At 31.9% G+C, this 50,472-nt stretch carries 36 protein-coding genes and 2 rRNA genes; 33 read left to right on the top strand and 5 right to left on the bottom strand.

Annotation, left to right across the window (positions count from 1 at the left end; translation table 11 throughout):
- The 13 genes from ACK2WN_RS05555 to hprK all read left to right on the top strand — a co-directional run.
- Positions 1-109 (top strand): 23S ribosomal RNA (locus ACK2WN_RS05555); the annotation flags it as partial.
- Positions 110-177: 68 nt separating this feature from the next.
- A 5S ribosomal RNA gene (rrf, locus tag ACK2WN_RS05560) occupies positions 178-294 on the top strand.
- A 96-nt stretch (positions 295-390) separates the two neighbouring features.
- Positions 391-591 carry a hypothetical protein gene (locus ACK2WN_RS05565; protein ID WP_329998209.1) on the top strand — a complete coding sequence of 67 codons (201 nt, stop codon included), beginning with the start codon at positions 391-393 and terminating at the stop codon, positions 589-591.
- Between the two features lie 242 nt (positions 592-833).
- Positions 834-2,117 (top strand): cytochrome c biogenesis protein CcdA, encoded by a 1,284-nt coding sequence (locus tag ACK2WN_RS05570; protein ID WP_329998210.1) that lies wholly within the window; start codon positions 834-836, stop codon positions 2,115-2,117.
- 235 nt (positions 2,118-2,352) lie between these two features.
- The gene (uvrB, locus tag ACK2WN_RS05575; RefSeq protein WP_329998212.1) at positions 2,353-4,335 is read left to right on the top strand and encodes an excinuclease ABC subunit UvrB; all 1,983 of its coding nucleotides are present in this window, start codon (positions 2,353-2,355) and stop codon (positions 4,333-4,335) included.
- Between the two features lie 61 nt (positions 4,336-4,396).
- Positions 4,397-7,237 (top strand): excinuclease ABC subunit UvrA, encoded by a 2,841-nt coding sequence (uvrA, locus tag ACK2WN_RS05580; protein ID WP_416155038.1) that lies wholly within the window; start codon positions 4,397-4,399, stop codon positions 7,235-7,237.
- Positions 7,238-7,410: 173 nt separating this feature from the next.
- Positions 7,411-8,106, top strand: coding sequence for a response regulator transcription factor (locus ACK2WN_RS05585; RefSeq protein WP_416155039.1), 696 nt, complete (start codon positions 7,411-7,413; stop codon positions 8,104-8,106).
- Complete coding sequence (locus ACK2WN_RS05590) at positions 8,099-8,998, top strand: sensor histidine kinase (RefSeq protein ID WP_416155040.1); 900 nt, start codon at positions 8,099-8,101, stop codon at positions 8,996-8,998. The genes ACK2WN_RS05585 and ACK2WN_RS05590 overlap by 8 nt, the downstream gene beginning before the upstream one ends.
- Before the next feature lie 196 nt (positions 8,999-9,194).
- A complete protein-coding gene (locus ACK2WN_RS05595; RefSeq protein WP_300528501.1) occupies positions 9,195-9,863 on the top strand; it encodes an ABC transporter ATP-binding protein in 669 nt (222 codons plus the stop codon).
- Between the two features lie 12 nt (positions 9,864-9,875).
- The gene (locus ACK2WN_RS05600) at positions 9,876-12,536 is read left to right on the top strand and encodes an ABC transporter permease (protein WP_329998735.1); all 2,661 of its coding nucleotides are present in this window, start codon (positions 9,876-9,878) and stop codon (positions 12,534-12,536) included.
- A 99-nt stretch (positions 12,537-12,635) separates the two neighbouring features.
- On the top strand, positions 12,636-13,730 hold the full coding sequence (locus tag ACK2WN_RS05605; protein ID WP_329998733.1) for a DUF4145 domain-containing protein: 1,095 nt from the start codon (positions 12,636-12,638) through the stop codon (positions 13,728-13,730).
- Between the two features lie 11 nt (positions 13,731-13,741).
- Entirely contained in the window at positions 13,742-15,565 is a 1,824-nt protein-coding gene (gene uvrC / locus ACK2WN_RS05610; protein ID WP_300528493.1) for an excinuclease ABC subunit UvrC, read from the top strand.
- A 30-nt stretch (positions 15,566-15,595) separates the two neighbouring features.
- On the top strand, positions 15,596-16,525 hold the full coding sequence (gene hprK, locus ACK2WN_RS05615) for an HPr(Ser) kinase/phosphatase (protein ID WP_329998731.1): 930 nt from the start codon (positions 15,596-15,598) through the stop codon (positions 16,523-16,525).
- Positions 16,526-16,962: 437 nt separating this feature from the next.
- Here hprK and cls read toward each other — a convergent pair whose 3' ends face one another.
- On the bottom strand, positions 16,963-18,420 hold the full coding sequence (gene cls, locus ACK2WN_RS05620; RefSeq protein ID WP_416155041.1) for a cardiolipin synthase: 1,458 nt from the start codon (positions 18,418-18,420) through the stop codon (positions 16,963-16,965).
- 494 nt (positions 18,421-18,914) lie between these two features.
- Between cls and murB the strand changes: the two genes are divergently transcribed.
- The 7 genes from murB (at position 18,915) to ACK2WN_RS05655 (ending at position 27,717) form a co-directional block, all read left to right on the top strand.
- Positions 18,915-19,847, top strand: coding sequence for a UDP-N-acetylmuramate dehydrogenase (gene murB / locus ACK2WN_RS05625; protein WP_416155042.1), 933 nt, complete (start codon positions 18,915-18,917; stop codon positions 19,845-19,847).
- 15 nt (positions 19,848-19,862) lie between these two features.
- A complete protein-coding gene (locus ACK2WN_RS05630; protein WP_300528482.1) occupies positions 19,863-20,600 on the top strand; it encodes a PHP domain-containing protein in 738 nt (245 codons plus the stop codon).
- A 15-nt stretch (positions 20,601-20,615) separates the two neighbouring features.
- Positions 20,616-21,479 carry an RNase adapter RapZ gene (gene rapZ, locus ACK2WN_RS05635; RefSeq protein ID WP_416155043.1) on the top strand — a complete coding sequence of 288 codons (864 nt, stop codon included), beginning with the start codon at positions 20,616-20,618 and terminating at the stop codon, positions 21,477-21,479.
- Between the two features lie 15 nt (positions 21,480-21,494).
- Positions 21,495-22,598, top strand: coding sequence for a gluconeogenesis factor YvcK family protein (locus ACK2WN_RS05640; RefSeq protein ID WP_300528476.1), 1,104 nt, complete (start codon positions 21,495-21,497; stop codon positions 22,596-22,598).
- A gap of 20 nt (positions 22,599-22,618) precedes the next feature.
- The gene (locus tag ACK2WN_RS05645) at positions 22,619-23,041 is read left to right on the top strand and encodes an NUDIX hydrolase (RefSeq protein ID WP_416155044.1); all 423 of its coding nucleotides are present in this window, start codon (positions 22,619-22,621) and stop codon (positions 23,039-23,041) included.
- Between the two features lie 37 nt (positions 23,042-23,078).
- Positions 23,079-24,035, top strand: a complete 957-nt coding sequence (gene whiA, locus ACK2WN_RS05650) for a DNA-binding protein WhiA (protein ID WP_118549790.1) — start codon at positions 23,079-23,081, stop codon at positions 24,033-24,035.
- A 112-nt stretch (positions 24,036-24,147) separates the two neighbouring features.
- Positions 24,148-27,717 (top strand): DNA polymerase III subunit alpha, encoded by a 3,570-nt coding sequence (locus tag ACK2WN_RS05655; protein WP_416155045.1) that lies wholly within the window; start codon positions 24,148-24,150, stop codon positions 27,715-27,717.
- Positions 27,718-28,399: 682 nt separating this feature from the next.
- On the opposite strand, the gene ACK2WN_RS05660 is transcribed toward ACK2WN_RS05655, so the two are convergent.
- Positions 28,400-29,302, bottom strand: coding sequence for a DMT family transporter (locus ACK2WN_RS05660; protein ID WP_329998722.1), 903 nt, complete (start codon positions 29,300-29,302; stop codon positions 28,400-28,402).
- Between the two features lie 73 nt (positions 29,303-29,375).
- Here ACK2WN_RS05660 and ACK2WN_RS05665 point away from each other — a divergent pair, with 73 nt between their 5' ends.
- The 8 genes from ACK2WN_RS05665 to pyk all read left to right on the top strand — a co-directional run bounded on the left by ACK2WN_RS05665 (position 29,376) and on the right by pyk (position 38,954).
- Positions 29,376-29,540, top strand: coding sequence for an HIT domain-containing protein (locus tag ACK2WN_RS05665; protein WP_329998720.1), 165 nt, complete (start codon positions 29,376-29,378; stop codon positions 29,538-29,540).
- Between the two features lie 516 nt (positions 29,541-30,056).
- The gene (locus ACK2WN_RS05670; RefSeq protein WP_329998719.1) at positions 30,057-31,721 is read left to right on the top strand and encodes an ABC transporter substrate-binding protein; all 1,665 of its coding nucleotides are present in this window, start codon (positions 30,057-30,059) and stop codon (positions 31,719-31,721) included.
- Positions 31,722-31,805: 84 nt separating this feature from the next.
- The gene (locus ACK2WN_RS05675; protein ID WP_416155046.1) at positions 31,806-32,771 is read left to right on the top strand and encodes an ABC transporter permease; all 966 of its coding nucleotides are present in this window, start codon (positions 31,806-31,808) and stop codon (positions 32,769-32,771) included.
- 13 nt (positions 32,772-32,784) lie between these two features.
- Positions 32,785-33,678: an oligopeptide ABC transporter permease gene (opp4C, locus tag ACK2WN_RS05680; RefSeq protein WP_331683464.1), complete on the top strand. Its 894-nt coding sequence runs from the start codon at positions 32,785-32,787 to the stop codon at positions 33,676-33,678.
- Between the two features lie 11 nt (positions 33,679-33,689).
- Positions 33,690-34,676: an ABC transporter ATP-binding protein gene (locus ACK2WN_RS05685; RefSeq protein WP_329998713.1), complete on the top strand. Its 987-nt coding sequence runs from the start codon at positions 33,690-33,692 to the stop codon at positions 34,674-34,676.
- On the top strand, positions 34,669-35,664 hold the full coding sequence (locus tag ACK2WN_RS05690; protein ID WP_416155047.1) for an ABC transporter ATP-binding protein: 996 nt from the start codon (positions 34,669-34,671) through the stop codon (positions 35,662-35,664). The genes ACK2WN_RS05685 and ACK2WN_RS05690 overlap by 8 nt, the downstream gene beginning before the upstream one ends.
- A 421-nt stretch (positions 35,665-36,085) precedes the next feature.
- Positions 36,086-37,054, top strand: coding sequence for a 6-phosphofructokinase (gene pfkA, locus ACK2WN_RS05695; RefSeq protein WP_300528463.1), 969 nt, complete (start codon positions 36,086-36,088; stop codon positions 37,052-37,054).
- Between the two features lie 139 nt (positions 37,055-37,193).
- Positions 37,194-38,954 (top strand): pyruvate kinase, encoded by a 1,761-nt coding sequence (gene pyk / locus ACK2WN_RS05700; RefSeq protein WP_300528461.1) that lies wholly within the window; start codon positions 37,194-37,196, stop codon positions 38,952-38,954.
- Between the two features lie 69 nt (positions 38,955-39,023).
- Here pyk and ACK2WN_RS05705 read toward each other — a convergent pair whose 3' ends face one another.
- Together ACK2WN_RS05705 and ACK2WN_RS05710 are read right to left on the bottom strand one after the other, a co-directional pair.
- Positions 39,024-39,920: a LysR family transcriptional regulator gene (locus tag ACK2WN_RS05705; RefSeq protein ID WP_329998709.1), complete on the bottom strand. Its 897-nt coding sequence runs from the start codon at positions 39,918-39,920 to the stop codon at positions 39,024-39,026.
- A gap of 341 nt (positions 39,921-40,261) precedes the next feature.
- Positions 40,262-41,842: a putative manganese-dependent inorganic diphosphatase gene (locus ACK2WN_RS05710; protein WP_300528456.1), complete on the bottom strand. Its 1,581-nt coding sequence runs from the start codon at positions 41,840-41,842 to the stop codon at positions 40,262-40,264.
- Positions 41,843-42,735: 893 nt separating this feature from the next.
- On the opposite strand from ACK2WN_RS05710, the gene adhE reads away from it, so the two are divergent.
- Positions 42,736-45,372, top strand: coding sequence for a bifunctional acetaldehyde-CoA/alcohol dehydrogenase (gene adhE, locus ACK2WN_RS05715; RefSeq protein WP_300528453.1), 2,637 nt, complete (start codon positions 42,736-42,738; stop codon positions 45,370-45,372).
- Between the two features lie 169 nt (positions 45,373-45,541).
- On the opposite strand, the gene ACK2WN_RS05720 is transcribed toward adhE, so the two are convergent.
- Positions 45,542-46,300: a sigma-70 family RNA polymerase sigma factor gene (locus ACK2WN_RS05720; protein ID WP_329998705.1), complete on the bottom strand. Its 759-nt coding sequence runs from the start codon at positions 46,298-46,300 to the stop codon at positions 45,542-45,544.
- Between the two features lie 238 nt (positions 46,301-46,538).
- Here ACK2WN_RS05720 and ACK2WN_RS05725 point away from each other — a divergent pair, with 238 nt between their 5' ends.
- The 4 genes from ACK2WN_RS05725 (at position 46,539) to ACK2WN_RS05740 (ending at position 50,364) form a co-directional block, all read left to right on the top strand.
- The gene (locus ACK2WN_RS05725) at positions 46,539-47,852 is read left to right on the top strand and encodes a GspE/PulE family protein (protein WP_416155048.1); all 1,314 of its coding nucleotides are present in this window, start codon (positions 46,539-46,541) and stop codon (positions 47,850-47,852) included.
- A complete protein-coding gene (locus tag ACK2WN_RS05730) occupies positions 47,824-48,948 on the top strand; it encodes a type II secretion system F family protein (RefSeq protein ID WP_416155049.1) in 1,125 nt (374 codons plus the stop codon). The genes ACK2WN_RS05725 and ACK2WN_RS05730 overlap by 29 nt, the downstream gene beginning before the upstream one ends.
- Before the next feature lie 99 nt (positions 48,949-49,047).
- Positions 49,048-49,470 (top strand): type II secretion system protein, encoded by a 423-nt coding sequence (locus ACK2WN_RS05735; protein ID WP_416155050.1) that lies wholly within the window; start codon positions 49,048-49,050, stop codon positions 49,468-49,470.
- Between the two features lie 30 nt (positions 49,471-49,500).
- Positions 49,501-50,364 (top strand): hypothetical protein, encoded by an 864-nt coding sequence (locus ACK2WN_RS05740; protein WP_416155051.1) that lies wholly within the window; start codon positions 49,501-49,503, stop codon positions 50,362-50,364.
- Positions 50,365-50,472 lie beyond the last annotated feature (108 nt).

The following is a 50,472-nucleotide window of genomic DNA, read 5'->3' on the forward strand; positions in this document are numbered from 1 at the left end:
CATTCTTCGGAAGTAAGACCCCATGAAGACTACGTGGTTGATAGGTCGGAGGTGGAAGTGCAGTAATGTATGCAGCTTACCGATACTAATAGGTCGAGGACTTGACCAAGAAAATATTTGGTAATTTGATTAATATGTATGTAGTTTTCAGAGTACAATCTCTGAAAGTAAAGATTATGTGGTTATTATAGAAAAGAGGATACACCTGTTCCCATTCCGAACACAGAAGTTAAGCTCTCTATCGCTGATGGTACTTGGGGCGAAGGCCCCTGGGAGAGTAGGACGTAGCCACGTAATCTTTTTTATTTTTTTGGAATTTGTAATAAGAAAAATAAATTTAACTTTTAAAATGCAGCATTCATTAACAATTTGTTAAAGAATGTTGCATTTTTGTTTTTTGATAATGAACCAGGTTGTGCTGTGAGAGAAGCCTTAGAAAATGGAATTTTATCTGAAGAAAGATGGAACGCATATAATAAATTAAAAACTGAAAACTCTTTTAATGATGATAAGAATAGCTATCTAATAGCTAAGAATAAAAAACAAAAAGAAATTTCTAAATTGATAAAGAAAATGGCAATAAGAAGATAAAGGGTAAATATTAAAAATAAATATTATAAAGAAGATCGCCGATTGTTTTAGGTGGTCTTTTTTTAATAGGAACTAATTGATTGTGATGAAAATATGAAAATTGGTACATAACAATGGTAAATATTGCATAAAATGGGTATAAGTAAATAGACTATAAATTAATAATATAAAGAATATAATAGATAAAAATATTAACTAAAAAGCATAATAAAAAACTTATAATCAAAAGAGGGGGAAATTGTATGAATTTTAATTTAGATATGAGCATACCGATGTTGACGGTATTTTTACAGGGTGTACTAAGCTTCACATCTCCTTGTATACTACCACTAATTCCACTGTATCTAGGATATTTATCAGGTGGAATTAATCAAGAAGATGGAAGCTACAACAAGAGAAAACTACTTATAAACACAATATTCTTCACATTGGGGATAAGTTTATCGTTCTTCATAATGGGGCTAGGAGTATCGGCTTTAAAAGAATTCTTTGCTTCATACGGAGATATAATATCAAAAATTGGTGGAGTAATAATGATATTATTTGGACTTTACCAATTAGGAATCTTTAAAAGATCTACTCTACTAGAAAGTGAGCACAAACTTCCTTTTAAAATGGATAAAATAGCATTATCACCGATAACAGCGACAATATTTGGGTTTACATTTAGCTTTGCGTGGACTCCATGTATAGGGCCTGTACTAACAAGTGTACTGATAATGGCTGGAAGTGCTGAAACGCGGATGAAAGGATTTATGCTAATAGGTGTTTACAGTGCAGGATTTATAATCCCATTCATATTACTTGGATTATTCACAACTCAGTTAATGAATTTAATAAAGAAATACAAAAATATAGTGAAATATACAGTTAAAATAGGTGCATTTCTAATGATAGTGATGGGGCTATTTGTATTTAGTGGAAAATTATCTTACACAGCAAATAGTACAAATGCATCAAGTAATTCAAATGTAACATACTCTACAGGAAAAGATGCAACAAATTCAAACACAGAAGAAAATAATAAAGCAGAAACAAAAAACGAAGGATCATCATCTAATGCAAATAATGATAAAACTCCTGCAATAGATTTTGAATTAAAAGACCAGTATGGAAAAACTCACAAGCTTTCTGATTATAAAGGGAAGGTAGTATTTTTAAACTTCTGGGCAACTTGGTGTCCTCCTTGTAAAATGGAAATGCCTGATATACAGAAGATTTATGAAAAATACGAAAAACAGGGAGAAGAATCAGAAGTAGTAATACTATCTGTCGCAGCTCCTAACACTCAGGATGAAAAAGATATCGACGGAATAAAAGCATTCTTAGAAGAAAATGGATATACATATCCTGTATTAATGGATGATGGAGGGTACACATTTGGAGCGTATAGAATATCATCACTTCCAACTACATTTATGATAGACAAAGAAGGAAACGTATTTGGATATATTCAAGGTGGACTTACTCAAGAAGCAATGGAGAGCATAATAGAACAGACTATAACAGGAAAAAGAAAAGAATAAAAAATAAAAATAAACTAATAACAAAACTAATAAGTATAAAACTAGAGCTAATGGGGAATAATTCTATTAGCTCTAATTTTAACGAACATATATTCGTGAAATTCTATGAAATAAAATTTATTTATGTTATACTAGATTTTGATAAAGACGGAAATATCTGAAATGAACAGATGAAAAATAAAAGAAAAGATAAAAAGAAATATTAAACAAAATCACGAATTTAGGTGGTGAAAAGATGGATAAATTTAAAATACATTCAAAATTCAAGCCTACAGGTGACCAGCCTGAAGCTATAAAGACGATATCAGATGCCATAAAAAGAAACGAAAAATTCTCGACACTACTTGGAGTAACTGGTTCGGGAAAAACATTCACTATGGCAAATATCATAGAAAATGTAAACAAACCAACACTTATACTGGCTCACAACAAAACACTTGCTGCACAGCTTTACGGGGAATTTAAAGAATTCTTCCCAGAAAATGCTGTAGAATATTTCGTATCATACTACGATTACTACCAGCCAGAAGCCTATGTAGCGAGCAGTGACACATATATAGAAAAAGATGCAAGCATAAACGATGAAATAGACAAACTTAGACACTCTGCAACTGCTGCACTTTTAGAAAGAAGAGATGTAATAATAATTTCATCTGTATCTTGCATATACGGTTTAGGGGATCCAAAAGACTATAAAGAAATGATGCTTTCACTTAGACCAGGTGACGAAAAAGACAGAGATGATGTAATAAAAAGACTAATAGAAATACAGTACGAAAGAAATGACATAAACTTTACTCGAGGAACGTTCAGAGTTAGAGGAGATGTACTTGAAATATTCCCAGCAGGTGACGATGAAAGAGCGATAAGAGTTGAATTCTTTGGGGATGAAATAGACAGAATAACAGAAATAGACTACCTAACTGGTAAAATAGTCGGAACAAGAAGCCACGTCGCAATATTCCCGGCATCTCACTATGTAACAACTCCAGAAAGAATTGAAGAAGCAATAAAAAGAATAGAGGTAGAATTAGAAGAAAGAATTCAATATTTCAAAGAAAGGGATATGTTGCTTGAAGCACAGAGAATAGAGCAGAGAACTAATTACGACATAGAAATGCTAAAAGAAATAGGGTTCTGTCAGGGAATAGAAAACTACTCAAGACACTTAACAGGAAGAGCAGAAGGAGAAAAACCCTACACACTTATGGACTTCTTCCCAGATGATTTCCTAATGATAGTAGATGAGTCGCATGTCACAATTCCTCAGGTAAGGGGTATGTACGCAGGTGACCGCTCAAGAAAAGGCTCTTTAATAGACAATGGATTCAGACTTCCATCAGCATACGACAACAGACCTTTAAACTTTGAAGAATTTGAAGAAAACATAAATCAGATAGTATTTACAACAGCTACACCAGGGCCTTACGAAATTCAGCACAGTACAACATTTGCTGAACAGATAATAAGACCTACAGGACTACTAGACCCTGAAATAGACGTAAGACCTATCGAAAACCAGATAGATAACCTAGTACATGAAATCCATTCTGTAATCGAAAAAGGAGAAAGAGTACTAGTAACTACACTAACTAAAAAAATGAGTGAGGACTTAACAGACTACCTAAAAGAAATTGGAATAAAAGTAAAATACCTACACTCAGACATAGCAACACTTGAAAGAACAGAAATCATAAGGGATTTAAGAATGGGTAAATTTGACGTACTTATAGGAATCAACCTACTAAGAGAAGGATTAGATATCCCAGAAGTATCTCTAATAGCAATATTAGATGCAGATAAAGAAGGATTCCTACGTTCTGAAACTTCTCTAATACAGACAATAGGTCGTGCTGCCAGAAACGAACATGGACGAGTAATAATGTATGCAGACAAGATAACTGACTCTATGAGAAATGCAATAGATGAAACTAAAAGAAGAAGAGAAATTCAGGATGCGTACAACAAAGAACATGGAATTATTCCGAAGACAGTTAAAAAAGATATACGAGCTGCAATCGAAGCTACTCAGGCTGCAGAAGAAGAGGTTGTATACGGAATTAAAGAAACTGACGACATCAACGAATTAAAAGCAAATGTTGCTAAGCTAACAGAAGAAATGATGGAAGCTGCTAAAAATCTTCAGTTTGAAAGAGCTGCGGAATTAAGAGATAAACTAAAAGAACTAGAAGAAAAAATTGCTAAAAAAGAAAAATAGAAAATAGATAAAATCTAAGTAGATAAATTCAAATAAATAAAAGCGAAAGAAAGGAGTAGCTATGCAAGAGAGAAACATTGTAATAAGAGGAGCTAGAGAAAACAACTTAAAAGGTGTAGACTTGACGCTTCCTAGAAATAAATTCATAGTATTTACAGGACTTTCTGGATCTGGAAAATCATCTCTAGCATTCGACACAATTTATGCAGAAGGCCAGAGAAGATATGTAGAAAGTCTTTCATCATATGCAAGACAGTTCTTAGGACAGATGGAAAAACCTAACGTTGAGTACATAGAAGGACTATCTCCAGCGATATCAATAGACCAGAAAACAACATCAAAAAACCCTCGTTCAACTGTGGGAACTGTAACAGAAATATACGACTACCTAAGACTATTATTCGCAAATGCAGGTGAGGCTCACTGTGCAGTTTGTGGAAAGAAAATAAACCGGATGACAGTTCAGGAAATAACAGATAAAATATTAGAATTTCCAGAAAGAACAAAAATCCAGATACTATCACCTATAGTTAGAGGAAAAAAAGGAACTCACAAAAAACTAATCGACAATGTAAGAAAAGAAGGATTTGTAAGAATAAGAGTAGATGGAGAAAACTACGATATAAACGACGAAATAGAAATCGAAAAAAATAAAAAGCACGATATAGAAGTTGTAGTAGATAGAATAATAGTCAAACCAGGTCTAGAAAGTAGACTTGGAGACTCTCTTGAAACTGCTCTAAAACTATCTGATGGACTTGTAATTGCCCAGGTAATAGGTGGAGAAGAAGTAATGTTCTCTACAAAATTTGCCTGCCCAGACCATGGAATAGGTATAGAAGAATTATCTCCTAGAATGTTCTCATTCAATGCTCCATTCGGTGCGTGTGAAGCTTGTAAAGGTCTTGGAGAAAGTAAAGAAGTTGACCCAGACTTAGTAGTTCCAAACAAGGACTTAACTATAAAACAGGGTGCTATTGCGGCTTGGGGAGCAGCTGCTACAAATGACGAAACATACTACAGCATGATGATGAAAAGTTTAGCTGACAAATACGGTGTAGATATAGATGTTCCATTTAAAGAACTACCTGAAGATTTTGTACAGGAGCTACTATATGGAAATGGTGTGGACAGCACAGTAGTTGAGTTTGAATTCGACTCAAAATTTAGTGGAAGAAAAAAATACAGAGCTCACTTTGAAGGGGTTATAACTAACATAGCTAGAAGATATCAGGAAACAAAATCTGAATACATGAGAGATAAACTAGAAGAGTTTATGGCGGAAAGTCCTTGCCCTGTATGTAAAGGAAGAAGACTTAAAAACGAGGTTCTATCTGTACTTGTAGGTGGAAAAAACATAATAGAAGTAACAGACTTATCTATAAATGAATTAATAGAATTTATAGACGGATTAAACGACACATTCTCAGAAAAACAGAAAATGATAGCTGCTGAGATAATAAAAGAAATAAAAGCTAGAGCATCATTCCTTAGAGATGTAGGTCTTGACTACCTAAACCTATCGAGAAAAGCTGGAACACTTTCTGGTGGAGAAGCTCAGCGTATAAGACTTGCAACTCAAATAGGTTCTGCACTTGTAGGAGTACTTTATGTACTAGACGAGCCTAGTATAGGACTTCATCAGAGAGATAACGACAAACTAATAGGAACTCTAAGAAACCTAACAGACTTAGGAAACACACTTATAGTTGTTGAACACGATGAAGACACAATGAGAGCTGCGGACTATATAGTAGATATTGGCCCTGGAGCTGGAATTCATGGTGGAGAAATAGTAGCAGAGGGAACTGCAGAAGAGATAATAAACAATCCAAACTCTATCACAGGAAAATATCTAAGTGGAGAAAAACAGATAGCAATTCCAGAAACTTTAAGAGAAGGAAATGGAAACTTCATCGAAATCAAAAAAGCATCAGAAAACAACTTAAAAAATATTAACGTAAAATTCCCACTTGGTAAATTTGTATGTGTAACTGGAGTATCTGGATCAGGAAAAAGTACGCTAGTAAACGAAATACTTTACAAAGGTGTTGCAAGTAAAGTAAATAGAGCGAGAATAAGACCGGGTAAACACAAAGAAATAACTGGGATTGAAAATATAGACAAAATAATAAATATAGACCAGAGCCCAATAGGAAGAACACCTCGTTCAAATCCTGCGACTTACACAGGTGTATTTGACCATATAAGAGACTTATTTGCATCTACTAATGAAGCAAAAGCTAGAGGATACCAGAAAGGTAGATTTAGTTTCAATGTAAAAGGCGGAAGATGTGAAGCTTGTAAGGGAGATGGAATTATCAAAATAGAAATGCACTTCCTTCCAGATGTATATGTTCCTTGTGAAGTATGTAAAGGGGAAAGATACAACAGAGAAACATTACAGGTAAAATACAAAGACAAAACAATATCTGATGTACTAGATATGAACGTAGAAGAAGCATTAGAATTCTTTGAAAACATACCAAATATAAGAAGAAAACTAGAAACTCTAATGGATGTAGGTCTATCATATATCAAACTAGGACAGCCATCTACACAGCTCTCTGGTGGGGAGGCTCAGAGAATTAAACTAGCAGCCGAACTTAGCAAACGTCCAACAGGAAAAACACTGTACATATTAGATGAGCCGACAACTGGACTTCACATGGCAGATGTAGATAAACTAATCGACGTACTTCAGAGACTTGCGGATACAGGAAATACAATAGTTGTAATAGAGCACAATCTTGATGTAATAAAAACTTGTGACCATATAATCGACTTAGGACCAGAAGGTGGAGACGGTGGAGGAACAATAGTTGCCACAGGAACACCAGAAGAAGTATCTAAAGTAGAAGAAAGTTACACAGGACAATTCCTAAAAAGATACTTCAAATAAAGACAAGAAAAAGAATTCAAGTTTTTTAGTTAGAAAATTTATAAAAGATTATGACTAACAAAAGAGACTGCTGCAAGATACGCAACAGTCTCTTTTTCTTTACAACAAATTTGTCTGAGGTATAATTATAATATAAAAATATAAGAAAAATACTACTAAAAATGGAGAATAAAATGGAACAAATTTTGATTGTAGAAGATGACCTAAGGCTCAATCAAGGATTGTGCAAAGCCTTAAAATCAGAAAATAGAAAAATTATATCTTGTATGGATTTAAAAAGTGCAAGAGAACAACTAGAAATTGACGACGTATCGTTGATATTATTGGATATAAATTTGCCAGATGGAAATGGATTAGACTTTCTAAAAGAATTAAAAGAAGAGGATTCAATTAGACCTGTAATTTTACTTACAGCCAACGATACAGATATGGATATTGTTGAGGGTCTTGAACAAGGAGCGGATGATTACATAACAAAGCCATTTTCTCTAGCAGTTTTAAGAGCAAGGGTAAACACACAACTTAGAAAAAATGCTATTAATCTAAAAAATGAAAATGGAAAAAATGAAAAGATATTTAAAATGGATCGTTTTGTATTTGACTTTGATAATATGATATTTTTAGCCGATGAAGAAAATATAGAACTAAGCAAAACAGAGCAAAAGTTATTAAAAATATTAGTAGAGCATCAAGGTGGAACAGTAAGTCGTAATATGCTGATAGACTACATTTGGACTGATGGAGCAAAATATGTAGATGAAAATGCACTTTCTGTAAGTATAAAAAGACTTCGTGACAAACTTGGTGCACAGGATTATATCAAGACAGTCTATGGAATAGGGTACAGTTGGGTGAATAAAGATGAGTAAATTTATTGTAGTATTGGCGTTAATTAGCATAATTGCAGCTTTTACAGTTGTTTTAATAAATCATGTACGCACTAAAAGAACTATGGATACACTTGAAAAAATGATAGACTCTGCAGCTGATGGTGAATACTCAGAAACAAAATTCGACGAAAGTAGATTGTCTGCATTAGAAACAAAGTTCTCTAATTATCTATCCTCATCAAGCACCTCATCCAAAAATATTATGAAGGAAAAAGAGAAAATAAAGACTTTGATTTCTGATATATCACATCAGACTAAGACTACGATTTCAAATCTTATTTTGTACAGTGAATTAATAGAAGAGGAAGATTTATCTGAAGATATGCGCTCTAATGTTGAAGCAATTAAACAACAAGCTGAAAAACTAGAATTCTTAATAAAATCTCTTGTAAAACTTTCAAGATTGGAAAATGGAATTTTAAACTTATCGCCAAGAAAAGAAGAAATTCAACCTATGCTAAAAGATATATATGAACGGTATATATCTAAAGCTAAAAACAAAAATCTAGAATTAAACATTGAAAAGACAACATCAAAAGCTACTTTTGACAGAAAGTGGACTACAGAAGCACTGGGAAATATTGTAGATAATGCAATAAAATACACAAATATAGGGGAAATAAATATTAATGTCAAAGAGTATGAAATATTTACAAGAATAGACATATCAGACACAGGAATGGGGATAGATGAATCTGAACAAGCAGAGGTATTTTCACGTTTTTATCGCTCTCAATCAGTACACAACGATGAGGGTGTAGGAATAGGACTTTATCTAACAAGAGAAATTATCTCTAGTGAGGGTGGATATATAAAACTAACATCAGAGCTAGGAGTAGGATCTACATTTTCTGTATATATTCCGAGATAGATGAAATCTAACAAAACTGTTAGAATTGATATATTTACAGAAAGAATGTGGAAAGATTTGTATGAGATAATCTGTATATAGAGATGAAGGAACATCTTTTATATACAGATTTTTTTTAGAAACATAAATTTTGGAATGAGAATAATAAATTCCTACATATAACTCTAAGAAAATTTATGTTATGGAGGTGTGAGATATGAAAATTTTACAAGCAGATAATTTAATAAAGATTTACGGCTCAGGTGAAAATGAAGTCCATGCACTAGATGGAGTTAATTTTTCAGTAGAAAAAGGAGAATTTGTTGCTATTGTTGGAACATCTGGCTCTGGGAAATCAACATTATTGCATATACTAGGTGGGCTAGATAGACCAACATCAGGAAATGTAGCAGTAGATAATAGAAATATTTTCTCTTTAAAAGATGAGGAGCTAACTATTTTTAGACGTAGAAAAATTGGATTTGTATTCCAAAATTATAACCTAGTTCCTGTTTTAAACGTATATGAAAATATTGTACTTCCAATCCAGCTTGATGGGAAAGAGCCAGATGCAGAGTATATCAAAAGTATAATTGAAACACTAGGGATAGAAAATAAATTGGATAATCTTCCAAATAACTTATCTGGTGGTCAGCAGCAACGTGTGGCTATTGCAAGGGCACTAGCTTCAAAACCAGCTATAATACTTGCCGATGAACCAACAGGAAACCTTGACTCAAAAACAAGCCAAGATGTACTCGGATTATTAAAAGTAACTAGTCAAAAATATGCACAGACAATAGTAATGATTACCCACAACGAAGAAATTGCTCAATTAGCAGACCGTATAATTCGTATTGAAGACGGCAAGATTGTAGAGCATTAGGGGGTGGCAGTTATGAAAGTTAAAAATAAAAAATGTATTCGTAATCTGAGTATCAAGCAATTTAAAGCTGGAAAAACTAGAAATTTAATTGCCGTTTTTGCGATTGCATTGACTACATTGCTGTTCACATCACTATTTACAATTGCATTTTCTATAAATGAAGGGATGCAGGAATCAAATTTCCGTCAATGTGGCGCTTGGAGTCATGGTAGTTTTAAAGCTATGACAGAGGAACAGTTTGAAGAAATAAAAGACGATCCATTAATAAAACAATACGGTGAAAGACGTTTTGTAGGAATGCCTACAAAAGTACCCTTTAATAAAAGTCATGTAGAAATTGGATACGCTGATAAAAATGAGGCACACTTTATGTACTGTGACCCTACAACCGGAAGATTACCTAAAGAGGGAACAGATGAAGTAGCGACAGATACAAAAGTACTTAAACTATTAGGAGTAGAACCCCAAATAGGTGAAAAATTGACTCTTACATTTGATGTAGATGGAAAAGAAACAACACAAACTTTCACACTTAGTGGATATTGGGAATATGATGAAGCAATTGTAGCAAATCAGATTTTAATTCCAGAAAGTAGAGCGGAGTCTATTTTTAAAGAGGTAAATCTTATACCAGGAAAAGCTACAGATGGAATGACAGGAAGTTGGAATATGGATGTTATGTTCAAAAGTTCTCGAAATATAGCAGAAAATATGGAAACTGTTCTTAATAATCATGGATATCAAGGAAAAGATAATTTAAAAGAAAGTAATTATATCAAAATAGGTGTTAACTGGGGATATAGTGGTGCACAATTAGAAGAAAGTATGGACTTATCCTTAGTATTAGCTATAGTGCTTATATTATTACTTATTGTTTTTACAGGGTATCTAATTATATACAATGTATTCCAGATTTCAGTGGCAAATGATATTAGATTTTATGGATTATTAAAGACAATAGGTACAACTCCTCGCCAGCTTAAAAAGATTATTCGTCAACAGGCAATACTTCTTAGTTTAATAGGAATTCCTTTTGGATTACTTGCAGGTTGGATAGTAGGAAAATCTTTAACAGCAGTAGTAATGGCACAATTAGATGTTATAAATGTGGTTTCTATTAGCCCAGGTATATTTATCTTTGCTGTTATCTTTACTTTATTAACAGTATGGATTTCTTGTATTAGACCTGGAAGAATAGCATCAAAAGTTTCTCCAATAGAAGCAGTTAGATACACAGAAGGAAGCAATATCAAAAAGAAATCTAAAAAAACATCAAAGAAAGTATCGCTTTGGTTAATGGCAAAAGAAAACTTAGGTAGAAGTCGTGGAAAAACTATAGTAACTATAATTTCTTTATCATTAGCGGTTGTTTTATTGAACTTTACAGTTTTATTTACAAAAGGTTTTGATATGGATAAATATGTATCTAATTTTGTATCTACAGATTTTGTATTAGCAAATGCTTCATACTTCCAATCAGATGGTATTTTTGAGAAGGATAAAGCTTTATTGCCATCAGATATAGAATATATTTCTAAGCAAAAAGGAATAACAGATAGCTGTAAAATATACGGAAAGACTTCAACTGTACAAGAATTTATAACAGAAAAAGCTTATAGAAATAACTATAAATATTCCCTTAAAAAAGAAGAAATAGATAAAAGAATAAAACTAGAAGAAAAAACAAAAGATGGGCGTATTGTTGATAGAGCACAGATTTATGGAATGGAAAAATTAGCATTAGACAAACTAAAAGTTTGGGAAGGAGATCTTTCAAAAGTATACGATCCAGGAAGTAGAAATATCGCAGCTGTATATGATGAAGATGACTATGGAAAATTTAAAAAAGAGTCACGGTGGGCGAAAGTAGGAGATAAAATTACGCTTAGATATGTAGAAGAAATGGAATACTATAATCCAGAAACAGGTAAAGTATATCAAAAAGATTTTGACCCTAGCAAACAATCTGGAGTAGTTTCTAGTTCAAGAGCTAAAAAGTATAAAGATGTAGAATACACAGTATCAGCGATAGTAACTGTACCAAAAGCATTATCTTATCGTTACTATGGAGCTAATGAGTTTATATTAAATGATAAGACTTTCATACAAGACTCTGGAACAGACTCTATAATGCTATATGCATTCAACACAACAAAAAAATCAAACTCAGCGATGGAATCTTTCCTTAAAGATTACACAACAAATCAAAATCAAGAATACGACTATGAAAGCAAGGAAAAATATGTATCAGAATTTGAAAGTATGCGCTCTATGTTCTTATTAATGGGTGGAGCACTAAGCTTTATAGTAGGATTAATAGGAGTACTTAACTTCTTCAATGCAATTCTTACAAGTATAATTACTAGAAAAAGAGAATTTGCAATGCTACAATCTGTTGGTATGACAGGAAAACAGCTAAAAACTATGCTAGTATACGAAGGTTTATACTACGCTTTAGGAGTTGGAGTTCTTTCTCTAGGTCTATCAATAATATTAAATCCATTTATTGGAAAAACTATAGAAAATATGTTTTGGTTCTTTACTTACAAATTTACAATAACATCAATTTTAATAGTTATGCCTATGTTTATACTATTAGGGATAGTATTACCGCTAGTAATTTACAAATTTGTATCTAAAGCAACAATTGTTGAAAGATTAAGAGAGAATTAGTAATGAAAATAATTTGTTTTTAAAGTATAATTAAATAAAGAAATTAAACAGCCTGAAAAATATTTTTTCAGGCTTTTTTTTGAAGGCGGTGGTTTTTCTATGAATAAGCACACAAAAGTATATTTAAACAGAAATGAATTTGGGACAGTTTCGGGGATAAAATTTATCGAGTTACATTATGCAGACCTTACAGAATTTTACTACCCAATAGACCTATTAGTCCTTGCATCATATAAATACCATGAAGGATCTACGCAGAAGGCATTTGAAAAAAGCTTCATGGAAAAATACGGGATGTCTATGAAAGAAATACAGGAAGAGGCAGTTTTAGATTTAAACAAGTCGCTTGGAGTTTGGATGTCTAAGGAATTTGACGTTGAAAAGGTAGGTTTTAAAAGAATTGCCTGTATAGAATTAGATGATAGAACAATAACTGCTGAATGTTTTGCAGAGAGAATAAGAAATCTATTTGCTGTGATAAATCTTGCAGATGGTATTGGTATAAATATAGAGAATATAGCGATGCCGGTTATGGGTTCTTGTTTAAAAAATCTACCAGACGATGAAATTCTCAGCATACTTGTAGAGCAAAGTAGATTTGCTATGGAAAAGACATACAACCTAGACGGGATATACATAGTCGATAACGATAGAGAAAGGGTTATGAAATTTGACCGGAAGATGAATGAAATCCTAAACAGAACTGATGTTGATCAGGAAAATGTGTTTAGCGATGAGCAATGCGACGAAATTCTTTGCGATATGTGGTCTAAGATGAAATACTACAGAGAGCAGGTTACTTCTGGAAAATTCAAGAAAAGAGATAGAAGTGATGTTCTAATTGAGTTTGAAGCAAGAATTGAGAGCAGAGAACTTAGACAGTTCGAGTTCTGCGTGTTGGCTAGAAAAATGTTAGAGTTTATCATATACGATATAGGTGGGGATAAGGCTGGAAACAGAAACCTATTCCAGAGAATTGAGTATATGAGAAAAGCAGAACTTGCATCTCCAAGAATTACTGCATATATGCATATAATTAGGGCATTTGGAAATGCTGAGGTTCACACAGATGAAGAAGTAGAGTATTCAATAGAAGAAAACTACCTAGATAGACAGATACTTGTAGAGTGTCTATCTAGAGTGGTTGATTATTGGATTGCGTATAAATATAGAAGCAACAAGAAAATTAAATAGGAGGACATAATTTGTTTGACATACAAGAACATTTAAAACAACTTCCAGAACAACCTGGAGTTTATATAATGAAAGACGCTTTTGGAAATGTAATCTACGTTGGAAAAGCTGTCGTACTTAAAAACAGAGTTAGACAGTATTTCCAATCGTCTAAAAATCATTCATCAAAAGTAAAATCAATGGTAAAAAATATCAGAAGTTTTGAATATATAATAACCGATTCAGAAACAGAGGCACTTATACTAGAGTGTAACTTGATAAAGAGATATAAGCCAAAATACAACGTACTTCTTAGAGATGATAAAACATATCCGTATATAAAAGTCACTACTAATGAGGATTTTCCTAGAGTGATAAAAGTTAGAAAAGTGGCTAAGGATAAGGCAAAATACTTTGGACCGTATACAAATATAACTGCTGTAAACGACACACTTGAGGTAATTAGAGATACATATCCTATAAGAACGTGTAAAATCGACATAGATAGAGCTATAAAGAATAAGATGCGTCCATGTTTAAACTATCATATCAAGAAATGTATGGGGCCTTGTACTGGTAAAGTTTCAAAGGAAGAATACAGACAGATGATAGACGAGGTTATTATGTGTCTTTCTGGAAAGGAAGAGAAATTAGTTGAAATTCTAACAGAGAAGATGCAAAAATGTGCAGCCGACTTTAGATTTGAAGAAGCTGCGGTTTATAGAGATAAGATAAAAAGTTTAGAAGAAATGGTTCAAAAACAGAAGATAGACACAAATACGCTAGACCTAAATCAAGATATTATCGCTATGGCTAGGGCAAACAATGAAGCCTGTGTTCAGATTTTCTTTGTAAGAAATGGGAAAATTGTAGGAAGAGAACACTTCATACTAGAAGGAGTTATGGATAGTAGCAGAGAATCAATACTTGGATCATTTGCTAAACAGTTCTATATGGAGCAGGAGTACATTCCAAAAGAGATAATTATCGAGGATGAAATAGAAGACCAGGGAATTTTAGAGGACATACTAACTGCAAAAAAAGGTCAGAAAGTTGTTATAAGAGTCCCTCAAAAAGGCGAGAAAAAGAGCTTGGTTGAAATGGTCAGAAAAAATGCACTTGAGTACTTAGAAAAATTCTCGGATATGAATAAGAGAAAGTACGAAAAAAGTATAGGTGCACTTGAGGAATTAAAAAATTTACTAGAATTAGAAGAGCTACCTATAAGAATAGAGTCTTTTGATATTTCTAATATACAGGGTGTAGACTCTATAGGATCTATGGTAGTTTACACAAATGGTAAAAAAGATAAAAAAGAATACAGAAGATATAAAATCAAGACGGTAATTGGACCAAATGACTATGATTCTATGGCTGAAATTCTAGAAAGAAGGATAAAACATGGAAATCTACCGGACTTAATTTTACTAGATGGTGGTAAAGGTCAGGTTGGTGCTGTCAGAAAAGTATTTGACAGATATGGAATTGATATCCCTCTTTGGGGAATGTACAAAGATGATAAGCACAGAACCAAAGGGCTGATAAATGAAACTAGAGAAATTGAATTATCAAAGACTAGCAATCTGTACAGATTTGTAGCTGGAATTCAGGAAGAGGTTCATAATTATGCAATAACATACCACAGAAGTCTTAGGGATAAAAAGCTTACAAAATCAGAGTTAGACAATATTCCAGGAATTGGAGAGAAGAGAAAAAAAGCTCTACTTGCAAAATTCAAGACTTTAGAAGGTATAAAAAATGCGACATTAGAAGAACTTGAAGACACAGACACTATGAACTCGACAGTTGCAGAAAAAGTCTATGATTTCTTTAGAGAAAAAGAACAAGGATTATAAAAACTATAAATATTAAAAAGGAGATAAACTATGGAAAGCAGAGTAAATATATTAGATGTGATAAACGCATTAGACTTAGAAGTTGTCAATTTTCCTGCTGATGGAAAAGACCACTTTGTAACAACACCAGAACTTAACAGACCAGGACTACAGTATGCTGGATTCTTTGAATATTTTTCTTCAGACAGAATTCAGATAATAGGAAAGAGTGAATACGAATATTTTGCTGCTATAGACGAAGAAACAAGAATTGAGAGATTAGAAAAATTCTTCTCTTATGATATTCCAGCGGTAATAATTTCTAGAGATATGGAAGTAAAACCAGATTTCTTAGAAATAGCAGAAAAACACAATATAATAGTTTTAAAATCACATAGAAATACTACAAGACTTATAAACAAATTGTCAAATTACCTTGAAAATAGAATGGCTAAGTACGAAACTGTACACGGTGTTTTGGTAGACATATACGGTGTCGGTGTACTTATCAAAGGTGAAAGTAGTGTTGGTAAGTCAGAAACTGCACTTGAATTAGTTCAGAGAGGACACAGACTTGTAGCAGATGACGCCGTTGAAATAAGAAAAACTGACGAAAATAAACTAATAGGTCAGGCTCCTGAGCTTCTTAGACATTTTATGGAAATAAGGGGAATAGGAATATTAGATATAAAAACTCTTTACGGAGTTAGAGCGGTAAAAACTAGTCACGATATAGGACTTGTAATCTATCTTGAATCATGGAATAAAAACAAATACTACGACAGACTTGGTCTAGATAGAGAATACGAAAATATAATGGGTGTACAAATAGAAAAAATGACTGTACCTGTAAAACCAGGAAGAAACACATCTATGATACTTGAAGTTGCTGCTATGAACTATAGACAGCGTGGAATGGGATATGATGCAGCTGCAGAATTTACTAAAAAATTAAATCAGCTACTTCAGAGCGATAGATAGTTTTTTGGAAAGAGGGGGAGATTATATATGTATTTTGGGCTCCAGGCTTCGACGTGGTGTGAGTAAAATGTATTGTTTGTAATAAACTACACGTCTGCAGATTGTCGCTTAAAATACATATAAAATCTCCCCCTTCACACAATAAAACTATCAACCGTAGCTAAAGCAGCTGATAAATAATTTTTTCAGTAAATTCTTCAGCTTGCTACTAAAAGTATGAATGAGATAAAGGTGATAAAAACATTACTTGATTGTTATTATTTTACAATCTTCGATGAGCCGGTGCGGTGAGCTATGATTACTATTCACCAGTATTTATAAAAAAATAAATGACTAACCGTAAGCGACAATTCTGCAAGCGCCCCACAACCCATAAATGTGTTACATAAATGGGTGGGGCGCTGAAGCCTGGAGCCAAGGTTAGTCATTATTTTTTCCTATAAAACTGGTGAAAGCAATCTAGATATAGATTCTTTGATTTTTATATATGTAGATCTGCTTTCGTATATTTCTTTTGTTATTTCTCTAGAGTTTTCGATATCTCTTTCAAATATCATTCTCTGTTCTCTTGCTTTTTCTTCTGAATAGATAAAAGCATTTACTTCGAAGTTTAGTTCGAAGCTTCTTATATCCATGTTTGCAGTTCCTATTGAAGCAACTGAGTCATCGTAAACTATTGTTTTAGCGTGTAGGAATGCATCTCCACCGTAAGTGTATATTTTTGCACCGTAGTTTAAAAGTTCTCCTGCATAAGAGTATGATGCCCAGTATACAAATGGATGGTCAGGTTTTGAAGGTATCATTATTCTTACATCTACACCAGATAGACAAGCGACTTTTAGTGTTTCCATTAAAGTCTTATCTAGTATTAAGTATGGACTCTGGATGTATACGTAATCTCTAGCCTTCTGAATCATTTTCATATATCCGTATTTTATTTCATCTAATTCTGTTATATCGGGACCACTTGAAACAATCTGGATTCCAACATTTCCAGTTGATTTTTCTCTCTTTTTAGTGAAGTACTTAGCTAAATCAAGATTTTCTTTAGTAGTGTATCTCCAGTCAAGAAGGAATCTCATACTTAAGTCGATTACGCAGCTACCTGTAAGTCTTATATGAGTATCTCTCCATTCTCCAAATTTTGGATCTCTTCCAAGGTACTCATCACCAACGTTAAATCCTCCAACAAATCCAACCTTACCATCAATAACAACTATTTTTCTATGGTTTCTGAAGTTTATGTTGAAGTTGATTATATTTAAGAATGAAGGGAAGAAATTAGCAACCTGAACACCAGCTTCTTTCATTTCTTTTACAGCTTTTCTGCTTAGGTTTCTACCACCAACAGCATCGTACAGAAGTCTAACTTCTACACCAGACTGTGCCTTTTCTTTAAGTATTTCTATGATTTCTTTTCCTATTCTATCGTCTTTAAATATATAGAACTGGATGTTTATATATTCTTCAGCTTTTTTAAGCTCTTCAAGAAGAGAGTTGAAGAACATATTAGATTCTGGATATATATCGACATCGTTGTCCGCTGTGAAGTGGGCATTGTTTGAATTTGCTAAAGTGTAGATAATATCCTTGTTTTCATCTAAGTATGGGTCTAAATTTGACTCAATTTCCACATAAGATTCTAATATTTTATCTTTTATAACCTTATCCTCTTTTTCCTTAACTCTGAACATATTCTTCTTAGCGATACTTCTACCAAACATCGCATATAATATGAATCCAACTGGAGGAACAAGAACTAGTATAACTATCCAAGTAAGAGTATTATCTATATTTCTCTTTCCTCTAAAGATAAGGTCTACAACAAGAATAAAGTTTATGAGATATATTGCCGTAAGCACAATCTCAAACAATGATAATGGTAAATTTTCCAAAAAAAAATCTCCTCTCTTAAAAAATTATTTAGTTTTCGTAAATTAAAAATTGAAATGAAATATATATTTAATTCCGGAAATTTCTCCGTTAAAAATAAATATGTAGTAATTTAATAAATGCCTACTACATAGCTATTATGACTATTAAAACATATAATAATGAAACTTTTCAATAGGAAAAGATAAAAAATAATGAAAACTTCATAGAAAACACAAATTTGAAAATGAAAAAAACTTTGTAAATTGACACGTTCAAAAGTTCAAATTATTTGGTGTAGATATTGTTATTTTTAGAAATTTAATTTATTATATTAATATATAATTGGGTGTATAATGCACTAATTTTAACCAATATAGAAAATTTTAAAGAATTTAACTTTTAAAAAGATGATTGAATAATAAATTCGCGGATATATTATAACAAAACATCATAAATTAGAAGATTAGATAATATTTGATATAGAGAATTTTTAAAATTCGAGGAGGAAATGAAATTGAATAAAAATAAAGTATATAATGATATTTTAAATATAGTTGGAGAAGGAAATATAATGAGGGACGAGCCTATGAAGAAGCATGCTTCTTTTAGAGTAGGTGGGCCTGCAGATGTTTTAGTAAGACCTAGAACTGAAGAACAGCTTAGAGATATTCTTTTATATATAAAGAAGGAAAATGTTCCATATCTTGTAATAGGTAATGGTTCAAATCTTTTAGTTAAAGACGGTGGAATTAGAGGGATAGTAGTTGAAATATCTGATAACTACAGCGATTTTAAAATAGATGAAAATAGAATAGAAATACAGGCAGGTGCACTATTATCGAGAATAGGAAATGCAGCACTTAGAGCATCACTTAAGGGATTTGAGTTTGCATCTGGTATACCAGGTACTTTTGGTGGAGCACTTGCTATGAACGCTGGAGCATACGGCGGAGAAATTAAAGATATAGTAAAAACTGTAAAAGTTATGGATGTAGATGGGAATATATTTGAACTATCTAATGAAGAAATGAATTTTGAATATAGAAAAAGTGCAATAGTAGAAAATAACTATGTAGCTCTTTCTGCAGTTGTAGAATTAGAAAAAGGTAGTTATGACGATATCAAGGCTACTATGGATGATTTAAAAGAAAGAAGAACATCAAAACAGCCACTTAATTTTGCAAGTGCAGGTAGTACATTCAAAAGACCAGAAGGGTATTTTGCAGGAAAATTAATACAGGACAGTGGTCTTAAAGGACTTTCTATAGGTGATGCACAGGTATCTGAAAAGCATTCCGGATTTGTAATTAACAGAGGAAATGCAACAGCTAAGGATTTACTAAATCTTATGTTTGCTATTAAAGCAACTGTTAATGCAAAATTTGGAGTTATGCTTGAAGAAGAGGTTAAGATAGTTGGAGAAGAGCCAGCTGCAGAAGAAGAATAGACCGGAGATGATTATATGAAAATTTTAGCTGATTACCATACCCATACTATATACAGCAACGGGAAAAATGGAAAAAGAAAGCACGCATTTGGAACTATAGAAGAAAATGTACAGGAAGCAATAAAAAAAGGTCTTAAAACTATTGGGATATCAGACCATAGTTACAGACATTTACTGTACGGTTTAAATAGAGATAGTATATTTGAAATGAGAGAAGAAATAGATAGATTAAATGAGAAATATAAAGAAATCGAAATTCTTCTCGGTGTAGAATGTAATATTCTAGATAACAAAGGCACAATAGACATGGATGACAAGATAAGAGAGCAGTTAGACTATGTGCTAGCAGGTTATCATTTTGCATCAGAGCCTACATCTTTTAGATGCCTTTTAAATCATGGAGATAATTATCTTTTAAAGACAAAACGGTCTAAAAGATACAACACAGATGCAATAGTAAATGCGATGAAAAACAACGATATATTTATGATTACACACCCTGGAGATAAGGGAGATGTGTACATAGAAGAAATTGCTGAAGAAGCAAAAAAGAGAAATATTATTCTAGAAATAAATAGCTCTCACGCACATCTAAATGCTGAGCAGCTAAAGCAGATAGCAAAATATGAAAACAGACTTATGATTGGCTCAGATGCACATAAGCCATTCATGGTTGGAAACTTTTCACTTGGATTAGAAACAGTGAAAAATTCTGGGATAGATATTAAAAGAATAGAAAATATAATGGAATAGAAGGGGGCAATTTGTATGAAATTTGTTATAGTAACAGGTCTATCAGGATCTGGAAAAAGTGAAACAATGAAAGTTTTGGAGGATATGGGATTCTACTGTGTAGATAATATGCCACCAGCATTAATAACAAAATTTGCAGAAATATGCTTCAAGGGAAACTCTAATATAGAGAAAGTTGCTCTAGGAGTAGATATAAGAGGTAGAAGATTCTTTGAAGCGCTTCACGAAAGTCTTGATTACCTTGAAAAAGCAAATTATAAATTTGAAGTACTTTACCTTGACTGTGAAGACGATGTGCTTCTAAAAAGATATAAGATGACTAGAAGAAATCATCCATTATCAAAAAATATGCAGATTCCAGAAGGGATAAAAATAGAAAGACAGATAATGGAGCCATTTAAGAAATACGCAACTTGTATATTAGATACTTCAAATATGAAGCCAAAGGATTTAAAAGAAGAGATTTCTAAGATATATAAAGACGGACAGGAAGAAGACACTCCTAATATGACTATATCTGTAGTATCTTTCGGATTTAAGTATGGAATACCTAAGGATGCGGATTTAGTATTCGATGTAAGATTCCTACCTAACCCTTACTACGATGAAAGTCTAAGACCTAAAACTGGAGATTTTAAAGAAGTTAGAGAGTATGTCATGAATTCTCAAATTAGTGAAGAGTTTGTTGAAAAGCTGTTTGACTTTGTTGGATTTTTAATTCCACAGTATTTAGAAGAGGGTAAACAGCACCTTGTTATAGGAGTAGGATGTACTGGTGGAAGACATAGATCTGTAACTATAGCAAATATGCTATACGATGAGCTTTATAAAAAAGGATATAGAGTAATTAAAAAACATAGAGATTCTATGCTCGGTTAATTATGGGGGCATACTATGGATTACTTAAATAATATAATAGGTATAATAGGGTGGATTGCTCTTGGTGCAGCAATCGTACTTTATATAAAAGCGAGAAAAGCAAAAATTGAAAATCAAATAAGGGAAAGAGAATTAGAAGAAAGAAATCCAAAGGTAGTGGTTATAGGTGGAGGAACAGGACAGTCTGTATTTTTAAGAGGTCTTAAGTATTACACTAACAATATAACTGCGGTAGTTACTGTAGCAGATGATGGAGGAGGATCTGGGGTTTTAAGAGAAGACCTTGGGATGCTTCCACCGGGAGATATAAGAAACTGCCTTTTAGCTCTTGCAAATATAGAGCCTACTATGAACGAGGTAATGCAGTATAGATTTGAAGAGGGCGGATTAAAAGGACAGAGCTTTGGTAACTTATTCTTGGCTGCGATGACTGGACTTTATGGAAATTTTGAAACAGCTGTATCTAAACTGGGAGAGATCTTTGCTATAACTGGGAAGGTATATCCAGTTACCTTAGAGGATGTAAACCTAGTGGCAGAGCTTGAAAATGGAAAGGTAGTAGAAGGAGAATCTGCTATTCCTAAGGTTTGTAAAAGTGATAAGACTAATATAAAAAGACTCAGACTTGACCATCCAAATATAAAACCTCTAAAAGAGGTAATATATGCTATAAACAATGCCGATATAATAGTTATGGGTCCTGGAAGTCTTTACACTAGTGTAATACCAAACCTTTTAGTAGATGGAGTAGTTGATGCTATAAAAAATTCTGATGCACCTAAAGTATACGTAGGAAATGTTATGACGCAGCCTGGCGAAACAGAAAATTATAATTTGTTCGACCATGCAAATGCTATAATAGAACATGCAGGAGAGAATATTTTAGATTATGTAATCGCAAATAAGGAAATACTGCAAGAGGACGTTTTTATGCGTTATAATAAAGATGGGGCAGAACAAGTCCTTTTAGATAACCATCAGAAAAAAAGCTTTGATAAGCTAGGAATAAAAGTAATTGAAGCAGATCTTATTGAAATAAAAAATAATTACATAAGACACGATGCAAAAGGTGTTTCTAAGGTAATTATGCAGATAGTTTCTGAAGAGAGAAATATGTAACAGTTTAAGGAGTGAATAGAATGAGAGAAGAGGTAAGTGCCGGCGGTGTTGTACTGTTTGGAAATGCTGTTCTTCTACTTAGAAAATTTAATGGAGATTGGGTACTCCCAAAAGGGAAAGTTGAAAAAGGGGAGAGCCATGAACAGGCGGCATTAAGAGAAGTAGGAGAAGAAACGGGAGTAAAGGCGGATATAGATAAATATCTTGGAGAAATACACTATACTTTCAAAGAAAATTGGGACGAAAATAAAACAGTTCATAAGACTGTATTTTGGTATTTAATGACTGCTAGAAGTATGGATACAATTCCTCAGAAGGAAGAAGGATTTGTAGATGCTAAATTTGTGCATATAGACAGAGTTGTTGAAATGGCTAAATACGACGATGAAAAAGAAATTATAAAAGTAGCTCTAGTGGAAATTAAGAAAAAATTAAATAAATAGTAAATGAAAAAATAAAGGCAGTAGGTGGTAGATAGAAATGTCATTTTCAGCGGAAACTAAAAACGAACTAACGAGAATAGATTCTGATAATCAGGCTGTAAATTTAGCTGAGCTTGCGGGCATAGTTAGACTTTCTGGAAGTATACAGATAGCTGGGTTTAAAAAGATGAATCTAAAGATAATAACAGAGCTCAACTCGATAGCAAGAAAAGTGTTCAAGCTTTTAAAACATGATTTTAATATCAACACTACTATCGCTGTAAATAAAAACCAGATGCTTAAAAGAAACAACAGCTATGTTTTAACTGTTAAAAGCGATATGGGAGCAGAAAAACTTTTAAAAGAGCTAGGTGTTTTAGAAAAAGGAGACGGTTTTTTCCCTAAAAATGATATTGCAGAAGAGTTAATCGCAACGGAAGAACAAAAGAGAGCATTTATAAGAGGTGCTTTTCTAGGTGGTGGCTCGATTAGCGATCCTGAAAAAAATTATCATCTTGAATTTGTAACTAACAATATGGAGTTTGCAGAGTCTCTTAGAGATTTGATAAACAGCTTCGATTTTAATAGCAAAATTGTGGCTAGAAAGAATAATTATGTTGTTTATATAAAAGAAAGTGAGCAGATATCTGATTTACTTAGCCTTATAGGTGCTCACAGTGCTCTTTTAAAACTTCAGAACGTAAAAATAGTAAAAGAGATGAGAAATAACGTAAACAGAATAGTGAATTGTGAAACAGCCAATCTAACAAAGGCTGTTAATGCAGCGGTGAAACAGGTTGAAAATATTAGAATAATAGAAGAAACAATAGGTATAAAAAAATTGCCTGAAAATCTACAGCAGATAGCACTTCTAAGAGTAGAAAATGAGGAGCTTACGTTAAAAGAACTTGGAGAAATGCTAAATCCTCCTGTTGGAAAATCTGGAGTAAACTACAGATTAAAGAGAATACAGGAAATAGCAGATAATCTAAGAGAAAAATACAATATAGAATAAAAATAGGAGACTTTTCTATAAATTGAGAAGTCTCTTTTTTAAATAAAATTTGCAACAAAATAGAAAAAATAAATTATAATAGAAATATAATTAAAAAATAGGAGGTGGACGAATGGAAAAAAACTTTACACATCTTCATGTGCATACAGAGTATAGTTTGTTAGACGGATTCTCTAGGGTAAAGACTCTTGTAAAAAGAGCTAAAGAAAAAGGGATGACTGCCGTTGCAATAACTGACCATGGATGTATGTTTGGGGCGATAGATTTTTACAAGGCTGCAAAGGCTGAAGGAATAAAGCCTATAATTGGATGTGAAGTATACACAGCACCGAGAAAGCTTACAGATAAAGATCCAAACTACGACAAGCATCAAGGTCATCTAGTACTTTTGGCTAAAGACATGACAGGATATAAAAACCTTATAAAAATAGTATCTAAGTCGTATGTAGATGGTTTCTACTATAAACCTAGAACAGATATGGACGAGCTTAAAAAGCACAGTCAAGGCTTGATAGCACTTTCTGCGTGTCTTGCTGGTGATGTCCCAAGAGCCATAATGAACGGAAATTACGACAAAGCTAGAAAACTAGCTATGGAGTATAGGGACATATTTGGCAATGGTAACTACTACCTAGAAATACAGGACCATGGGCTTCCAGAGCAGAAACAGGTAAACACAGAAGTAGTTAGACTATCAAGAGAATTAAATATTCCACTGGTTGCGACAAATGATGTGCATTATGTGGATAAAGACGACGCAAAAATTCAGGATATACTTATGTGTCTTCAGATGCAGAAGACTATAGACGACGAAAATAGAATGAAATTCCCTAGCGACGAATTCTACTTAAAGAGTAGAGAAGAAATGGAACAACTATTCCCAGAGCTAGAGGAAGCTTTAGATAATACAAATGAAATTGCGGAGAGATGTAATGTAGAATTTGAATTCCACAAATATCATCTTCCAAGATACGATGTTCCAGAAGGATACACTACTAATGGATACTTTAGAGAACTTTGTCAAAAAGGACTTGTTGAAAGATATGGAGAAGATTGTCCTGAGGAATACAAAGAAAGACTTGAGTACGAGTTAAATACAATAGAAAATATGGGGTATGTAGAGTACTTTCTTATAGTTTGGGACTTTATAAACTTTGCAAAACAGAACAATATAATGGTTGGACCTGGTAGAGGTAGTGCTGCAGGTTCTATAGTTGCATATACTTTAAAAATAACAGATATAGACCCAATGAAGTACAGCCTACTGTTTGAAAGGTTCCTAAATCCAGAGAGGGTATCAATGCCCGATATAGATATCGACTTCTGCTACGAAAGACGTGAAGAAGTTATAGACTATGTAAAAAGAAAATACGGAGAAGACCATGTCGCGCAGATAATAACATTTGGTACAATGGGTGCAAAAATAGCGATAAGAGACGTCGCTAGGGTTTTAAATGTATCTTATAATAAAGCTGACCAAATTGCCAAAGAAATTCCATTTGAACTTGGAATGACTATAGACAAAGCAATGGATAGCAATCCTACACTTGTAGATTTATATGAGTCTGACGCAGAGGCGAGAGAGGTAATAGATATCTCTAAAAGATTAGAAGGTACTCTAAGACATGCATCTACACATGCAGCAGGTGTAGTTATAGCTAGAAATCCTGTAGACGAATATGTGCCACTTTACAAACATCAGGACTCTATAACTACTCAGTTTACAATGACTACACTTGAAGAACTAGGACTTCTAAAAATGGACTTCTTAGGACTTAGAACGCTGACAGTTATTAGAGATGCACTAGATTTAATTGAATTAAACAGGGATATAAAAGGATACATAGAGCATATAGACTTTTCAAAAATGGAATACGATGACGATGAAGTATTTGAAACATTATCTCAAGGAAATACACTTGGTGTATTCCAGCTAGAAAGTTCTGGTATGAGAAACTTCATGAAACAGCTAAAACCAAATAGCTTTGAAGATATTGTAGCCGGTATATCTCTATTCAGACCGGGTCCAATGGACTCAATTCCGACATATATAGAAAACAAAAACAACCCAGAAAAAGTAACATACATAAATGATAAACTAAGACCTATACTAGAGGTAACATATGGGTGTCTAGTATATCAGGAACAGGTTATGCAGGTTGTTAGGGATCTTGCTGGATATAGCTATGGTCGAAGCGACTTAGTTAGAAGAGCAATGAGTAAAAAGAAAATGGACGTCATGGAAGAGGAAAGACAGTACTTCATACATGGAAAATTTGACGATGAAGGAAATATAGAAATTCCTGGATGTATAAGAAATGGAATTTCTGAAGAAGATGCAAATAAAATTTTCGATGATATGATAGACTTTGCAAGATATGCGTTCAATAAATCCCATGCAGCTGCGTACGGGGTTTTAGCATATGAAACAGCATACTTAAAAGTACACTATCCAGTTGAGTTCATGGCAGCTCTTATGACTAGTATAATGGGCAACTCAGATAAAGTCGTCGAATATATAAGAGAATGTAATGTTATAGGAATTCCTGTAAATCCACCGGATATAAACAAGAGTTTTGCAAAATTCTCTGTTGAAGGCGATAGTATAAGATTCGGACTTGCTGCGGTTAAAAACGTAGGGGTAAATGTAATAGAAAATATCGTAAAAGAAAGAGAAGAAAACGGAGAATTCAAAGACTTTGTAGACTTTGCAAAAAGACTAGACTCAAAAGATACAAATAAAAGAATGATAGAAAGTCTTATCAAGTGCGGTGCATTTGATCAAATAAGTGAAAATAGAGCTACACTTATGGCTGGATATGAATCAGTACTAGAAAGTATCTCTATGGATAGAAAGAAAAATGTCCAAGGACAGATTTCTCTATTTGACGCATTCTCTGCACAAGTTGAAGAAGCTCCAGATATGCAGCTTTCTACAAAATTACCTGTTTTAAGGGAATTTAGCGAAAAAGAAAAACTGAATATGGAAAAAGAAGTACTTGGAATGTATCTTAGTGGGCACCCACTATCAGAGTACAAATCTGAACTAGATAGAAAAACTAGTATAAATATGAAAAAAATAAACGAATTAAAAGAGGACGAGAAAACATACATGAAGCTTCACGATAGAGAAGTAATCATGGGTGGAATGGTAATCGCCAAGAGAATAATGACGACTAAGAGAAATGAAATAATGGCGTTTATTACACTAGAAGATCTATATGGAGCTATAGAGGTTGTAGTATTCCCTCAGACTCTTAAAAAATTCAACATACTTCTAAACGACGACAGCATAATCTTAATCAAAGGAGCAATAAGCATCGACGGCGATGAAGCAAAATTAATTGCTAGAGATATAAAAGATATCAATGAAGAGTACCGGTTTAATAGTGAAAAAATATCTTTTGATTTAAAGGGTAATTCAAACAAACCTAAAAGTAAGCAGATGAACGTCAGAATAGATACTGTAGGTGATGAAGAATTACTTATGAAAGTATTTAAAATAACTAGAAAATATCCTGGAAAAGATAGACTAATACTTCTACCTAAAGATCAAAACATAGATATGGATAAACCAATAACTTACAAGGTTCCAGGAATGTATATAAATGCAGACGAGGAACTAAAGAAAGAGTTAGGAAGTTTAGTTGGTAAATTAAATATAGAGATTGAAGAGATATAGCTTTAATTATTAAAAAAATATAAAAAACATTAAATTTGAAAAAAATAAATATTATTATAGAAAAAACCACCTTTATATAAAGGTGGTTTTTTCTACAGATTGATTATTTTAAATTAGAGGATAATTTAAAATATCTTTAAAGTGGTTAGTTAGTAAATTAAAATTTTAGAATCTTAATTTATGTTATATTAGGTATTGAGTTCATATATATTATATTAAAAAAAAAACAATCTGTAAACACCATAAAATATATACTGGGTACAAAAAAAGAAGTGATAATAGAAAAAAACTATGTATAATCAAAATAAAAGCGCTTTATTGTAATAAATAATAAATATACTCAAAAATAACAATCGTTTTCCTTTAAAAAATAATGTTTTTTTATTAACGATATTTTTATATTATCAGAATAATAAATTTAATTTCCATACAAAGTATAATATCCGTTATAAGAAAATAAAAAATATAAAAATATATTATAAAATAAAAAACAAACAGAAATAATACTAAATATTAAAGTTAAAGTAAAATAAATGATACTTTATAATATAAGGTTGTAAAAAATGAATAAATTAAAAAAAGTGTTAGTTTTTTTGGATAAAAAAGAACATAGCCATAGCATAATTGTATAGATAAAAAATGCTATGGCTATGTTTTATTGACATAAAAATATTTTTTAAAATTATATATTTACAATTGCCATGCTGACTATTGTAAGAGCAGCGGCAAGTTTTTCTTTTTTGCTAAGTCTTTCCTTGAATATTAGATAACTCATGAACATTATAAACACTATACCACCAGCGCTGAATATTGGATAAACAACAGCAGCTTCAAGTGTTTTTAGAGCATCTATAAGGAAGAATGAAGAGAACATATTTGGAATACCAACCCCGATACCAACTAAGCAGCTAGTAAGGTTGAATCCTTCTTTTCTATTCTTAAATAGCATACCTAAACTGAATATTGTAGCAGATATGAATACTATTAGTAGGAAGAAGTTTTTGTACTCTACTAATGCGTATTTCTGGAATACTTTATTCATAAAGTCTGCACATCCATAAAATACGAATAAAATTATCAGAATCGGTTTGAAATCTGATTCTTTTAAGTTTGTAGGATTTACATTTATTATCAGTATAGATGCAAAAGATAACACTATTCCCACCCATTTTATTGGAGATGGTATTTCATTCCATAAGAATATTGAAAATATCATAGGTACTAGAATACCCATTTTCCCAAACATACCTGATATTGAAGGTCCGCATTCGTTTATACTCTTCTGATAAACGACGAAACCTATAAAGAATAAAAATCCTGTTATAATTCCAAGTAGTATTGAAGCTACGAAGCTTCCTTCTGGTGTAAGAGTCCCTGCAAAGTTCGCCATTGTTTTGGACATTATTCCGTCAAATGATGCTGGAACATTTAGACCAGACTTTGCAAGTGCTATTGCAGATATTACAGTAGCTGTTAAGTAGTTGAAAGTGGTTACAAGTGCTCTGTTGCATTCTTTTGATTCGCTGTATTTGAATATTAGAGCTATAGAACCACTGCATACTATTGCTAGTAATAGATAAAACATAAAAGTTTACCTCCTAAATTTTAGTTCAATTATAGATTATACAATAATTTTTTTATGATTTCTAGAAATTTGGATGTTAAAAAAGAAGGGAGAATTTTATAATAATTGCGATAAATTTCCAGCAACAAAAGGATATATTCTATTCATTCAAAAAATACATATTGCAAACTTCTTTGATCTAACAAAAGAAGAAAGAGAAGTGATATTCGACTTGGGAGATGAAGGGAAAAATTATTAGACGAAAAATACTCTCAAGATACGTACAAGGTAGATGTAAACGTGGGAGAATACTCAGGATAGAGTGTAATACATGTGTATGTCCATATAATGTCTAGATACATTGGTGATACAAAATACCCTAAGAGTTGGGTGATAGGGGTAATTCCTAAAAAATTAAATAAAGAATAATAATAAAAGAAAGTCAATGCAAACTTCATTTTTGATATAACAAAACTTATCTATAAATATAAATTGATTATCAACAGATAATTGGACAAAAAAAGTACAGTTTATTTAATAAATTTTAAATGTTAAAAAAATAAAAAAAGAAATAGGAAAACGATTACTAAACATAAAAGATATGGGATGTCAAGAAAAAATCAATTCAAAAATAATAGAAAAAATATATAGAAAGAAATGAATATATAGCTATAAACTATTTTACAACATATAAAAAACTTTTATATAATAAACTTGAATAAAATGTGAAATAAATACGTATTTATATTCATACAAATGAATAAGGAGAAAAACGATGAAAGCAAAAAAATTATTAAGCGTTGCTCTAGCGACTGTTTTATCTGCATCTCTTCTTGTTGGATGTGGAAATAAAGGTGGCGGAAGTTCTTCTGGAGAAGCTAAAGATACTATAGTTTATTCTATGAATACTGCCCCAGAAGGTATATTCAACCCATTAATATCTAATATAAACATAGATAAATATGTTACATCTGTTGTTTATGCATCATTAATGACAGTTAATGATAAAGGGGAACAGGAACCATATCTAGCTACTGAATCTAAAGTATCTGATGATATGAAGAAAATAACTTATACTTTAAATGACAAAGCAGTATGGCATGACGGAGAAAAAGTTACTGCTAATGATGTCGCTTATACTTTCAAATGTATGGCAGATCCAAACTATACTGGTGGGTACTACGGAGATATTCAGGCAGTAAAAGGTGCTGAAGCATATCACAATGGTGAAGCAGAAGATATAGAAGGTATAAAAGTTATAGATGATAAAACTATAGAAATAGAATTCGAAAAAGTATATGCTCCTGGTGTTACAAACTTAGGAAACGTAGAAATAATACCAGAACATATATGGTCAAAAGTAGATCCAGGAGAATGGACAAAACAGACAGAATTATTAAACAATCCAGTAGGTTGTGGACCATATAAATTAACTGAGTACAAAACAGGTTCTCATGTTAAATTTGAAGCAGCTACTGATTTCTTTGGTGGAGAAGTTAAAACTCCTAATTTAGTATTCAAAGCTATAAATGCTGATACTACTCAGGCTGAATTTAAAGGTGGAAATGTCGATATAGCTAACGTTGAATCATTAAGACAGGCTGATATAGATGCATTAACATCTGAAGGATTAAAAACAGTTTCTTACGATAACTATATGTTCACATACATGGGATTCAACTTAAGAAAAGACTCTCTTAAAGATGTAAAAGTTCGTCAGGCTATAATGTACGCTATAGACCGTCAGAGTATACTTGATAATATAGTTGAAGGAAGAGGAACAGTAGTAAATGCTCCACTTCTACCATCAAGCTGGGCATATCCCGAAGAATCAGAATTAGAACAGTACAAATACAATGCAGAAAAAGCTAAATCACTTCTTAAAGAAGCTGGTTGGGAAGACAAAGATGGCGATGGTGTAGTTGAAAATGCTAATGGTGAAAAATTAGAACTTACTATAGATTGTCAGAACGACCATGAAGTTAGACAGAAAACTGCAACAGCTATACAGGAATCTTTAAAAGCTATAGGAATATCTGTAGAAATAGATACTATGGAATATTCAGCTTTAATGGATAAAGCAGTTGCTAACCATGATTTCGATTTATATATGATGGGTAATACTCTATCATTAGACCCAGATCCAAAACCAATGTGGGATTCTTCTGCTATATCTAATGAACCTGGTGTTATAGGATACAACATAGTTGCATATAACAATCCAGAAACAGATAAATTAATAGAAGAGGGAAATGCTACATTAGATCAGAATGAAAGAAAATCTATTTACGGCGAATTCGCTAAAATATTAAATAGAGATGTACCAGAAGCTTACTTATTCTGTCAGAATGTAGAAAGAGTTTATAATCCTAATTTAGAAGGATACAAACCTTCAACATTCAACGAATTCTATAATGTACACAACTGGGTAATAAAATAATAGATAATTATTGAAAAAATTGGGCTGTTCTTTTGAACAGCCCTTTTTATAGAGAAAAAGAAAAATAAAAATAGGAGGGAAAAAATGAAAAAATTCTTATTAAAAAGAATCGGTGTTGCATTAATAGCTCTGTTTGGAGTATCGGTTACCGTATTTACACTTATACATCTGCAGCCAGGTAACCCATATATGCATATGATAAATCCAAATTTAGCACCTGAAGTAGTTGAAAAGATGCTTAGAGAAATAGGATACTATGATCCAATACCAGTTCAATATTTTAAATGGGTAGGAAGAGCTCTTACTGGAGATTTTGGATACTCAACTCAGTATAATGCACCTGCATTCGGAATAATTATAGAAGCATTAGGAAACACAATATTAATATCAATAGCTTCATTTGTAATAAGTTCTATATTAGCAATAGTAATAGGTGTTGTAACAGCATCTAAATCAAACACTTGGGTTGATTATTTAGTTACTATACTATCTTTCGTAGGAATATCTATACCTACATTCTTCTTTGGTTTGATACTTGTAAAGATATTCGGATATGATTTAGCTATACTTCCATCATCTGGTATGGAATCACTATATGGTGGGTATACAGGAATATATCATGTTTTAGATGTTATAAAACATATGATACTTCCAGTGTCGGTTTTATCTTTAACTCAGACTGCTACACTTATTAGATATACAAGATCGTCTATGGTAGATGCTTTAAGTCAGGATTATATGAGAACAGCCCAAGCAAAAGGTCTTACAAAAAATAAGGCAGTTTGGACTCATGGACTTAGAAACTCAATGATATCAATAGTTACAGTTTTATGTATGCAGCTTCCGTCTTTAGTATCAGGCGCGCTGATAACAGAAACAGTATTTGTATGGCCTGGTATAGGAACGTTAAACTACAATGCAATAATGAATAGAGATTATATGCTTGTAATGGGAATAACTATGCTTATAGCAGTGGTAATAGTATTTGCAAATATATTGGCTGATATACTTTATGTATTTGTAGATCCAAGAATAAGATTATCTAAATAGGGGGGTGTTGCTAATGGGTATATTAAAATCTAAAAACAGAAATAACAATGATGAAGTATATGTATCGTTGACAGAAATATCGTTTAAAAAATTTATGAGGAATAAATTAGCTGTTATAGGATTAGTTGCAATAGTTATTTTAGCAATTTTATCTATAGCAGCACCGTTACTTACAGATTATACAGTTAGCCAGACAGACCTTACTATGATAAGTATGGCTCCAAATTCTGAACATGTTTTAGGAACAGATGAACTTGGTAGAGATGTTCTTACTAGACTTTTATATGGAGGAAGAGTTTCTATATTGGTTGGTTTAGCATCAATGACGCTACAGCTTCTAATAGGTGTTATTATGGGGGCGATTGCAGGATATTTTGGTGGAATTGTAGATCGGATTATAATGAGAATTATAGATGTTATAATGTGTTTCCCATTCTTTGTAATAGCGGTATCTGCAGCAGCTGTTCTAGGACCTGGTATGAAAAATCTTATATTAATTATAGGTCTTCTTATGTGGCCTAATATAGCAAGAATTGTTAGAGCTGAGATATTATCTATAAAAGAAAATGATTATATAATGGCTGCAAAAGCTATGGGTTTATCTTCTTTTGAGATAATCAAAAGCCATATATTACCTAATATAATGTCTCCAGTTTTAGTTGCAGCTACACTAGCGATAGCAAACGGAATATTAACAGAGGCATCTCTTAGCTTTCTAGGTATAGGTGTAAGATTACCACAACCAAGCTGGGGGAATATGCTAATTGCAGCTCAAAATATAGGCACACTTCAGAGAGAATGGTGGTTATGGTTACCAGCAGGAGGTCTTATAATATTAATGGTACTATCTATAAACTTTGTTGGAGATGGACTTAGAGATGCTCTTGATCCAAAAATAAAAATGTAGGAGGAAATAATATGAGTATATTAGAAGTAAAAAATCTTAAAGTTTCCTTCGATTCTGTAATGGGAAAGGTTAATGCTGTTAAAGGAGTTAGCTTTTCCGTAAATGAAGGGGAAATACTTGGAATAGTAGGTGAGTCAGGTAGTGGTAAAAGTGTTAGCTCACTTGCTATAATGGGACTTATTGATGATAGAACTGGTAGTATAGATTCTGGGGAGATAATATTTGATGGAAAGAATCTATTAGAATTAAGTGAAAAGGAACTATGTAAGTTTAGAGGTGATAGAATATCAATGATATTCCAGGAACCAATGACATCTCTAAACCCAGTTGTAACAGTTTTTAAACAGCTTAAAGAGGTTTATAAAATACATATGCCTGAAAAAGTAAAAGATTGTCGAGAAGAGCTTGTAGAGTTATTATCTAGATTAAATATACCAGATGCAGAAAAAATTCTAGATAAATATCCATTTGAGCTGAGTGGAGGTTTAAAGCAGAGAATAATGATTGCTATGGGGATGATATGCAAACCCGATATTATTATAGCTGATGAGCCCACGACTGCGCTTGATGTTACTACTCAAGCAGAAATATTAGATTTATTAAAAGAGATAAAAGAAGAAAATAATAGTGGAATAATTTTGATAACACATGATTTAGGTGTAATAGCTGAAATGGCACAAAGAGTAGCTGTTATGTATTTTGGAAATGTTGTTGAAGAGTGTAGTGTTTTAGAATTCTTTGACAATGCTAAGCATCCATATTCAGTAGATTTACTAGCAGCTATGCCAGATAATTTTGATGGAAGATTTAGGTCAATAGAGGGGAATGTCCCTAATTTATATGAAAAAGTAGAGGGATGTCCATATTACAAAAGATGTAAAATTGCATCTGAAGAGTGTCTAAAAAAAGAACCAGAAATGGTAGAAATAAACAAAGGACATAAAGTTAAATGTCTAAAAGCTAAAGATTTAGTAAGGGAGGAAGTTAAAAATGGATAATAATAAAATTATATTTGAAATTTCTGACCTAAAAAAATACTATCCAATAAGAAAAGGAGCTTTTGGTAAGGCTAAAGAGTTTGTTAAATCTGTAGCTGGAATTAGCCTTTCAATAAAAGAAAAAAGTATAGTTGGTATTGTTGGAGAATCAGGTTGTGGTAAATCTACAATGGGAAAAACTATATTAAATTTAATTGAACCAACAGGTGGAAGAGTAGTATACGATGGAAAAGTTATTTTTGATGTAGAAAAAGGTGAAAAATTGTCTGCTTCTGAAATGAGTAAAATGAGAAGTGAAATACAGATGATTTTCCAAGATCCATATGCTAGCTTAGATCCTAGAAAAAGTGTTGAAAGTATAGTATCAGAAGGAATAAAAAAACATAATATAGCAACAGGAAAGGAAGTAAAGGAAAAGACAGAGGAAATATTAGCACTTTGTGGTATGGACAAAACTAGTATGTTTAGATATCCTCATGAATTTAGTGGAGGTCAAAGACAGAGAATTGGGATAGCAAGAGCTCTTGCTATGAATCCTAAGTTTATAGTTGCAGATGAACCAACAGCTGCACTAGATGTTTCTATACAGTCTCAGATTTTAAATCTTATGTTAGATTTAAAAGAAAAATTTGGTCTTACTTATGTTTTTATATCTCATAACTTCAGTGTTGTCAAATCATTTTGTGATGAGATAGCGGTTATGTATTTAGGGAAAATAGTAGAGTATGGAAAGGCATCTGAACTATATAATAATCCTAAACATCCTTATACTCAGGCACTTATATCTTCAGTACCAATAAATCATCCTAATGATAAAAAGAAGAGAATTATCTTGGAAGGAAGTATGCCTAGTGCGGTAAATGTGCCGAATGGTTGTAGATTCCACACTAGATGCCCTTATAAAACAGAAAAATGTATGACTGAAGAGCCAAAGTGGAAAACTCTACAAAATGGGACACAGGTTGTATGTCATCTATATGAAAAATAAAATGAATATAGGTCAGAAATTATATAAAAATAATTAGATTGTATTTTAAAAACAAAATAATTTTCGATTAAAAGGGAGTATTTCAAAAAAATATTCCCTTTTTTATTGTTACTCATAAATGGCTTAAATAGTGTAAATTTAGGGATAAAGAGTAAACCTAAATATTTGATAACGGTACTAATAGTATAGCACATTTCAAATAGTAAACACCTAAGATGTATTTATAATATAAAGCAAAAGAAAATTCAAATTTAATGATAATTTAACGACTTTTTGTGATATAATAACACAAAATGGACTTTTAAGAAAAAGGACATTTTAATTTTTTAAAACTTGTGGGATAAAATTTAAATATAGGGACGGAAAACGTCCTCAAGAAAATTTAGATAGAATAGAAAAAAAGTCTTAGGAGGTATGACTAATGAAAACAATAGGTATTTTAACAAGTGGTGGAGATGCTCCAGGAATGAATGCTGCAATAAGAGCAGTTGTAAGATCTGGTATATACTACGGATGTAAAGTATACGGAATAAACAGAGGTTATAAAGGTCTTTTAGAAGAAGATTTAACAGAAATGAACCTTTCTTCAGTTGGTGACATAATCCACAGAGGTGGTACAATATTAAAATCTTCAAGATGTGAAGAATTCAAAACAGAAGAAGGTAGAAAATTAGGGGTAAAAGTACTTAAAAAATATGGAATAGATTGCCTAGTTGTTATAGGTGGAGATGGATCTTTCAACGGAGCTAAAAAATTAAGCGAAATGGGATTCCCAGCTATAGGTATACCAGGAACAATAGATAACGACTTAGAATACACAGATTACACAATAGGATTTGATACAGCTAGGAATACTGTAATAGATGCTATAGGTAAAATAAGAGATACTTCTTCTTCTCATGAAAGAGTAAACATAGTTGAAGTAATGGGTAGAAACTGTGGAGACTTAGCTTTATACGCAGGTATAGCAGGGGGAGCTGAAACAATAATAGTTCCAGAAGTAGACGTAAAATTAGACGAAATAGCTTTAAGATTAAAAACAACTCAGAAAAGAGGAAAAAGACACAGTATAATAGTTATGGCTGAAGGTGTTGAAAAAGTTGGTAGTGCAGCAGACCTTAAAAAAGTTTTAACTGAACAGGCAGGAGCAGACGTTAGAGTAACTGTTTTAGGACATGTTCAGAGAGGTGGTAGCCCAACTGCATTTGATAGAATACTAGCAAGTAGATTCGGATACAGAGCTGTTGAATTATTATTAGAAGGAAAATCTTCAAGAGTTGTTGGTATAAAAGATAATAAAATAATAGACTTAGATATACAGGAAGCTTTAGCTATGCCAAAAACATTCAATAGAGAATTATACGAAATGGCAAAAGTACTTTCTATATAATAAATATAAAATTTGAAATAAGAGGAATAGGATAGATTAAAAAAGATAATATCAGTTATATTTGTAACAGATAATACATATATATACGGTGGATTACATCTTACGGTGCAAAATTTATCCATCTATATCAGGAGGAAATATGTTAAACGATATAAAAAGAACAAAAATAGTTTGTACACTAGGACCAGCATCACAGAGTGAAGAAGTTTTAAAAGAGTTAATGCTTAATGGATTAAATGTATGTAGATTCAACTTCTCTCATGGTTCTCATGAAGAACACAAAGGAAGAATAGATATGGTTAAAAAAGTTAGAGAAGAACTAAACAAACCAATAGCTATACTTCTTGATACAAAAGGACCAGAAATAAGAACTGGTAACTTTGCAGACCCAGAAGTTCTTCTTGAAGAAGGATCTGAATTCACAATAACAATGGACGAAGTAGTTGGTACAAAAGAAATATGTACAGTAAGCTACAAAGGATTAGCAGATGACGTTAAAGAAGGCGACACTATATTAATAGACGATGGTCTAGTTGGACTTAGAGTTAAATCTGTTGAAAATGGAAACATAAAATGTATAGTAGAAAACTCTGGAATAGTTAAAAACCACAAAGGTGTTAACGTACCAGGAGTTAAAATAAACTTACCAGCTATAACACCAAAAGATATAAGCGATATAGAATTTGGTATAAAAGAAGGTATAGACATGATAGCTGCATCATTCGTTAGAAAAGCTTCTGACGTATTAGCTATAAGAGAAATACTTGAAAAAAATAACGCTGGAGATGTTTTAATACTTTCTAAAATAGAAAACCAGGAAGGTGTTGAAAACATAGATGAAATACTACAGGTTTCAGACGGTATAATGGTTGCAAGAGGTGACCTTGGGGTTGAAATACCAACTGAAGAAATACCTATAGTTCAGAAAATGATAATCAAAAAATGTAATGAATTAGCTAAGCCAGTCATAACAGCTACTCAGATGCTTGATTCTATGATAAGAAACCCAAGACCTACAAGAGCAGAAGTTACAGACGTTGCAAATGCTATATACGATGGTACAGATGCAATAATGCTTTCTGGAGAAACTGCTGCAGGTAAATACCCAGTAGAAGCTGTTAAAGTAATGGCTAGTATAGCTAAGAGAATAGAACAGACTTTAGATTACGATAGAATGTTAAAAGAAAAAGGTTCTAAAAATGTTACTGTTACAGATGCAATAAGTCACGCTACTTGTACTACTGCAGTTGACCTAAATGCTTCAGCAATAATAACATCTACTTCTTCAGGATATACAGCAAAAATGGTATCTAAATTCAGACCACAGGCTCCAATCATAGCAGCTACAAGCAATGAAGCAGTTATGAGAAGACTTGCATTAACTTGGGGAGTATACCCAATAAAATCTGCTTTAGCAGGAAATACAGATGAAGTTATAGAAAAATCTATAGAAGCATCAATAGAATCTGGATACGTTAAAAACGGAGAATTAGTTGTAATAACAGCTGGTGTTCCTGTTGGTGTAAGCGGAACTACTAACTTAATAAAAGTTCACGTTATAAGTGAAGTACTTGGAAACGGTGTTGGTATAGGAAATGGTACTGTTGAAGGTAGAGTTAGAATAGCAGATGCTAACGGAGAAATAAAAGACTTCAAAAAAGGCGATATAATAGTTGCTAAAACAACTGATAAAGATATGAACTGCTACATAGAAGAAGCAGCAGCTATAGTTACAGAATTCGGTGGAATGACTTCTCACGCAGCTATAGTAGGATTAAACCTTAATACTCCAGTTGTTGTATCAGTAGCTGGTATAACTAAAACTGTTAAAGATGGAGATATAGTAACAGTAGACGCTAAAGCTGGTATAATATACAAAGGATCTTCAAGAGTTTTATAAGAATTTAATAGAATTTGAACGTATAAAAAATGGGTTACTGTAAAATCAGTAGCCCATTTTTATTTATTTTTATTTAAGTGTATCGTGTGGAATATCAAAGTAATTAGCAACAAAGTAGATGAACGTTTTTGCTGCTGGAGATAGGTCTTTAAATTTTTTCATAGATATACCTATCGTTCTAAAATAATTTGGCTCTAGCGGTAAATACTGCAGTCTATTTTTTTCTCTTTCTATAGCAAGCTCAGGCAGTATACCAACTCCTAAGCCGTTTTCTACCATTGATATGATAGAATAGTCATTTTGCGATGAAAATCTAAAAATAGGCTTTATATTTTCTTTTTTTAATATCTCAAATATACTATTGTCATAAGAAAGATCGGGAAGTATGAAATCTTCGCCATTAAAATCTAATATTGTAAAACTATTTGTGTTTTCTATATTATATGATTTTGGAAATATTGCAACGTATTTATCTTCTAGGATTGGCAAAAATTCCAAATTTCTATTGATATCTATATTGTCTAAAGAGGAAAAGGCAAAGTCTACTTTAGATTCCAAAACCCAATTATACAACTCGCTAATTCCGCCTTCTTTTAGGTTGATTGTTATGTTTGGGTGCTCTAAGTTAAATTTATTTATAATATCAGGTAGCAAGTTTACTGAAATACTTGAAAGAGTACCTATATTTAACGAACCAACTTCTAGTCCTTTGATATTATATATAAACTGTTCTAGCTTTTCATTTTCAGACATAAGAGCCCTAACTTTTTGAAGAAAATCTCTCCCAATAGGTGTCAGATGAACGCCGTATCTATCTCTAATGAATAATTGAAGTCCTAGCTCCTTTTCAAGCCTCTTCATGGAATGACTTACACCAGACTGTGTATACCCAAGTAGCTCAGCTGTATATGAAATGTTATTTGTTTCTGCAACAGTAACAAATATTTTATAAGTATTTATATCCATTAAGTATCCCTCCTGATATTAATTTTTGTCATAACTATAATGAGAAAATGTCGCTTTTAATATATCAATTAAAAAAGTATACTATATGTGTAGTAGAAATTCAACCGAATAACACCAAATAAACAGCTTTTCACTGGGTATTCTGGGATTAAGCCCATGAAAGGTAAAAGTAAAAAGTAATTATGCATAAAATCAACAACTGAGCTGGTTGATAATATGCCTATCTGTATGGAGTTATATGTTATAACGCCCCAAAATAAGTCTTATAAAATAAAAAGTGCTGTTACATGCGAGCTTGGTAACTCTCTTGTAACAGCACTTTTTCTATATAATATTATTAATTACATGTTTTTAACTGCAGCAGTAAGTCCAGGAACTAACTGTTTCTTTCTTGAAACGCATCCTTCAACGAATACTCCCTGAGCTCCTTCTACGTTAAATGCTTCAGATATAACAGCATCTGGAGCTTTGTATATTAGGTAAGAACCTTCTTTGATTATATCAGTAACTGCAAGAACTAATAAATCAAAATCAGTAGAGTTTATGTAGTCAAGGAACTGATCCTGTTTAGCGAATATAGAGTCTATATCAAGAGTGAATACCTGACCTATACCAACTGATTTACCACTCATATCAAATTTTTTGAAGTCCATGTTTACTATTTCTTCTATTGAGTATTCATCAAGAGAAGTTCCGTATTTGAACATGTCCATTCCGTATTTTTCCATGTCAACACCAGCTATTTTAGCTAGGTCTTCACAAGCCTGTTTGTCTAATTCAGTAGTTGTAGGTGATTTGAATATTAATGTATCAGAAAGTATAGCTGATAGAAGAAGTCCTGCTATTTCAGTAGGTATTTCTACGTTGTTTTCTTTGTACATGTTGTATATTATTGTACAAGTACATCCAACTGGCATTAATCTTACTGATAGAGGAAGGTCTGTTTTCATTCCACCTAGTTTGTGATGGTCAACTATTTCAAGAAGATTAGCTGATTCAAGTCCATCTGCACTCTGTCCGTATTCATTGTGGTCAACTAATATAACGTCTTTTTTAGGTAATTTAGCTAAATCAGCAGCTGATAATAAACCAACTACTTTTTCTTCAGCATTTACAACTGGGTAAAGACATTTTTCGCAAAGATCAAGGTCTTCTGCATAAGCACATTCACATACTGCACAATCACAAGATTCAACTAATGATTCTATGCAAGCACAGTGGTTTATTGTGTTTGAAGTTTTGTAGTTGTTTGCAGCAACAGTAACTACTGAAACACCATTTCTTTCTGCTTTAGCTTTTAATTCATCAGATATTTCTGTGTTAGAAGTAAGTATTATTAAAGCAGCTTTGTTGTCTATAGCGTATTCTATAGCTTCAAATCTATTTCCAACTATAACTATATCTCCTGATTCAAGAGTTTCCATTACTGTTTCCATATCAAATGAAAGAGTGAATACTCTACCACTTATTTTTTCTGAACAATTAACTACTACAGAACCATCAAGGTTTTTGCATATGTTAGTTATTGTAGTGTCTATTGTTTTGAAGTGCTGATGAAGTAATTCTTCAGCTATTTTCTTTAATGATACGCATCCAGCGAATTTTCCTTCTTCATCTGCAACTGGAACAGCTTCAACACCTTTGTTATTCATTAGGTTGTAAGCTTCTAATAATGAAGAAGAAACATTTAATATGTTTTCTGTATCTAGGCAAAGGTCTTTAACCTGAGCTTTAACTCCATCTATTAATTTAGGAGCGTCTACTTTGAAGTAGTTAAGAGCGTATTCTGCTTCCTTTCTAACTTCTCCTAGTGCACAAGCTACTGCATCCTGTCCTAAAGCTCTTTTTAAATTTGCATAAGCTATAGAAGAGCAGATTGAATCTGTATCTGGGTTTTTATGCCCGAAAACTAATATACTCATCGGTATAATTCTCCTTTCGATTTTGGTAATTTGAATTTGTGAATTTCATAAATTTATTATAACATATTAGCTCGAATTCTTTATCATTCTTAAAGAAAATATGATGGTAAAAATTGAAAAATCTAGATTTTTTGTGACTTTTTATTAACATATGCTATAAAAATATTTTTTAAAATTGAAAAATTTACTAAAAATTTGATGTCAATAAAAATATAAGCTGCAATTCTTTTTGAAAATATACTTAGATTAAAATTAAAAATAATTACAATAAAAAATACAATTATAGAAAATTATTTAAAAGTTAATTATTGATAAAAATAAGATTTCACAAGTGGATATTATTAAATTATTGGAAAGTGATAAGGAAAAAACAAACTTAAAGATTATTTAAAATATTCAAAAAAATAATAATTGACAATATAATCTATAGAATATAGAATGAAGTTGTGAAAAATAATTTAAAAATTTATTAGAAAAAATAATCGATTATTTAGAGAAATTCAGAGCAAAGAAAATAATTCTAATAAGTAAAAAGCAGGAAATATAGATTAGACTATATTGGGAAAGAAGATGTCTTATAAAATGTAAAAATTTTTGAGAATTTTTGTTTGAAAGGGAAAACGATTAACATCTTGCAAAATACAGAAATGTCTAAAATAAGGAAAAACTTCGCAAAAAAGAATGATAAAAAAATATCAAGAAAAGTGTTGACTTATATCTAAAATAGGACTATTATATACTCATCGAAAGAAACAAAAAAAGATTAAAGCCTTGATAAATCAAAGGTTTATAGAAAAAATCTATAATTTAAATTTTTGTTAAAAAGTAGATAAAATTTAACAACGAAAACATTGATTTTAACAAAATAAATATCAAACGGAGGAAAAAAACAGATGACTAAGGAAGCTAAAAAAGTTGAAGAAAAAGTAGTAAGCCCAGAAATTGTAAAAGACAAAGAAACTTTTGAATTAAGACTTGCAGAAGTAAGAGCAGCTCAGAAAGAGTTAGCTAAACTTAATCAGGAACAGGTAGACAAAATATTCTTGGCAGCAGCAACAGCAGCTAACCAGGCTAGAATACCTCTAGCAAAAATGGCACATGAAGAAACTGGAATGGGTGTTGTTGAAGATAAGGTTATAAAAAACCACTTTGCATCTGAATATATATACAACGCATATAAAAACGACAAAACTTGTGGAGTTATAGAAAATGACGAAGCATTTGGATTTAAGAAAATAGCAGAACCAATAGGTGTTTTAGGAGCAGTTATACCAACAACTAACCCAACATCAACAGCTATATTCAAAATATTAATATCATTAAAAACAAGAAATGCTATAATGATATCTCCTCATCCAAGAGCTAAAAAATGTACAATAGAAGCAGCTAAAATAGTTCACGAAGCAGCTATAAAAGCAGGTGCTCCAAGAGGATGTGTAGCTTGGATAGATGAACCATCATTAGAATTAACTAACTTATTAATGGCTGAAGCTGATACAATATTAGCAACAGGTGGACCTGGAATGGTTAAATCAGCTTATTCTTCAGGAAAACCAGCTATAGGTGTTGGTGCAGGTAACGTTCCAGCAATATTAGATGAAAGCTGTGACGTAAAAATGGCTGTAAGTTCAATAATAATGTCTAAATCATTTGATAATGGTATGATATGTGCATCTGAACAGTCAGTAATAGTACCAGAAAAATTATACGATGAAGTTAAAAAAGAATTCATACATAGAGGAGCTTATGTTCTAAACGCAGATGAAGCAGATAAAGTAAGAAAAATAATACTTAATGAAGCTGGTGCAGTAAATGCTAAAATAGTTGGACAGAGACCATGCACAATAGGTAAAATGGCTGGAATAAATGTACCAGAATCAGCAAGAATAATGATAGCAGAAGTTGATGAAGTAGAATTCGTTGAACCATTCGCTCACGAAAAACTATCTCCAATCCTAGCTATGTACAAATATAAAACATTTGATGAAGCTGTTTACAAAGCAGAAAGATTAGTTGAACAGGGTGGATACGGACATTCTTCAGCATTATATGTTGATACTATAAAACATCCAGAAAAAGTTGATCAGTTCACTAATGCATTAAAAACTTGTAGATTAATAATAAACTCTCCATCATCTCACGGTGGTATAGGTGATTTATACAACTTCAAATTAAAACCATCTCTAACTTTAGGTTGTGGATCTTGGGGTGGAAACGCAGTTTCTGAAAACGTAGGAATAAAACACTTAATCAATATCAAGACTGTAGCTGAAAGGAGAGAAAATATGCTTTGGTTTAGAGCTCCAGAAAAAGTTTACTTCAAAAAAGGTTGTATGGGAGTAGCTATGAGAGAATTCAAAGAAGTAATGAATAAGAAAAGAGCTTTCATAGTAACAGACTCATTCCTATATAAAAATGGATATACAAAAACAATAACAGATTTACTAGACGAAATGGGAATAGTAACAACTACATTCTACAACGTTGCTCCAGACCCAACACTAGCTTGTGCTAAAGAAGGTGCAGAAGCAATGAGAGCATTTGAACCAGACCTAATAATAGCAGTAGGTGGAGGTTCAGCAATGGATGCTGGTAAGATAATGTGGGTATTATATGAACATCCAGAAGTAGATTTCCAGGATTTAGCAATGAGATTCATGGATATAAGAAAAAGAGTTTATACATTCCCTAAAATGGGAGAAAAAGCTTACTTCTGTGCAGTACCAACATCATCAGGTACAGGTTCTGAAGTTACTCCATTCGCAGTTATAACAGACCAGGATACAGGTATAAAATATCCTCTAGCTGACTACGAATTAATGCCAAACATGGCTATAATAGATGCTGACTACATGATGCAGATGCCAAAAGGATTAACAGCTGCTTCAGGAATAGATGCTTTAACTCACGCATTAGAAGCTTATGTATCAATGTTAAGAACAGAACCAGCAGATGGTATGGCATTACAGGCTGGTAAAGCAATATTCAACTACCTACCAAGAGCTTACAATGATGGACCACACGATCCAGAAGCAAGAGAAAAAATGGCTTTAGCTTCAACAATGGCAGGTATGGCATTCGCAAATGCATTCTTAGGTGTTTGCCACTCTATGGCACATAAATTAGGAGCATTCCACCACATACCACATGGTATAGCAAATGCATTATTAATATGTGAAGTAATAAAATACAACTGCTGTGAAGCTCCAGCTAAAATGGGTACTTTCCCTCAGTACAAATACCCTGATACAATACAGAGATATGCAGAATTTGCATCATTCTGTGGAATAACAGGAAAAGATGATAAAGAAAAAGTAGCTAACTTAATAAAAGCAATAGAAGATTTAAAAGCTAGATTAAATATACCAAAAACTATAAAAGAATTTGGTGTAGATGAAGCTAAGTTCCTAGAAACTTTAGATGAAATGACTGAACAGGCATTTGATGACCAGTGTACAGGAGCTAACCCAAGATATCCATTAATGAGCGAAATAAAAGATATGTACTTAAAAGTATACTACGGAAAATAAGAGTAGCTCTGTGATGAGATAGATTTTAAAACCGATTTAAAATTAATAATTTTTACATAATACTAAAAACCAAAAGAAAAACATAATCCAATATATAGTCTAAGATAACCGAGAATAAAAAGAGCTATCGCATTAACACTTGAGAAGGTGTTTTGCGGTAGCTCTTTTTTTAGTTTATGTATTCTTTTTTTAGTAGCATTAGAGCTTTTCTTTCTATTCTAGATACTTGTACTTGGGATATACCTAAGATTTCACCTGTTTTTGCTTGGGTGAAGTCTTCAAAGTATCTCAGTTTCATGACCTTTTTTTCTAGGTCTGGCAGCTCGTCTATGATTTCATTTAGCTCTATTAGTTCTGTGTATGGAATGCTATCCTCTCTTATTATGTTGTTAGATAGATCTAGCTGTGTGTACTCGTTTTCTGCGTCGTATGTGTTGAAGTATTCAACTGGTGATAGTGCTATTAGAGCTGATTTTATTTTTTCTATTGGTATGTTTAGTTCTTTGGATATTAACTGCAGATCAGCTTCTTTACCTGTTTTTTTGAAGTATTGTGTTTTGTATTTTCTAACTTTCCAACCTATGCTTTTTAATTCTCTGGATATTTTAATTATTCCATCATCTCTTAAAAATCTTTTGATTTCACCCTCAATTAATGGAACTGCATAGCTAGAGAACATATTTCCTAGAGCAGGATCAAATCTTTCAATAGCTTTTACAAGCCCAATGCAGCCAAGTTGGTAAAGGTCGTCGCTATCTAGGCTGCTGAAAGAGAATTTTGCTACAGCTTTTTTCACTAGACCTATGTTTAGTTTTATCAGTTTGTTTTTTGATTTTAAATCACCTTTTTGAGCTAATGAGATTAAAGATAGAATCTCATCGTAGCTTATAACTTTATTATAGAATTTGCTTTTCTTAGAATTTATCATGTTTAGAAACTCCCTATTAAAAAATTTCTAAATGATGATCGTGCACAATTATCGATTTAGCTTATATATATATTCTAACAAAAAAAACTACAAAAATCTTTGTAGGAATTTGTCGAAATTTGTCGAAATTGCGCCTGAAACAGAAAATATTCTGAAAATAAGAAATTGTGAATATGAAAAAGAGAAGTGACCATAATAAAAATAGAATAACTTTTTAGTTGAGATTTGGAAGGGAGAGATGACATTGAAAGTTGGTATACCTAAAAAAATATCAATAAAATACAATGCGTATCTATTGGATGAAACAGATTCTACAATAACAATAGAAACATCCGAGGAAAGTATGGAACTCATACAAGATATACGTTTGGCTACTGGTAAAGAACCGATTATAGTAAAAGGTGATAAAGAAGAAATCAAAAGGAAGATAAGTGTAAGGTATGATTCTAAAATGGAAAATAACGATGACAGAGCTCAAAAGTTATTTAAAAATATAACAGAATTTGCAATACAGCAAAATATAAGCGATATCCATATAGAGCCTTTTGAAGAAGAATTTAGAATTAGGATGAGAAGAGACGGAAAGCTAGAACTTTATGAAAATATATCAATGGCTTTTTATCCAGAAGTAGTATCTTTTATCAAATTAAAATCAGGAATGGACATAGCTGAAAAGAGATTACCACAGGATGGAAGATTAGAAATATTAGATAAAGATAATAGTGTGGACGTAAGAGTTTCATCTGTACCAACTGTAAACGGTGAAAAAATAGTTATGAGGATTTTAAATAAGAAGATATTTATAGAAAATATCTCAAAACCAGATTTTACTGAAGATGAAATGAAACTTGTATCAGAGATTATATCTAAAAAATCGGGAATAATACTTGTATGCGGACCCACAGGAAGTGGAAAAACAACAACAGTATATTCAATTATTAAAAAACTTATGGACTTAGAGAGAAATATCACTACAATTGAAAATCCGATTGAATATAAGATAAAAGGTATAAATCAGATTCAAGTAAATGAAAAGGTAGGATTAACATTCGAAAAAGGGCTTAGATCAATACTTAGACAAGACCCGGATATAATAATGATAGGAGAAATAAGAGATACAGAAACAGCCGAAATAGCTGTCAGAGCTGCTATAACAGGACATTTAGTTATAAGTACAATTCATACCGAGGATGCTATATCAACAATAATAAGGTTGAATGATATGGGAATAAAAGCGTATTTAATAAAAGCATCTCTAATAGGTGTTATTTCTCAAAGACTAGTTAGAAAAAAATGTATTTGTTGTAAAAATATCCCTGGAATCGTTGAAAAATGCGAACTATGTAAGGGAAGAGGATATATTGGGAGAATGGCTATACATGAAATCATGGAAATAAATGAGGATATTAAAGAAACAATAAAGGATAATTTTGATAAAAATAAAATCAAAATTGTAGCTGATAAATCAGGTATGATTAGCTTTGAAAGTAGTATCAAAAAGCTTGTAGAAAATGGTGTATTAGATGAAAGAGAAGTACGGAACTTGGTTTAAAAGAATTAAATTTAAGGAAATAGATAATTTGGATTTATCTGCATTTAGTAAATTAAAAAAAGAAAAGAAAATAAAAAGTAAAGATCTTAGGGTTATGTGTAGTCAAATGTCAATACTTTTAGATTCTGGTGCAGGTATAGATAAAATACTTGAAGTAATATCAGAACAGCAAAAGAAAAAATTTAGAGATAACCTTTTATTGACTGTAAGGAATATAAAAAAGGGATACTCAATAGAAAATTCTTTTAGAAGTAGCGATTTATTTAGTGAATTCTTTTACAATATGATAAAATGTGGAGAAAATTCAGGCAGATTAAGCAACGTACTAAAAGATATGTCTAACTATTATGAAAGAGATTATAGAGTTAAATCCAAGCTAAAATCAATAATGATTTATCCTGCGATATTATTGATAATGATGATAGTTGCTTTAATTTTTATAATGTATGCAGTGATTCCAAATTTTGCATTAGTATTTGAGAGCAATAATATAAAACCACCTTTATTTAGTTATTTGGTGATAACAACAATGATGTTTTTTAAAGAGTATATAAATATTTTGATTCCTATAATTATTATAATAATTAGCCTATTGTACATAGCTATAAAAAGTAATGAGAATAATATAGAAAAGTTTGATAGGATAAAAAGTACATTTCCTATCTTGAAAAATTATTATTTAATGTCTGTAACAGCAGCTTTTTCGAGGAATATGTACCTTATGCTAAAAAGTGGAATACCGCTTGTAGAAGCTATAAAAATATCATCTGATATAACAGGAAATGTATATATTCAAAAGAAATTAGAAATATCTATTAGGTATATCAACAAAGGTAATAGTATCTCAAAATCCATAGATTTATCAGGAATTTTTCCTGAGATATTTATATCTATGCTCAAAAATGGTGAGGAAAGTGGAAATATAGAAAAAAGTTTCCAATATATAAACAACTTTTTTGAAAATGAGTTAGATATAATGACAGATCGAATTGTTAGATTAATAGAGCCAGCTATGACAATAATAATGGGGCTTGTTATAGGAGCATTGATAATTGCCATAGTTATGCCTATGTTTGACACAATAACAGCTATTTAAAAAGTTATTCTAAAGTAAAAAATCATGGCTAATTAGAAGTAATACTGTAATGTCCGGCGGTTGATTAAACCGCCGGATAAAAATTAGGGGGAATAAAATATGAAGTTTAATAATATTTTTAAATTAGATAAGAGAAAAAAAGAGATCAAAAAAAGACCAGGATTTACATTAGTCGAAATGATAATAGTTGTAACAATTCTTGGTATTTTAGCGAGTGTTGCAATAGTCAAATACGGTAAAGTAGAATCAAACGCCAAGAAAAATATAGATTATACAAATGCATCAAATATAGCCTCAGCAGCCATAATTGCTATGAGCGAGGGTATACCATCAAGCCAGATAACAGTTAATAATTTGGTTACTAAAGGATATTTAAACAGTGAACCAAAACCACAAAGTGTAGATGCAGAAGGTTTTGTTATAGAAACAAATGATGATGGTAAAAATATTACAATTAAGGCTGGAGAGAATGTGATGTATCCAAAGCCAGAAGTAAAAGGAGAGAATAGTTTAAAAGAATAAAATATAAATTTGTGCATTGGAGAAAATAAAATGATAGGTAGAAAAGAAGAGGTTCATTTAAATATATATCCGACAAAATATAGTTGTAAGATAATATTTTTTAAACAAGACAAGAATAAAATTGAAATATTGTCTGAAGTTGATAAAAAAATTTCGATGGATAATAGAGTATTTATAGAAAAAGGAGCTAGAGAGGAATATATAGATGAAATATCAAATTATATTTTAAATGAAGAATTGAAATATAGTAAATGCAAATCAATCTTCATAAATATACAAGAAAATGATATTATACTAAAAAATATAAAGATAGATTCTGATATAAAGCAAAAAGCAATAATTAAGGCTGTGGATATAGAAATTAAGGAATTTTGTAATAATTCCATAAATAATTATTGTATAGATTACAAAAAGGTGTATAATGATGGTGTTGATACAGAGGTACAAGTAGTATTATTTCCAAAGAAATACATAGATCTATTTTCTGAAATATGTGATCGAATAGGGATTGAAAAAAGAGCTATGCACACCAACTTCAACCTATTGGAAAGACTAATAAAAAAGAATGGGGTAAAAGTAATGAATAGTTTAGAATTTGGTGTAGTAGAGTTTAGAGAAAAAGACTTAGTAATAAGCATATTTTCAGATGGAGTAATAAAAAGCAGCTACGTCATAAAAAAAGACGAATTCACTCAAGAAATAGGGGAAAGTATATTTGGAAACTGTGAATCAATATTAACCTTAGGTGACAAAGGTATCGAGGATATAAAATTAGTCCAAGAATTCTCTAAAATTATGGACATAGACTTCGAAAATGATATTGAATACACAAAAAACTACAAAAGAGTATCTTCTAAAGAATACTTCAACATAACAGCCAAAAGAATAAATTAAGACCAGCTATTAAAAGTCAATAGCTGTAATAAAAAAATAATAATATTTTAAATTAAAAATAAAAATTTGCATCACAAAAAAGCCTAACGGCTAGTTAAAATTTAAAAC

It is taken from the genome of Peptacetobacter sp. AB800, from assembly GCF_047807365.1.
Lineage (GTDB): Bacteria > Bacillota > Clostridia > Peptostreptococcales > Peptostreptococcaceae > Peptacetobacter.

Bases quoted from the DNA above. Each gene is read 5' to 3' on its own strand.
- ACK2WN_RS05570 (WP_329998210.1), top strand. From the start codon at position 834: ATGAATTTTAATTTAGATATGAGCATACCGATGTTGACGGTATTTTTA.
- uvrB (WP_329998212.1), top strand. From the start codon at position 2,353: ATGGATAAATTTAAAATACATTCAAAATTCAAGCCTACAGGTGACCAG.
- uvrA (WP_416155038.1), top strand. From the start codon at position 4,397: ATGCAAGAGAGAAACATTGTAATAAGAGGAGCTAGAGAAAACAACTTA.
- ACK2WN_RS05585 (WP_416155039.1), top strand. From the start codon at position 7,411: ATGGAACAAATTTTGATTGTAGAAGATGACCTAAGGCTCAATCAAGGA.
- ACK2WN_RS05590 (WP_416155040.1), top strand. From the start codon at position 8,099: ATGAGTAAATTTATTGTAGTATTGGCGTTAATTAGCATAATTGCAGCT.
- ACK2WN_RS05595 (WP_300528501.1), top strand. From the start codon at position 9,195: ATGAAAATTTTACAAGCAGATAATTTAATAAAGATTTACGGCTCAGGT.
- ACK2WN_RS05600 (WP_329998735.1), top strand. From the start codon at position 9,876: ATGAAAGTTAAAAATAAAAAATGTATTCGTAATCTGAGTATCAAGCAA.
- ACK2WN_RS05605 (WP_329998733.1), top strand. From the start codon at position 12,636: ATGAATAAGCACACAAAAGTATATTTAAACAGAAATGAATTTGGGACA.
- hprK (WP_329998731.1), top strand. From the start codon at position 15,596: ATGGAAAGCAGAGTAAATATATTAGATGTGATAAACGCATTAGACTTA.
- ACK2WN_RS05630 (WP_300528482.1), top strand. From the start codon at position 19,863: ATGAAAATTTTAGCTGATTACCATACCCATACTATATACAGCAACGGG.
- rapZ (WP_416155043.1), top strand. From the start codon at position 20,616: ATGAAATTTGTTATAGTAACAGGTCTATCAGGATCTGGAAAAAGTGAA.
- ACK2WN_RS05640 (WP_300528476.1), top strand. From the start codon at position 21,495: ATGGATTACTTAAATAATATAATAGGTATAATAGGGTGGATTGCTCTT.
- ACK2WN_RS05645 (WP_416155044.1), top strand. From the start codon at position 22,619: ATGAGAGAAGAGGTAAGTGCCGGCGGTGTTGTACTGTTTGGAAATGCT.
- whiA (WP_118549790.1), top strand. From the start codon at position 23,079: ATGTCATTTTCAGCGGAAACTAAAAACGAACTAACGAGAATAGATTCT.
- ACK2WN_RS05655 (WP_416155045.1), top strand. From the start codon at position 24,148: ATGGAAAAAAACTTTACACATCTTCATGTGCATACAGAGTATAGTTTG.
- ACK2WN_RS05660 (WP_329998722.1), bottom strand. From the start codon at position 29,302: ATGTTTTATCTATTACTAGCAATAGTATGCAGTGGTTCTATAGCTCTA.
- ACK2WN_RS05665 (WP_329998720.1), top strand. From the start codon at position 29,376: ATGTTAAAAAAGAAGGGAGAATTTTATAATAATTGCGATAAATTTCCA.
- ACK2WN_RS05670 (WP_329998719.1), top strand. From the start codon at position 30,057: ATGAAAGCAAAAAAATTATTAAGCGTTGCTCTAGCGACTGTTTTATCT.
- ACK2WN_RS05675 (WP_416155046.1), top strand. From the start codon at position 31,806: ATGAAAAAATTCTTATTAAAAAGAATCGGTGTTGCATTAATAGCTCTG.
- opp4C (WP_331683464.1), top strand. From the start codon at position 32,785: ATGGGTATATTAAAATCTAAAAACAGAAATAACAATGATGAAGTATAT.
- ACK2WN_RS05685 (WP_329998713.1), top strand. From the start codon at position 33,690: ATGAGTATATTAGAAGTAAAAAATCTTAAAGTTTCCTTCGATTCTGTA.
- ACK2WN_RS05690 (WP_416155047.1), top strand. From the start codon at position 34,669: ATGGATAATAATAAAATTATATTTGAAATTTCTGACCTAAAAAAATAC.
- pfkA (WP_300528463.1), top strand. From the start codon at position 36,086: ATGAAAACAATAGGTATTTTAACAAGTGGTGGAGATGCTCCAGGAATG.
- pyk (WP_300528461.1), top strand. From the start codon at position 37,194: ATGTTAAACGATATAAAAAGAACAAAAATAGTTTGTACACTAGGACCA.
- ACK2WN_RS05705 (WP_329998709.1), bottom strand. From the start codon at position 39,920: ATGGATATAAATACTTATAAAATATTTGTTACTGTTGCAGAAACAAAT.
- ACK2WN_RS05710 (WP_300528456.1), bottom strand. From the start codon at position 41,842: ATGAGTATATTAGTTTTCGGGCATAAAAACCCAGATACAGATTCAATC.
- adhE (WP_300528453.1), top strand. From the start codon at position 42,736: ATGACTAAGGAAGCTAAAAAAGTTGAAGAAAAAGTAGTAAGCCCAGAA.
- ACK2WN_RS05720 (WP_329998705.1), bottom strand. From the start codon at position 46,300: ATGATAAATTCTAAGAAAAGCAAATTCTATAATAAAGTTATAAGCTAC.
- ACK2WN_RS05725 (WP_416155048.1), top strand. From the start codon at position 46,539: ATGACATTGAAAGTTGGTATACCTAAAAAAATATCAATAAAATACAAT.
- ACK2WN_RS05730 (WP_416155049.1), top strand. From the start codon at position 47,824: ATGAAAGAGAAGTACGGAACTTGGTTTAAAAGAATTAAATTTAAGGAA.
- ACK2WN_RS05735 (WP_416155050.1), top strand. From the start codon at position 49,048: ATGAAGTTTAATAATATTTTTAAATTAGATAAGAGAAAAAAAGAGATC.
- ACK2WN_RS05740 (WP_416155051.1), top strand. From the start codon at position 49,501: ATGATAGGTAGAAAAGAAGAGGTTCATTTAAATATATATCCGACAAAA.